General features: G+C 60.4%; 51 protein-coding genes, 7 pseudogenes and 1 other annotated feature (1 of these 59 running past the window's edge). Of the genes and pseudogenes, 42 read left to right on the forward strand and 16 right to left on the reverse strand.

All coding sequences use genetic code 11. From position 1 onward, the window contains the following. Positions 1-76: 76 nt before the first annotated feature. Together ABIC51_RS36140 and ABIC51_RS36145 are read right to left on the reverse strand one after the other, a co-directional pair. The gene (locus tag ABIC51_RS36140) at positions 77-499 is read right to left on the reverse strand and encodes a reverse transcriptase domain-containing protein (RefSeq protein ID WP_436408439.1); all 423 of its coding nucleotides are present in this window, start codon (positions 497-499) and stop codon (positions 77-79) included. Between the two features lie 680 nt (positions 500-1179). Next, a pseudogene (locus ABIC51_RS36145) lies at positions 1180-1922 on the reverse strand (IS3 family transposase); the annotation flags it as partial. Further along, positions 1525-1641, reverse strand: a sequence feature (AL1L pseudoknot). (Overlaps the previous pseudogene by 117 nt.) A 307-nt stretch (positions 1923-2229) precedes the next feature. Here ABIC51_RS36145 and ABIC51_RS36150 point away from each other — a divergent pair. Next, positions 2230-3381: an MFS transporter gene (locus ABIC51_RS36150; RefSeq protein WP_109343225.1), complete on the forward strand. Its 1152-nt coding sequence runs from the start codon at positions 2230-2232 to the stop codon at positions 3379-3381. A gap of 103 nt (positions 3382-3484) precedes the next feature. Here the strand turns inward: ABIC51_RS36150 and ABIC51_RS36155 are convergent, their stop codons facing one another. Beyond that, positions 3485-4447, reverse strand: coding sequence for a LysR family transcriptional regulator (locus ABIC51_RS36155; RefSeq protein ID WP_124550189.1), 963 nt, complete (start codon positions 4445-4447; stop codon positions 3485-3487). 172 nt (positions 4448-4619) lie between these two features. On the opposite strand from ABIC51_RS36155, the gene ABIC51_RS36160 reads away from it, so the two are divergent. The 12 genes and pseudogenes from ABIC51_RS36160 (at position 4620) to ABIC51_RS36215 (ending at position 13940) form a co-directional block, all read left to right on the forward strand. Further along, positions 4620-6203 (forward strand): phytoene desaturase family protein, encoded by a 1584-nt coding sequence (locus ABIC51_RS36160; protein ID WP_275905670.1) that lies wholly within the window; start codon positions 4620-4622, stop codon positions 6201-6203. Beyond that, complete coding sequence (locus tag ABIC51_RS36165; protein ID WP_175976985.1) at positions 6200-6421, forward strand: hypothetical protein; 222 nt, start codon at positions 6200-6202, stop codon at positions 6419-6421. Before ABIC51_RS36160 ends, ABIC51_RS36165 begins: the two co-directional genes overlap by 4 nt. Beyond that, positions 6418-7446 (forward strand): quinone oxidoreductase family protein, encoded by a 1029-nt coding sequence (locus ABIC51_RS36170; RefSeq protein WP_275905671.1) that lies wholly within the window; start codon positions 6418-6420, stop codon positions 7444-7446. Before ABIC51_RS36165 ends, ABIC51_RS36170 begins: the two co-directional genes overlap by 4 nt. Then, positions 7439-8212 (forward strand): SDR family NAD(P)-dependent oxidoreductase, encoded by a 774-nt coding sequence (locus ABIC51_RS36175; protein ID WP_275905672.1) that lies wholly within the window; start codon positions 7439-7441, stop codon positions 8210-8212. Before ABIC51_RS36170 ends, ABIC51_RS36175 begins: the two co-directional genes overlap by 8 nt. 53 nt (positions 8213-8265) lie before the next feature. After that, a complete protein-coding gene (locus ABIC51_RS36180; RefSeq protein WP_204496269.1) occupies positions 8266-8652 on the forward strand; it encodes a nuclear transport factor 2 family protein in 387 nt (128 codons plus the stop codon). 953 nt (positions 8653-9605) lie between these two features. Beyond that, a complete protein-coding gene (locus ABIC51_RS36185; protein WP_175976989.1) occupies positions 9606-10829 on the forward strand; it encodes an FAD-dependent oxidoreductase in 1224 nt (407 codons plus the stop codon). Between the two features lie 407 nt (positions 10830-11236). Further along, on the forward strand, positions 11237-11683 hold the full coding sequence (locus ABIC51_RS36190; RefSeq protein ID WP_354006953.1) for a hypothetical protein: 447 nt from the start codon (positions 11237-11239) through the stop codon (positions 11681-11683). A gap of 336 nt (positions 11684-12019) precedes the next feature. Then, positions 12020-12310, forward strand: a pseudogene (locus tag ABIC51_RS36195) (transposase); the annotation flags it as partial. Between the two features lie 5 nt (positions 12311-12315). After that, positions 12316-12588: pseudogene (locus ABIC51_RS36200) on the forward strand (phage integrase family protein); the annotation flags it as partial. A 95-nt stretch (positions 12589-12683) separates the two neighbouring features. Continuing rightward, a complete protein-coding gene (locus ABIC51_RS36205) occupies positions 12684-13112 on the forward strand; it encodes an Xre family toxin-antitoxin system antitoxin (RefSeq protein ID WP_109343208.1) in 429 nt (142 codons plus the stop codon). Then, positions 13109-13582, forward strand: coding sequence for an RES family NAD+ phosphorylase (locus tag ABIC51_RS36210; RefSeq protein WP_109343207.1), 474 nt, complete (start codon positions 13109-13111; stop codon positions 13580-13582). The genes ABIC51_RS36205 and ABIC51_RS36210 overlap by 4 nt, the downstream gene beginning before the upstream one ends. Before the next feature lie 55 nt (positions 13583-13637). Beyond that, positions 13638-13940: a hypothetical protein gene (locus ABIC51_RS36215; protein WP_175976992.1), complete on the forward strand. Its 303-nt coding sequence runs from the start codon at positions 13638-13640 to the stop codon at positions 13938-13940. On the opposite strand, the gene ABIC51_RS36220 is transcribed toward ABIC51_RS36215, so the two are convergent. Beyond that, the gene (locus tag ABIC51_RS36220; protein ID WP_275905674.1) at positions 13921-14859 is read right to left on the reverse strand and encodes a LysR family transcriptional regulator; all 939 of its coding nucleotides are present in this window, start codon (positions 14857-14859) and stop codon (positions 13921-13923) included. The two genes, ABIC51_RS36215 and ABIC51_RS36220, sit on opposite strands and share 20 nt — an antisense overlap. A gap of 302 nt (positions 14860-15161) precedes the next feature. On the opposite strand from ABIC51_RS36220, the gene ABIC51_RS36225 reads away from it, so the two are divergent. The 13 genes and pseudogenes from ABIC51_RS36225 to ABIC51_RS36285 all read left to right on the forward strand — a co-directional run. Continuing rightward, a complete protein-coding gene (locus tag ABIC51_RS36225; protein WP_175684209.1) occupies positions 15162-16076 on the forward strand; it encodes a SphA family protein in 915 nt (304 codons plus the stop codon). An 88-nt stretch (positions 16077-16164) separates the two neighbouring features. Further along, positions 16165-17328 carry an alpha/beta hydrolase family protein gene (locus tag ABIC51_RS36230; RefSeq protein ID WP_275905675.1) on the forward strand — a complete coding sequence of 388 codons (1164 nt, stop codon included), beginning with the start codon at positions 16165-16167 and terminating at the stop codon, positions 17326-17328. Positions 17329-17357: 29 nt separating this feature from the next. Further along, positions 17358-18194, forward strand: coding sequence for an EthD domain-containing protein (locus ABIC51_RS36235; protein WP_109343203.1), 837 nt, complete (start codon positions 17358-17360; stop codon positions 18192-18194). A 32-nt stretch (positions 18195-18226) separates the two neighbouring features. Beyond that, entirely contained in the window at positions 18227-19183 is a 957-nt protein-coding gene (locus tag ABIC51_RS36240; RefSeq protein ID WP_109343202.1) for a VOC family protein, read from the forward strand. Between the two features lie 19 nt (positions 19184-19202). Further along, entirely contained in the window at positions 19203-19562 is a 360-nt protein-coding gene (locus tag ABIC51_RS36245; RefSeq protein WP_109343201.1) for a Rieske (2Fe-2S) protein, read from the forward strand. A 41-nt stretch (positions 19563-19603) separates the two neighbouring features. Then, positions 19604-20734 (forward strand): FAD-dependent oxidoreductase, encoded by a 1131-nt coding sequence (locus tag ABIC51_RS36250; RefSeq protein WP_175976994.1) that lies wholly within the window; start codon positions 19604-19606, stop codon positions 20732-20734. 16 nt (positions 20735-20750) lie between these two features. Next, a complete protein-coding gene (locus ABIC51_RS36255) occupies positions 20751-21959 on the forward strand; it encodes an MFS transporter (RefSeq protein WP_204496281.1) in 1209 nt (402 codons plus the stop codon). Next, the gene (locus ABIC51_RS36260; protein ID WP_109343198.1) at positions 21956-22771 is read left to right on the forward strand and encodes a cyclase family protein; all 816 of its coding nucleotides are present in this window, start codon (positions 21956-21958) and stop codon (positions 22769-22771) included. The genes ABIC51_RS36255 and ABIC51_RS36260 overlap by 4 nt, the downstream gene beginning before the upstream one ends. Continuing rightward, entirely contained in the window at positions 22768-23361 is a 594-nt protein-coding gene (locus ABIC51_RS36265; RefSeq protein WP_109343197.1) for a cupin domain-containing protein, read from the forward strand. The genes ABIC51_RS36260 and ABIC51_RS36265 overlap by 4 nt, the downstream gene beginning before the upstream one ends. Further along, positions 23361-24368 (forward strand): fumarylacetoacetate hydrolase family protein, encoded by a 1008-nt coding sequence (locus ABIC51_RS36270; RefSeq protein ID WP_175977069.1) that lies wholly within the window; start codon positions 23361-23363, stop codon positions 24366-24368. Before ABIC51_RS36265 ends, ABIC51_RS36270 begins: the two co-directional genes overlap by 1 nt. Next, complete coding sequence (locus ABIC51_RS36275) at positions 24365-25333, forward strand: NAD-dependent epimerase/dehydratase family protein (RefSeq protein WP_204496283.1); 969 nt, start codon at positions 24365-24367, stop codon at positions 25331-25333. Before ABIC51_RS36270 ends, ABIC51_RS36275 begins: the two co-directional genes overlap by 4 nt. Positions 25334-25477: 144 nt before the next feature. Next, positions 25478-25666, forward strand: a pseudogene (locus ABIC51_RS36280) (phage integrase family protein); the annotation flags it as partial. Next, positions 25665-26513 (forward strand): annotated as a pseudogene (locus ABIC51_RS36285) (IS110 family RNA-guided transposase); the annotation flags it as partial. The pseudogenes ABIC51_RS36280 and ABIC51_RS36285, both read left to right, overlap by 2 nt. Positions 26514-26839: 326 nt before the next feature. On the opposite strand, the gene ABIC51_RS36290 reads toward ABIC51_RS36285, so the two are convergent. From ABIC51_RS36290 to ABIC51_RS36325, 8 genes are all read right to left on the reverse strand, one after another. Continuing rightward, positions 26840-27133 carry an antibiotic biosynthesis monooxygenase family protein gene (locus ABIC51_RS36290; RefSeq protein ID WP_124550178.1) on the reverse strand — a complete coding sequence of 98 codons (294 nt, stop codon included), beginning with the start codon at positions 27131-27133 and terminating at the stop codon, positions 26840-26842. Positions 27134-27219: 86 nt separating this feature from the next. Continuing rightward, on the reverse strand, positions 27220-27477 hold the full coding sequence (locus ABIC51_RS36295; protein WP_175976998.1) for a hypothetical protein: 258 nt from the start codon (positions 27475-27477) through the stop codon (positions 27220-27222). Between the two features lie 466 nt (positions 27478-27943). After that, the gene (locus ABIC51_RS36300; protein ID WP_124550177.1) at positions 27944-28174 is read right to left on the reverse strand and encodes a hypothetical protein; all 231 of its coding nucleotides are present in this window, start codon (positions 28172-28174) and stop codon (positions 27944-27946) included. A 663-nt stretch (positions 28175-28837) separates the two neighbouring features. After that, a complete protein-coding gene (locus tag ABIC51_RS36305) occupies positions 28838-29563 on the reverse strand; it encodes an OmpW/AlkL family protein (RefSeq protein ID WP_275906021.1) in 726 nt (241 codons plus the stop codon). A gap of 438 nt (positions 29564-30001) precedes the next feature. Further along, positions 30002-31390 carry an amidohydrolase family protein gene (locus ABIC51_RS36310; protein ID WP_175977000.1) on the reverse strand — a complete coding sequence of 463 codons (1389 nt, stop codon included), beginning with the start codon at positions 31388-31390 and terminating at the stop codon, positions 30002-30004. Beyond that, on the reverse strand, positions 31387-32979 hold the full coding sequence (locus ABIC51_RS36315; protein WP_275905676.1) for an FAD-dependent oxidoreductase: 1593 nt from the start codon (positions 32977-32979) through the stop codon (positions 31387-31389). The genes ABIC51_RS36310 and ABIC51_RS36315 overlap by 4 nt, the downstream gene beginning before the upstream one ends. A gap of 133 nt (positions 32980-33112) precedes the next feature. Beyond that, entirely contained in the window at positions 33113-33949 is an 837-nt protein-coding gene (locus tag ABIC51_RS36320) for an alpha/beta fold hydrolase (RefSeq protein ID WP_204496286.1), read from the reverse strand. Between the two features lie 705 nt (positions 33950-34654). Next, the gene (locus tag ABIC51_RS36325) at positions 34655-35551 is read right to left on the reverse strand and encodes an alpha/beta fold hydrolase (protein WP_109343189.1); all 897 of its coding nucleotides are present in this window, start codon (positions 35549-35551) and stop codon (positions 34655-34657) included. A gap of 232 nt (positions 35552-35783) precedes the next feature. On the opposite strand from ABIC51_RS36325, the gene ABIC51_RS36330 reads away from it, so the two are divergent. Then, on the forward strand, positions 35784-36410 hold the full coding sequence (locus ABIC51_RS36330) for a TetR/AcrR family transcriptional regulator (RefSeq protein ID WP_204496288.1): 627 nt from the start codon (positions 35784-35786) through the stop codon (positions 36408-36410). A gap of 360 nt (positions 36411-36770) precedes the next feature. Here ABIC51_RS36330 and ABIC51_RS36335 read toward each other — a convergent pair whose 3' ends face one another. Beyond that, a complete protein-coding gene (locus ABIC51_RS36335; RefSeq protein WP_275905677.1) occupies positions 36771-36971 on the reverse strand; it encodes a site-specific integrase in 201 nt (66 codons plus the stop codon). A 497-nt stretch (positions 36972-37468) separates the two neighbouring features. Between ABIC51_RS36335 and ABIC51_RS36340 the strand changes: the two genes are divergently transcribed. After that, the gene (locus tag ABIC51_RS36340) at positions 37469-39421 is read left to right on the forward strand and encodes a YadA family autotransporter adhesin (RefSeq protein ID WP_275905678.1); all 1953 of its coding nucleotides are present in this window, start codon (positions 37469-37471) and stop codon (positions 39419-39421) included. 110 nt (positions 39422-39531) lie between these two features. Here the strand turns inward: ABIC51_RS36340 and ABIC51_RS36345 are convergent. Then, positions 39532-39729, reverse strand: a pseudogene (locus ABIC51_RS36345) (transposase domain-containing protein); the annotation flags it as partial. Between the two features lie 111 nt (positions 39730-39840). Beyond that, the gene (locus tag ABIC51_RS36350) at positions 39841-40458 is read right to left on the reverse strand and encodes a tyrosine-type recombinase/integrase (RefSeq protein ID WP_244140614.1); all 618 of its coding nucleotides are present in this window, start codon (positions 40456-40458) and stop codon (positions 39841-39843) included. Between ABIC51_RS36350 and ABIC51_RS36355 the strand changes: the two are divergent. Further along, positions 40429-40744, forward strand: a pseudogene (locus ABIC51_RS36355) (integrase core domain-containing protein); the annotation flags it as partial. The gene ABIC51_RS36350 and the pseudogene ABIC51_RS36355 sit on opposite strands and share 30 nt — an antisense overlap. Before the next feature lie 155 nt (positions 40745-40899). On the opposite strand, the gene ABIC51_RS36360 reads toward ABIC51_RS36355, so the two are convergent. After that, positions 40900-41826: a LysR family transcriptional regulator gene (locus tag ABIC51_RS36360; protein WP_124550000.1), complete on the reverse strand. Its 927-nt coding sequence runs from the start codon at positions 41824-41826 to the stop codon at positions 40900-40902. 311 nt (positions 41827-42137) lie between these two features. Between ABIC51_RS36360 and mdlC the strand changes: the two genes are divergently transcribed. The 13 genes from mdlC to ABIC51_RS36425 form a co-directional block, all read left to right on the forward strand. Next, positions 42138-43727, forward strand: a complete 1590-nt coding sequence (mdlC, locus tag ABIC51_RS36365) for a benzoylformate decarboxylase (protein ID WP_275905679.1) — start codon at positions 42138-42140, stop codon at positions 43725-43727. Positions 43728-43782: 55 nt separating this feature from the next. Continuing rightward, positions 43783-45234 carry an aldehyde dehydrogenase gene (locus ABIC51_RS36370; RefSeq protein ID WP_275905680.1) on the forward strand — a complete coding sequence of 484 codons (1452 nt, stop codon included), beginning with the start codon at positions 43783-43785 and terminating at the stop codon, positions 45232-45234. Between the two features lie 40 nt (positions 45235-45274). Beyond that, positions 45275-45499 carry a hypothetical protein gene (locus ABIC51_RS36375; RefSeq protein ID WP_275905681.1) on the forward strand — a complete coding sequence of 75 codons (225 nt, stop codon included), beginning with the start codon at positions 45275-45277 and terminating at the stop codon, positions 45497-45499. Further along, positions 45496-46842 carry an MFS transporter gene (locus ABIC51_RS36380; protein ID WP_275934569.1) on the forward strand — a complete coding sequence of 449 codons (1347 nt, stop codon included), beginning with the start codon at positions 45496-45498 and terminating at the stop codon, positions 46840-46842. Before ABIC51_RS36375 ends, ABIC51_RS36380 begins: the two co-directional genes overlap by 4 nt. A gap of 114 nt (positions 46843-46956) precedes the next feature. After that, on the forward strand, positions 46957-48129 hold the full coding sequence (locus ABIC51_RS36385; RefSeq protein ID WP_105798100.1) for a 4-hydroxybenzoate 3-monooxygenase: 1173 nt from the start codon (positions 46957-46959) through the stop codon (positions 48127-48129). Between the two features lie 125 nt (positions 48130-48254). Continuing rightward, positions 48255-49400, forward strand: a complete 1146-nt coding sequence (locus ABIC51_RS36390; RefSeq protein WP_084044420.1) for an alpha-hydroxy-acid oxidizing protein — start codon at positions 48255-48257, stop codon at positions 49398-49400. Between the two features lie 83 nt (positions 49401-49483). After that, on the forward strand, positions 49484-50443 hold the full coding sequence (locus ABIC51_RS36395; protein ID WP_089437827.1) for a helix-turn-helix domain-containing protein: 960 nt from the start codon (positions 49484-49486) through the stop codon (positions 50441-50443). A 151-nt stretch (positions 50444-50594) separates the two neighbouring features. Then, positions 50595-51647 (forward strand): carbon-nitrogen hydrolase family protein, encoded by a 1053-nt coding sequence (locus ABIC51_RS36400; RefSeq protein ID WP_275905682.1) that lies wholly within the window; start codon positions 50595-50597, stop codon positions 51645-51647. Positions 51648-51795: 148 nt separating this feature from the next. Continuing rightward, positions 51796-53028, forward strand: a complete 1233-nt coding sequence (locus ABIC51_RS36405) for an MFS transporter (protein WP_275905683.1) — start codon at positions 51796-51798, stop codon at positions 53026-53028. Between the two features lie 116 nt (positions 53029-53144). Beyond that, a complete protein-coding gene (gene iaaH, locus ABIC51_RS36410) occupies positions 53145-54566 on the forward strand; it encodes an indoleacetamide hydrolase (RefSeq protein ID WP_275934568.1) in 1422 nt (473 codons plus the stop codon). A 36-nt stretch (positions 54567-54602) separates the two neighbouring features. Beyond that, positions 54603-55787: a substrate-binding domain-containing protein gene (locus tag ABIC51_RS36415; protein WP_275905684.1), complete on the forward strand. Its 1185-nt coding sequence runs from the start codon at positions 54603-54605 to the stop codon at positions 55785-55787. Between the two features lie 4 nt (positions 55788-55791). After that, complete coding sequence (locus tag ABIC51_RS36420) at positions 55792-56637, forward strand: branched-chain amino acid ABC transporter permease (RefSeq protein ID WP_089437823.1); 846 nt, start codon at positions 55792-55794, stop codon at positions 56635-56637. Further along, on the forward strand, positions 56615-57671 hold the 5' portion of the coding sequence (locus tag ABIC51_RS36425) for a branched-chain amino acid ABC transporter ATP-binding protein/permease (RefSeq protein WP_275905685.1). It continues 719 nt past the right edge of the window; only the first 1057 of its 1776 coding nucleotides appear in the window; it begins with the start codon at positions 56615-56617; its stop codon lies beyond the right edge, outside the window. The genes ABIC51_RS36420 and ABIC51_RS36425 overlap by 23 nt, the downstream gene beginning before the upstream one ends.

Here is a 57671-nt window from a genome sequence, read left to right on the forward strand (position 1 = left end):
AACCCATTCGATCACGTCGCCGGTTGATCACCGTCCGAACAGGGTGGGGAATTTTACTTCGACACTTCTGGGGAAATTACGTCCGAGGTTGACACACACTACGGGCAGGCCTGAAGCCATATGAAACCGGATGGAAATCGCTCTCCCATATCGGCTCCATCGCCATCAGCATGGCCCGTTGCACGATCCGATCCCGCAGGCTCGGAATGCCAAGCGGCCTGAGCTTGCCGTTCGCTTTCGGTATATACACGCGTCGTGCAGGCAGCGGACTATACGAGCCCGCCAACAGCTCTTCGCGTATCGTCGCCAATTCATGCTGGAGATTTGCTTCCAGCATGCGTCTGTCGACTCCGTCCACGCCCGGCGTGCGAGCTCCACTGGATGCCAGCGTAATGCGAACCGCTTCACTCAGCCAATCTCTATCGGCAATCAGTCTCAGGAGTCGATCGAACTTGCGCTCTTTGTTCTCCGTCGACCATGTCGCCAGTTTGCTCTGCATTTCACTGATTATCAAAGGTCTTCACCTCTCTATGGTCAGCTAATTAACCAAGCAAACCACTTCAACTGCCTCCCTTCGCCATGTAGCCGGCTTTCCCGACCTCGGACTACTACGGAGGCTCCGCCAGTCTGCACGTCATCGGGGGCACACTCCCTTGGCATCCGTGCAGACCTTCCCCAGTTCACATGCTGGACTCAACGCATGGGCAAGGTTGCCTGTCGCAGTCTTTACCCTTGCTTGCCGCAAGTCGTCGCGAACACCACGGTCTAGCTGCGCGCTCCCCGTGGTCCCATGCTGACCAGCTTACATATCCAATCGGCATTCGTGCCGCCGGGCCATACGTGTGACCGGCGCCAGTTCGCGTCCTGCCCGTAAAGCGGTGTGGGCAGGGGTGACATTCCAACCCTCAGATGCGGTTTAACAGGTTCGTGTTCCTCAACCGTCCCATGCTCAGCCTGGAGGCTCATCTTGGCGTAACCGCTTCGCCGCAAGCCCCGTTTCCCACGGACTACGTCACCTTGCCAGTGTCAGCAAGTCACCGCCGCTTCGGCTCACTTCCTCTCGCAGCAGAGGAAGGGCATGCCCCGGTACTGCAACGTCAACTCCTCCGGGTCCTGCATTCCAAACATGCTCAAGCAGCTTCACCCCCGTACGGGCGGGCTACGCTGGCTGGGCGTACCATACGTAAAATCCGACACCCAGAGCTGATTCGGTCGGTCAGCCTTGAACTGCCGGTTGACTCGGTCCAGCGGGCGCGGCGCGCTCACATCGGCAATCGTCGTGCGAACACGCTTACCGCGAACTGCGCCACGCAAGCCCTGCAGCTTCATCAACCGTCCGACCGGGCAGCGTGCCACCGCAATGCCTTCCCGGTTCATCTGCTTCCAGACCTTCGGCACGCCGTAGACCTGCATGTTGGCCTGCCAGACACGCTTGATCTCCGGTTGCAAAAGCTCATCGCGTTTCGCGCGGGCGCAGCGTTTCGACCGATCGCGAAGTTGTGCTGCATGGCGTCGGTAGCCCGACGGGGCAATCCGCAAGAGCTTGCAGATCGGCTCGACCCCGAAGGTGTCGCGATGCTGATCAATGAAGGCCTTCAGGACTTGAAACGGCGGTCGAGCTCCGCCTGGGCGAAAAATGCGCTCGCCAGTTTGAGAATCTCGTTGGTCCGGCGCAGTTCCTTGACCTCGCGTTCCAAGGCTTTGATGCGTTCACGCTCGGCCGTACTCACGCCATCGCGCTCTCCACGGTCGACCTCGTCGCGCTTAACCCAATCCAACAGCGTCTGCGGCGTGCAGCCGATCATCGGCGCAATCGATTCGACGGCCGCCCACATCGACGGGTGCTCGCTACGCTGCTCGCGTACCAGGCGCACTGCGCGCTCTCGGACTTCCGGGGAAAACTTGTTTGGCTTCTTGTTCATGGCTCCATTCTCTCAAGAGTTGGAGCCTCCACAAAACTCGGGGCGGTTCAGCGTCAGGATTTGATGGAATCACCCCGGGGGCGCACTGTCCCATCTCTAAAAATTATGATTTCGGATCAGCAAAATCACTTTTGCAAATATACAGCACCTGCCTAGACTGAATTGATTTCAGTCGACGCTTTGAATGCGCCTGCCCTTGCAGAATCTCCGCTGGGGTAAGGAGGTTAGGCGACATTTGCTGGCTTTGACTGCGTATCGCTCGGGAGGAGAGTCGAGCGAAAGCCAAACATAGATGGAGGAGGCCGCAATGGCTACAAAGGAAACTTGGCGTGCGCGTTTGGCGCTGCTTATCGCACATGTCGCAGGAATGATCGATCTGGTGGCGTTGCCGGTGTGGATCAGCACCTTGATCACGGGATATCATTTTGATCCGCAACAGGCTGGATCTTTGGTTACTCTTTTCTTGGCAGGAACTGTCACTGCAAGTCTACTCCTTGCTCCGCGGTTTAATAAATTCAATGGCAGGATCATCACAACATTCTCACTCGCCTTGGCGGCTATAGCCTGGGCCGTGGCAACGCAACAAACCCGATTCATCCCAATGGCGCTTTGCCACGCAATAGCTGGGTTCACCGCTGGAACGGCACTGTCTTTTACACATGGCACGATCGGGCGGAGCGTGAACCCACACCGGCTATTCGCGATGGCGGGCGGGGCAATCGGCGTATTCGGCACGATATTCCTTGGGACGGTCCCGAAGCTCGTTGCTACGCAGGGCCGAGAAGTCGTGTTTTTCGCTTTCTGCGGTCTCATGATCTTGGCGAGCGCGACATCGTCCCTTGCATTTCCACGACCAACCGTCGATCGTGACTGCGTTGCGACTGTCGGAGTAAAAAAGCTCAGCCGCGCGGTTTGGGCCGGCATTTTCGGCGTCAGCCTGATGGCTGTCACCCAGTCTATGGTATTCGGATTCTTTCAAGAAATAGGTATTGGACATGGATTCTCCATAGACGCGATTGCCAGTGTGTTGATCGCTCTCGGAATCGTTAACCTGTTTCCGGGTCCTATCGCCGCCCTTCTTGAAAAGATACTGAACTCGGAGCAGGTTGTTCTTGCCGGACCGGTTGTACAGGCTATTCTCGCGCTCGTCATAACCTTGAGCTCTGCTTTCCCTCTCTATGCGATGGCAGGTCCTGTATTTGTGGCAACTATGGTTTTCACTCACACATTCGCATTCGGTCTATTGTCTCGGCTGGACCCTAGCGGGCGGGCCGTTGCCGCGACGCCGGCGATGCTCATGACAGGCGCGGCCATCGGGCCAATCCTTGGGGGAACTCTGATCCAGATATCCGGCTATACCTCGATCGGCTTGGCAGCCTGCGTCTGCGCAACACTTGCGGTTATATCTTTCTCCAAGGCACGGTTCATCCTCAATCCTGTCGTGGCCGCAGGCGAGTAATATCAGTCGTCATTGCACGTGCTGGTTAAAGCGGCCTCGCGGTCTTCCCGACGGCGGGGCCGGCTTTATTCGATGGAGATATAGCAGGCCTCCCAGTTCGCGATCAGGCAGACACTTCGTTCATCACTCGCGCGTGGGCCTCAATCCGTTCAACAAGCCACAGAATTGCAGGATCTCCTCGGCTCGAAGCGCGCCATTGGACGCATTCTTCGAAGGCCGGAAGGGCCGTGGGGATTTCGAATATTCTAAGCGGGTAACGGCTCGCATACGCATGGGCAAGCCGACGATGAAAGATCGCAACCCTTTGCGTCCCCATCAAATAATGTGGCACCAGACTCCATGCTGGAACGGTAACGTCTATCCTTCGGGGCGCAAAAGACCTTTCGAGAAATGTCGCGTCAATCGTCGGCAGGCCGGAATCACCCAGTCGTACAAGGACATGCCGCATAGCTAGAAAAGAATCAATGTCGGCAGCGTTATCTACAGCGTTGTTGTTGGCGCAGGCGATCCCGACGAAATCGTCTGAGAAGAGCGGCCTGAAAGGGTGGTTTTGGGAGAGCGCCTGCTGGGGGCCAAGCAGCAAGTCAATGCGCCCCGTCTCCAACGCGTCACCCGGGAGATCGGCATAGTGATGTAGGTCGAAAGTCATCCCCGGCGCCTCGACTGCGAGCTCACGTAAAACATTCACCAGAAAGATTGTAGCCGCATAGTCCGACACCATTACGGTGAAACTCCGCCGCGCATCCTCCGGCAAAAACCGCGCCTGTACTGCTATACGTGAATGGACGGCCGCAAGTATTTCCTTCGCCGGAACGGAAAGTGTCGCGCCTAGAGGCGTGAGCATCATCTGCTTGCCGTTTTGCGTTAGAAGATCGTCGTTAAAGTATTGCCGCAACCTGTTCAGCGCACCACTCATGCCGGGCTGACTGATATTCAACTTCTCTGCCGCCCTGGTAACGTTGCGTTCACTGAGTATTGCGTCGAGCGCGACGATCAGATTGAGATCCAAGCCATTGAAATGCATGTCATCCCCCAAAAAGCGTTGACCTTTTACGCAGTCGACCACGCCACGCCTCAAGCGCTCGCTCTATCAACTATTCGTACTGGCTATGAAGATACATAAAAGAAATCACTTTTGCAAATGATTTGCACGCCGATACAATATCTTCAAGCGAAAATTTTTGAAGTGTATCGGCTGAAATGCTTCCCGCCGGACACACGCGTTCTGGGAGGAAATATTGAGTATATCTACGACATACGACGTCGTCGCGATCGGTTCGGGGCATAATGGACTCATCGCCGCCGGCTATCTTGCCAAAGCCGGCAAGAGCGTTCTCGTCATTGAGAGGCAACCCTGGCTCGGAGGCGGTGTTGTCACGCGCGAACTGACCGCGCCAGGTTTCTGGCACGATCAGCACAGCACAGCTCACATATTTATCCAGGCCAATCCGGTCCTTGCGAAGGACGAACTTGGTTTGAAATCGCGCTACGGCCTCGAATACATTTATCCCGATCCACCGCATATTTCAGTCTTCGAGGACGGTGAGACGCTGGCGCTTTATACCGATCGGTCAAAGAACTATAAAGCGATCGAACGCTTCTCCAAAGCGGATGCAGAGTCGTTTCTGAAGCTTGCTGAATTGGGCGACCGCATCCTGCCCATGCTTCTGGCTGGACTCTACTCGCCCCCGATACCCAACGGCGCTATGAGTGCAATGCTCGACCAGAGCCGGGAGGGGCGTGAAATTCTGATGATCATGCAGAAAAGCGCCCTCGATATTATAAGAGAGTATTTCGAGAACGACTATATCCGAGTGCATTTTCTAAAGCTGGTCACAGAAAACCTGCAACTCCCTGACGAAATGGGAACTGGAATTGGTCTGTTCATGTTCATTGCCTTTCTTGAACGCTACGGAATTGGCGTAGCCAGAGGCGGCAGCGGTGCGCTGGCAGACGCGCTCGTTGCCCAAATCCGCGATCATGGCGGTACTATTCTCACGGAAACCAAGGTCGAAAAAGTCCTGGTCAAGGGGGGGCGCGCGGTTGGCGTACGGACCGTGATCGGCGAATTTTTCGCAAGAGACTGCGTGATCGGTGCACTGCACCCCCATCGTCTGCATTCGTATATCGACAATCTCGACCCGTACGTCGATAGGGCCGCGCGCAAAACCCGGCCGGCGGCATTCAGCGCATTTGTCGTTCATGGTGCGCTCAAGGAGCCCGCGAGATTCGCGGCTGGCGACCATGTGAACGGCACGATTATCACGGAGCTGCTGCCGACTAGGCTCGACCATTTGCGACGGTCCTTTGACGAGTTACGCTACGGCGTACTGCCTGAAAGGCCGCTTTTTGGGGGAAATTGCCCGTCCAATGTCGATCCGTCGAGAGCGCCTACGGGAAACGCGACGTTTTTGATGTTCTCCTATGCGCCCTATGACCTTAAGGACGGCGGCTCCGCGCGGTGGGACAGCTATAAGGAAGAATATGCCGATTGGCTTTGCGAGAAAGCTGGAGCATACATCACCAATCTCGGCAAGGATAATTTTATTGCCCGTGCGGTTTACAGTCCCCTCGATTTGGAACGCGATTCGGAAAGTTTTCAAAAGGGCGATATTCACGGTATCGCGCCTTATTCCTACCAATTCGGATCGCACCGGCCGACCCCCGACCTTGGCGGTCTAACGGTTCCCGGCATCGAACGCCTATTCCTCGTCGGTCCCTTCATGCATCCGGGGGGCGGCGTATTCGGCGCAGGCAGAGCCGCCGCGATGAGGGCTTTTGAGGCGATCGGGCTCGACTTCGACAAGGTAAGCGCGGCATGAAAATCTTCACCACAGACAAGACCGAACTCATGACGATCAGCTCGATTGAGTCAAAGGATGCCGACTTACTGATCAAAGGCAAGATATTTGGCGCGATGCCCATGTCTGCCGTCATTACGCCAGAACAGGCGAGATTAGCTTTGCGGCTCCTAACGCCGCGGTTGATCTGGTTTTTGTTGTCGCTGCCGTTCAAGCGTACCCAGGGAGAGAAGAAATGAGCCTGTCTAGAACGATGCTGTCGGTCCGCTTTCACCAGACGGGAGGGCCCGAGGTTCTGCGCGTGGAAACTCTGGCCCGTCCCGAACCACAAAAGGGTGAGGTGATTGTCCGGGTACTCGCTGCAGGTGTCAACTATGCCGATCTGGTCAGGCGGCGCGGCGACCATTATCCGGTCCCTACCCCGCTGCCCTTCAATCCAGGCTGTGAATTTGCCGGAATCATCGAAGATTGCGGCGAAGGCGTAGATAGGTCACGGATCGGGGAGTCGGTCATCGGTGCCAATATCCAAGGCGGCGCTTATGCTGATTACATCGCCGTCGAGGCCAAGACTCTCATGCCGTGGTTCGAGGGTCTTTCACTCGAACAGGCGGCAATGCTTCCCATCCAAGGCCTGACGGCATATCTGGCTCTGACAGATGCCGGCATGTTGACGAAAAACGACACAGTGTTTGTGCAGGGCGCAACGGGCGGCGTCGGCTCTTTGATCGTACGGATTGCTAAGGCACTAGGTGCCAAACGCGTCATCGCCGGCGTCGGCCATGAAAGCAAGATCCGTCTGGCTTTAGCCGCCGGCGCAGAAGCGGTGGTCGATTATTCCAAATCGGACTGGGTCGACGCCTTGCGGGCAGCCAGTGGTGGCTTTGGCGTCGATCTCGTCATGGATGCCACCTCGGGAGGCATTCTAGAAAGGGGAATCGATTGCCTTGTACCGAACGGTCGTGCCGTGGTCTACGGCCATGCCGCACCGACAGACAACCCCGTAAACGTCACCAGATTGCTGGAGGGCAATCTCCGTGTCACGGGCTTCTTTCTAGGCTACTACCATGTGAACAGACCAGACATCGTAGTTGCAGCTTTAAAAAGCTTAGAAGACCTTATCAAACGCGGCGAACTCGATCTTGTGCCGGCAAAAGTGCTGCCCTTCGCCAAAGCCGAAGAGGCCCATCGCTTGATGGAGCAACGAAACAGCGAAGGCAAGATCATTCTGGTGCCGTCGAATCGGATGGAGGACCAAAATGGCTGACGATCTCGACGGCAAGGTGGTTATAGTCACCGGCGCAACATCAGGAATCGGTTTCGCCACCGCTCTTGCGTTCGCTGAAAAGGGGGCGCGGCTTATCCTGAGCGGACGCGCGTCGGTGGACCCCATTGTCACACAATGCCGCATGCAGGGGGCGGAGGCTTTCGGTTTGTCCGGCGATCTTGCAAACGAGGAATTGAGCCGCAACCTCGTAGAGGAGGCCATGAGCCGATTTGGAACGGTGAATATTCTGATTAACAACGCTGGTTTCGGGACTTCCGGCGGCGTCGAGACTGTGGAGGAAAGTCAGTTGCGCGCGGTCTGGGACGTTAACTTCCTCGCTGCCTTTCGCATGTCGCGCCTTGTCATTCCCCTCATACGTCAGCACGGCGGCGGCGCAATTTTGTTTACAACTGCGCTTGCCGGCATGTACGGCATGGCCAACGCACTTGCCTATTCGACCAGCAAGGCTGCCGTCATCAATCTTTGCAAGGCCATGGCGATGGAGGTCAGCCGCGACGGCATCACCTGCAATTGCGTGAGCCCCGGCCCCGTCGATACGCCAATGCTGCAGGAAGCAATCGATGCCTATGGGATTTCGCGCGAAGAGTTCCGGGCGTCTTCCCCAACCGGCCGTATTGCCACGGCGCAAGATGTCGCCAATGCGTTGTTATTTCTGTCATCTGGCGCAGCCCGCTCGATCAACGGTCATGTCTTGGTTGTCGATAACGGCATGTATGCGGGCATGTTTACTCCAAGGCTTATCTGAGGCGATACGTTTAAACGCACCAAACGATAAAATTGTCAAATTGGAGTATTCAATTGAGTGAGAAAATACAGTTTAACAAAGAAATAGCCCTGGATTTTCACCGCCGCGCCTTTGTTGAAAAAGATCCGGCTTCGGCTATCAGCGCACATGTCAGTTCTGTCTATACACAACACAATCCACAGGTGGCTGACGGTCCAGAAGGATTTGTCAGCTTTGTCGAGGGTTTTCATCAACACTTTCCGGATTTCAAAATCGAGATCAAACGCACAATCGCCGAAGGTGATCTCGTAGCGATACATTTTTGTGCCTATTTGGACAACGAGGACCGTGGGACTGCCGGAGTCGATATATTTCGAATTGAAAGGGGTAAGGTGGTTGAACATTGGGACATTCTTCAGCCCATTCCTGAGCAGGCCGCCAATTCAAACGGCATGTTCTAAGCGGGCTTGTCGCAGACCATTTCGTGCGTCGAAGCCCCTCGGCCGTCGTCAGCCTGTCTAGACTTTGTTAACCTCTTGAAGTCCGAAGAGGTAGGCAGGATCGACAGACGACCCAGGTCCAGGCGGGTGGCAGTATCCTTGTGATCGCTTGACGATGCAATCTGCAGCACCCTGCAACTCGGCGCGACCTCGAACACGCCGCGATGTCGAAGAATTGGATCATCATTTGAAGGGGTGGTCGAGCCAAGGGTCACAGTTCTACGACGCGGTCCTCCTAAATCAGCGGTGGACCGTCGAAATAGTCGCGCAGCCGACCCAACGCCTAGCTCATTGCCGATAGGCGATGAGCTAGGCGTTGGGTGAAACGGTTAACAGGGATGGGCGTGTCGAGCGCGATCATAGGTTGAAATAAAGCCTTTCCAACGACATTGAAACTTATTAGATATTTGGCTTGTAAGTATAAGGATTTAAAATAAGAAATTTTTGAGCGCCTCGATTTCCTCTGGATCTTTCATCAAAAGACGTTCAGCAAGCTTGCGAAGGCATTGAGCTCGTCGAAACGGGAGAGAGCATGATATTCGAGTATTTTATGGCCAACTATTTCTGGTACTCCTCCACCTGTTGATCCCTTGCGATTAGAATGGCAGCGACATCCGGCCCCATCGGCCCTTCTGCCTGCATCGATTGCAGCTGTGGCTGCCATATTTTGATTCCGACTTCTTCTGGCATTTCAACAGTCCGTTCCGCTGTTACTTCGGAATTGGGGACAACATAGACAAACAGGGCAACAGATGGGAGGCGCGCGAGGCGCCCATTGGGCCGGGAAGCTTTGCAGATCGTGCCGGTCGAAATCCGGTCGAATTGGGCAGCCGGCGGACCACGGGGACGTCAAGGGCCGAAGCAGCTTCAGTCCAAGTGATAATGGCATCCGCATAATTTTGGGAGGAGCAAGAATGAATGGCTACGTAGGGAAGAGGGTTGCGATCGTTGGTGCCGGACCTGGAGGGGTTTCGGCCGCGATCGCATTTAGAAAAGCCAACTACGAGGTCCGGCTTTATGAGCAGAATCCGGAGCCCAAACCGCTAGGCGGTGCTGTGCTGCTTTCAGTGCCCGTTCTTGCGGTGCTGCGTTACTACGGCATTGACGTGGTCAATAATTTTGGCCTTAAGACGCGCGTCCAGTTCCGCAATCCCAAGGGAGAGGTCCGCGTGGACCTGCCGTTCAACAAGTCCGTCGAGAAGGCAATGGGCATCGAGGGCTGGCACTACGGCATCCTTCGGTCGTCCGCCTACGCAAAGATGGTCGATGCTCTCAACGTTCTTGATCCTGATGTCATCACGCCAGACCACAGGTTCGTCGCCTATGAGGAGCGTGGCAACGAGATCGTTGTCAAGTTCGATAACGGCAATGAGATTGCGGTCGATTTGCTGGTCGGTGCCGATGGCATCCGTTCACGGGTATCTCAGCAGGCTCTGGGCAGTCTCGACCTGTTTCATGTTGGTTTGCGAGTTTGGCTCGCTTGGTGTGAGGACATTGCCGAACTGCCTAAGGACATCGGCGCTCTGCATCACGGCCGTAACGTGCAGGCGAGCTACTTTCCCATGAAGCATGAAGGCAAGCCGGGCTTCGAATGGTGGATCGTCGAGAGGTCCTCGGAAGTTGCGGCGGCGCCGGCCGATTCGGAACGTCACATCCGTGCCCTGCTGGCACCCTTTGCCTATCCCATGAACCTCTTTGCCGACCGGACGGATTTTTCGAAGCAGATCTTCCGATGGGAGGTCTACAATCGTCCTTCGCTGATGAAATGGTCGAAAGGACGTGTCGTCTGTCTCGGTGACGCTGTACATCCCGTTTCACCCTATGCAGCCTATGGCATGGGTATGGCCATCGAAGACGGCTACTTTCTAGCCCGCGCCATTGGCACGAGCGATCTGTCGGACGGGCTCACCGTGCAGCGTTCGATCGCGACATTCGAGGCGGAGCGCGTTGCCTATTGCAACCATCAGGTTGAGTTTGCCCGCAAGCTCGGCAACATTTTCCATAAGGCACCGGCGCCACTTGCCTGGCTGCGAGACCAGGTATTCGACCGCACGGGCCTACTCCAATCCATGGTGGAGAGAGATTATCTTGCGGATGCGGAGCGGATGTCGATGTCCTTGAAGGAGTTCCATGTTTGAACAGGCCTAGTTGCTCGAAGAAGGCAGTCACCAAATCTCCCTCTGCCATGCCTACGATGTCGCGGAATGGAAGGCGTGCGGCCTTGCCATGTCACCCGCCGCGCGACGCAAGATGATCCTGACGCTGCACGAGGGCCGGCTTTTCGGCTTGCTCGATGTCTGGCAGGCGGCACGTCGATGGCCTGGAGATCGGATGCCGATCTCAATTGCGCAGGCACGCATCTCGCGTGCCGTTCGCATGGCGCGCTGTTCGATCTTGAACTCATCAGATACGGTTTGCCGCTCATCCTGACCTCCTCGGTTGCCGTAAATTATGGCTCGAAGATGTCTACGAAAGGCTGGTCGGTCCAAAGGTTGCGATCTACAACGTTTTGGTCGAGGAGGTGCTGGAGGCCTCAGGCAAAGTGGTGGACGCCGCGACGCGGCACCTCACCGACCTAGCCGAGCGATTGAGTGCCGGCCTGCAGTACACGTTGCTTCAGGCCCACGCCGATCCTCTTTGGGGCAAGTTCCTGTCCAGCTCGTTGATGCGTCCGGCCTCCGCGGCCAATGGCTTGGGTCGATTCTTTTTGCGGGATGTTTTAGACGGGCTCGCGCAACAGCGCTTCAAGGCGGAGGACCTACCCATGAGCGTCGTGGCCATTGTCGGCACGCTCCATGCCATGCTGAGGGGCGAACGAGAGGAGATGCAGATGGCGCTTGGTCACCTCGGGCAAGGCCAGATCGATGGCTCCGCTGCAGCCGAAGAAGACATGAACCTGATTCGGCGCACAACTGCGTTGATGCTGCGGATACTGGGGATCCCGGCAGAAGCGTCCGTGGCGCTGATTCATAAGCCATTGCCGCGATCATAAGCCATTGCCGCGAATCAGCGGCTTCGCACGTTTTTTTGAACGAGACTCAGTAGCGGATGAAGACGCACCCACGAAAGCTGCGAGCTACTCTTGGGCGGGTGAGTGAGTTTGGCACCGATACCGAGGAGTCCCGGCATCTGCCTTAGACGCGCCCACGCGAAGGGAGAACGACGACATTTCCGCAGGCTGCCGCCTGTAGCATTGCAGCCTCCGTAAGCGCGAAATTCTCAGCACCTAGCAGGCTGTTGAAATTCGGAACGGTGTAAGCGGGTGTTGCGAGCGGCGCGTTAGAGATATCGTGTTCATGACCTTGGACAGATAAGAGCGATGCGCGGAATGGACGAGATGCAGCAACCGCTGTTCACTACGGTGAAGCTGGAAGAGTTCGTGCTGGCCGACCACCCGTTGCGGCCGCTCCGGCTGCTGGTCAATCAGGCGCTGAAGCGGCTCAATGGGCTGTTCGGCACGATCTACGCGGACAGCGGGCGCGCCTCGATTGTGGCCGAGAAGCTGTTGCGCGCGTTGCTGCTGCGGGTGCTGTACTCGGTGCGCAGCGAGCGCATGCTGATGGAGCAAATGCGCTACAACCTGCTGCTCCGCTGGTTCGTCAGCCTCGCCATCGAAGAGCCAGGCATCCGCAGGCGTCGATCGCCAAGTACGGCGAGCCGCGCCTGACACCCGTGTCCCTGCGATGATCGCGCAGGCGGCCGGCGCGTGGGCGACCGCAACGCCGGCGCCGGATCACCCGGTCGGCCGTTGGTTCCGGCCACTGGTGGCGGAGCGGCTGGCCGGCGAGGGCGTCGTAACGCTCGGTGAGCTCGTCGCGTTCTGCAATCGGACGCGGCGGCGGCTGGTTGCGGTCGGTGCCGCACATCGGTGCCGGCCAGGCGCGCGTGCTGGTCGCGCGGCGTCGCGGCCTCGCGAGATGCATCGACATCTTGCGCATGGTATCGAATGCGCTACAATTTGGTATCAATTGATACTTTTGCGGGGAGTTGCTATGTCACTCGTTACCCCTGAAGCCGTGGCTGCGGTCATGGAACTGCGGCCTGTCCCGCACACGCTCGCGGAGCTCGAGGCGCTCGTGCGTGACGGCCTGCCAAAGTCAGCGCTGCGCGCCGGCGTTGAACATGCGACGCAAGGTGCAGACGCCCGGCGCGCGCTGCTCGCCCGCATCATCCCCGAGGCAACCTACAAGCGTCGCCGCGATCGGCTGACGCAAGACGAATCGGAAAAAACCGAGCGCTTGGCCCGGATCGTGGCGACGACCACCTACGTCTGGAACGATGAAGAGGATGCACGCGAATTCCTGGCGACGCCCCACCCCGAACTGGAGGGGCGGGCCCCGCTCGATGTCGCGCTGACCGAACTCGGTGCGCGCCGGGTCGAAGAGCTGCTCTGGAAGTTGTTCTATGGGCTGCCGGCATGAAGTTGTTTCGCATCGCTGACACACGACACACGATCTGGAGCGGCACCGGTGCGATGCTGGTTGGTGGCCGCTTCAACAGTCCTGGTCGGCCCGTCATCTATGCGGCGTCGACTTTCGCAGGTGCGATGCTCGAGGTGCTCGTGCACGCGCGCATCGGCAAGGTTCCGAAGACGCACGGCTGGGTTGAGGCAACCGTTCCCGACGACGTCCTCGTCGAACGCCATTCAGCAGAGACGTTGCCGCTTGGATGGGATGCGGCCGCATTGCAGGCGGCACGGCAGTTCGGCGACGCTTGGCTGACCGAATCGCGTACAGCGCTCCTGATCGTCTCTTCCGTCGTTGTCCGCGCCGAGTTCAACGTGCTGGTGAATCCCGCGCATCCCGACGCGACGCGAATCGTCGTGACCGATCCGCAACCTGTAGTGTGGGACGAACGCCTCTTTTTGATGCCACCGGCCGGGCGATCATAGATTCACGATGGTGGTCTGCTAACCTTACCTCGACACCATTTTCCTGGAGACAGGAATGACTACGGCGTTGCTTTTGGTTTCATTCGCACGCCCACCCAGTTTCCCGCCAGAGTGGGTTCCCAAGCCGCTCGCGCTGTTCGTGGCGAACTGTGTGCCGGGATTGAATAAGCGTCAGTTGCTCGCTCGCACCGCGCGGCTCGGTTGGAAGCCGATGTGGGAGCCCGTTCCGAAGCTGAAGCGAGACGACATCGAGGCGTATGGCCTCGGGCTCACAATCGACGGGGTGGGGGTACCGCTTATTGCACGCATGCGCAGAGCTGCAAAGGACGTGTTATCGGTCAAGGTGCCAGAGCGGTAGCGTCATGGCGCCCTTCGTCCATCTTTGCGACGGCCTTTTTCAGCAGCCCGCGCAACCAAGTGAGCCCGGGGTCCGAGGTCCGATGCTTGTGCCATTGCATCGCCTGCTCCACCGTCGGGACCGGCACCGGCACCTCACGCAGCACGATCGGCAGGCTGCGCGCGGCCTCTTCGGCGAGCCGCCGGTGCATGGTGGCGATCCGGTTCGTGCCGGCCAGCAGGTGAGCCGGCGACACGAAGCTGTACGTATTCGCCTCGACGCGCCTCACGACGCCGAGCCGCTGCATGAACCAGTCTTCGAGTGTCGTCTGTGCGTCGCTGACCTGCACGACGATGTGCCCGGCCGCCATGTAGCGCTCGGTCGTCATCTCGCCCTTCGAGAGGGGGCTGTGGTTCCACACCACACAGCAGTAGGTTTCCTCGAGCAGCACCTCGGCCGGATGCTCGGTCGAGCAATACTCTTTGGGGATGATCAGTAGATCCGCTTCACCGCGCTCCAGCACGCGGTGGGGATAGGCAACCTGCGGGCGCAGCTCGAATCGGATGCCGGGTGCTTCCTTGTAAGCGAGCGTGAATAGGTGCGGCATTAGCGTCGTCATCGTGTAGTCCGAGACGAACAGGCGGAACAGGCGATTCGCTTGTGCCGGTACGAATTCGGGCTGGGCCGCTACCGTCGCGTCGACGCGCACGAGGATGTCGCGCACAGCGTCCTTGAGCGCGTCGGCGCGCGGCGTCGGCTCCATTTTGCGCCCGACCTGCACGAGCAGTTCGTCTTTGAAGTATTCGCGCAACCGTGAAAGCGCGTTACTCGTCGCCGACTGGCTCAGGTGGATCTTTTCGGCCGCACGGCTGATGTTCTGTTCGCTCAAGAGCGCGTCGAGCGCCACGAGCAAGTTGAGGTCGAGCTTGTTGAACCGCATGCGTGCTGTCTCCATTCTCCTAATCGCTGCCGCGTTACCTCGCGCGCATACGGTATCAGGGTTTAACCTGAGAGTATTGACGCCGTCGATATCGGCAATGGATCGAATCCATTTTTAGGATACGTCAGCCTATTTTAACCTAGCCACATCTCGAAGCGACGGCAGCCGACGCATCGCATTGGGAGGCCAGCGTCAGGGCATTTTCGGATCGAACGTATCGCTGTACGTCGGCCGTCTGCACCGCGCTTCCACTATTAGAAGAGATGCCAGGCGGCGCAAACGCGCCCCTAGGAGGAGACAGCATGTCCACGAAACTGATCGCAGCCGTCGTCGGTTGCGCCGTGTTGGCCACGGGTTCGATGAAAGAAGCACAGGCATTCGAAGGTGGTGTTTCACCGTATGCGGCCGGCGCGGTGGGTACGAATATCGCCAACCTGCCGCCGATCCCAGGCCTGTTTGCGCTGGAACAGTTCAACTACAGCTTTGCGAACGGCCTCTATGGCAACGACGGCAAGAAACTGCCGATTCCGTTCCATACGTCGGCGTTTTTGGAAGTCACTCGTCTGCTGGCGGCGTATCCGTTCCACCTCCTTGGCGCAAACGTCTATACGCAGCTGATCATTCCCGTTGTGTCATTGCATAGCACCGTCTTCGGGCAGTCGAGTACGCAGAACGGCCTCGCCAACATCACGCTGACGCCTGTGTTGCTGCAATGGAATCTCTTGCCGAACCTGACGATTGCGTCGGGCATCGATGTTGCATTCGAGACCGGTTCCTATAGCCCGGTCAAGTCGAGCGTCGCGCTGGGTTACACCTCGGTGCAGCCGTTGATCGCGATTCGCTATAACGTTCCCAACGGAATCGACGTCGCGCTCGCGAACCGCTTGCTGTTCAATCAGAAGAATGGCACGACGGACTACAGATCGGGCGACGGTTACGTCGCCGAGTTCAACGCCGGCTGGAACTTCGGCCCCTGGAAGCCCGGCGTGGTCGGCGCGTACCTGAACCAATTCAGCGACGACAAGGTGGGCGGCGTGAGAGTGGGCAATCGCATGCGGACCTTAGGCATCGGGCCGTCGATCGTGTACGACGCCAGAAGCTGGAGCGTCAACCTCAATTATCAGCAAGGCATCTATGCCGCAAACACGGCCAAGAGCAGCAGTGTCTGGCTGAACATCGGCATCCCGTTGTGGGCCGGCTTCGGGCACAAGGGCTAAGCATCGTCTCGCGGGCCGGACTGTGCACGAGAAGCCGGTCGTGAGCGCCGTCATCGACCAATACGCAATTTCAACCAAGGCAATCAGCATGTTCCGATACTTTCCTACCAACTACGTCTGGAATCTGTCCGTCAATCTCGCCATCGAAATGGGCGCGCGCATTGGTGAAATCGAGGACATGTGCGGGCAGCTCCAGGAAGCAGCCAGGCAGCCGGACGCTGATGGCACGCGTGCGTTTCGCGAAGCGTGGGTCGAGAAGGCTGATAGTCTTTGCGATCTCGCGCGGGAAGACGAGGCCCAGGGGCGGCTGCTGTCGGCGGGCGAGAAACTCAAGCGTGCCGCGATCTATCTGATCACGGCCGAGCGCATGCTCGCGCACGATGCCCCGGGGCGCATCGAGCTTTATCGACGCTCGCTCGATACGTTCGACAAGGGCGTCGCGCTTTCCGGCGATAACTGCGAGCGCGTCGCCATTCCGTATGGCGACAAGCATCTGTCCGGGCTCCTTGTAAAGGCGAAGAACGCCGACGCGCGCAGTCCACTGCTCGTACAGGTGAACGGGCTCGATTCGACCAAGGAAATGAAGTACTTGGTGGGCTTGCCGGCATGGCTGGCGGCGCGCGGAGTATCGTCGTTGATCGTTGACCAGCCCGGTACCGGCGAGGCGTTGCGACTGCACGGTCTGCATGCGGTATACAACGCGGAGATCTGGGCAAGCAAGATCGTCGACTGGCTCGAAGGCCGAGACGATGTCGACCCGAAGCGGATCGGCATGGAGGGCGTGTCGCTCGGGGGCTACTACTGTCCGCGCGCGGTTGCCTTCGAGCCGCGCTTCGCCTGCGGTATGGTGTGGGGAGCCAACCACGACTGGCGCGACGTCCAGAAAAAGCGCCTGCAGCGCGAAGGCAACTTCCCGGTGCCGCACTACTGGAAGCACGTCTGCTGGGTCTGGGGCGCGAAGGATATCGACGACTTCATGCGTATCGCCGAAAACGTGCATCTCGACGGTGTGCTCGACCGCATCAAGGTGCCGTTTCTCGTCACGCATGGATCGAAGGATTCGCAGATCCCGGTCGCCTGGGCTCATCGCACTTACGAGCAGCTCGTGAACAGCCCGAAGCGCGAGCTCAAGATCTTCACGGAGCGCGAAGGCGGCGTCCAGCATTCGAGCTTCGACAACTCGATCAACGCGGGGCACTTCATCGCCGACTGGATCGCCGAAGCACTGGGCGCATACCCTGCCGCGCGCTAACGCCGCACACTCTACCAAGGAAGGACCGCATGAAGTTCTCGCTCGACCGACGCCAGTTGCTGGCGTCCATGGCGCTCGATGCCACTAGCGGCACGCCCGCTCAGCCAGCCACGTCACTGGGCGCCGCGCCGCCGCACGCCGACCTGGCGCTGAAGCTGATGATCGTCGGGCGTCGCAGGTCTGGCACCACGCTGGCCGAGCACCGGCACTACATCCGCCGGGTGCACGGCGAACTGGTGATGCAGAACATTGCCGCCGATCCCGTCAATGCACCGCGGCGCTATGTTCAGAACCCGGTATTCGACGGCACGTTCCGCACCGCCGACGCGGGCGCGGCTGACCCGTTCGCGCTGAACCGCGACTTCGTCACCCAGATCTGGTTTCCGGACCCGCTGTCGATGGAGCGCGCACGTCAGTCCGCCTTCTATCTTGAGAAGGTCAAGCACGACGAGGACAACTTCGTCGATCAAGCCAGTGTCATCTTCATGCCGGTGCGCGAACGCGTGATCGGCGGGGCCGCTGCGCCAGCGAACCAGCGCGTCAAGCTGTTTGGCTTCCTGCAGCGTTCGTCCGGTGCAGCGCCCGACGACTTCCGCCGCGCCTGGGGCGCGGCGCCCTGGGCTGCGGGCGACAGCGCCGGTGTGCTGCGGTATGCGCAGAACGACACGCTGCCGACCCCGATGGGCTCGCCGTTGGTCGACGGGATCGACGAGTTCTGGTTCGACGACGAAGCCGACGCGCGCATCTTCCACTTGCGCTGGGAGGCCTGGGTGTCCGAGGAGCTCGTGCGCCCCGGGCTCGTACCCGAAGCCCGCCACTTCGTGCTGCTCGCGCACGAGGACGTGATCCACGCCGGCCCGCGCTGACTTCTTCCTTTCCTGCTGGACAGACACTCATCATGAACATCATCGGACCCGATACGCTGGTCTTCGGCGTGGACGACGTCGCCGCCTGCAGCCAATATCTGCTCGACTACGGCCTGTTGCCGGTGCGCAGCGACGACACCGGCGGTCGTTTCGAGGCGCTCGACGGAACGGGCATTGAAATCGCACGCCGCGATGATCCGGCGTTGCCGCCCGCGCTCGGCACGGCAAGCATGCTGCGCAAGACGATTTACGGCGTCGCCGATGCCGCGACGGTTGATGCCATCGCGCAGGCACTGCACCGCGACCGCGAAGTGAGCACACTCGCTGACGGATCGATCGAATCGCTCGACGACATGGGCTTCGCGATCGGCTTCCAGGTCACCACGCGCCGGTCGCTTTCCCTGTCTGCCGAGCCCGTGAATGCGCCGGGCGCACCTGCGCAGCGCGCGCCGAACGTCGTAGCTGTGAGGGACGATGCCGTGCTTACCCCACGCACGCTTTCGCACGTTGTCTACTTCGTGCCGGATATCGACAAGGCCGAAGCGTTCTATGTAGAGCGTCTCGGCTTTCGCTGTACTGATCGATTCACCGGTGTCGGGCCATTCCTGCAACCGGCCGGCACGCTCGACCATCACACGCTGTTCATGATTCAGACGCCACCGTTCATGAAGGGCTGCGAGCATTTTACGTTCCATATGGGCGGACCGACCGAGGTTCTGCAGGCGGGCACGCGTTTCGTCGCGAAGGGTTACCAGTCGTTCTGGGGTCCGGGGCGTCATCGCTTCGGCTCGAACTGGTTCTGGTATTTCAACAGCCCGCTTGGCTGTCACGTCGAGTACGACGCCGACATGGATCTGCACGACGAGGAATGGAACGCGCGCGAGGCACCGATGGGCGCCGATGCATCCCAACTGTTCCTGTTCCAGCATCGCGAGAAGTGGGTGCCGGGCGGTCCGCCCGCGGGGGCAGCCGCGGCGAAGCTGGATTGACGGAAAGGATCGTTACGCCATGCCGGGGACATATTCCGATCGCATTCGTCTCGCAAGCGTCGACGATCTGCCCGATCCCGGGGCACGTGGCTTCGATCCCGACGGGCTGGGGCACGATACGCTTTTCGTCGTGCGGTACGGCGCGCAGGTTCGTGCGTATCGCGACGCATGCCCGCACTTTTTCGGCGAAACGCAGATGGCCTGGCGCAAGAACGCCTACCTGAACGGTGACGGCACCCGCATCGTCTGCCACGCGCACGGTGCGCAGTTCGACATCGCGAGTGGCGAGTGCGTACTCGGCCCGTGCCTCGGTCAGCGCTTGACGCCCGTCGAGATCGAAGTGACGGACGACGGCGCCATTGTGCTGATCGCAACATGACACACCAACACCAACCGCAGACATAGCAAGGAGACACCCGGATGGCAGCCCCTCTTCAACACGTCCTCGTCATCGGCGGAGGTTTTTCCGGTATGGCGACGGCGATCCAGTGTGCGAAGCTTGGCCTCACGGTCGACCTCGTCGAGATCGATCATGGCTGGCGCTCGTACGGCGCCGGCATCAGCATCGGAGGGCCTACGTTGCGCGCGCTGCGCACGATCGGCGTGCTCGATGTCTTCTTCGAACGCGGCCACGGCGGCGACGGCGTGAATCTGTTTACAGCCGGTGGCCAGCCAATCGGCACGCTGCCGACTCCGCGAGTGGCCGGCGAGGACGTTCCTGGCGGCGGCGCGATCATGCGCCCTGTGCTGGCCGAAATTCTCGCCAAGGCTACACGTGCCGCAGGCGTGCGCGTGAAGCTCGGCTGTACCTTCTCGCGGATCGAGCCGCGCGGCGAACAAGTGGACGTGGCGTTCACGGACGGCACAATCGGTACCTACGACCTCGTGGTTGGAGCGGACGGCCTCTACTCGAAAGTGCGCGCCGCTGCGTTTCCCGATGCGCCGAAGCCGCGCTATACGGGCCAGGGCGTGTGGCGCGCCGTGATGCCGCGACCAGTGGAGATCGCATGCGCGACGATGTGGCTGGGGCAGAAGATCAAGGCGGGTGTCAATCCGGTCTCCCGGGACGAAATGTACGTCTTCGTCACCGAGGATAGGCCGACCAACGACCACATCGATCCCGCCGAATGGCCGCACATGCTGTCCGAGTTGCTGGCATCGTTTGACGTGCCGCTGATCAAGGCCATCCGTGCGCAGATCGGCGCCGATTCGCGCGTCAACTACCGTCCGCTGGAAAGTCTGCTGCTGCCGACGCCCTGGTTTAGCGGACGTGTGGTGCTCGTCGGTGATGCGGTGCACGCCACCACGCCGCATATGGCGGCGGGCGCGGGCATCGGCATCGAGGATGCGATCGTGCTGGCCGAAGAGCTGGGGCGCGGCACGACGGTGGAAGCCGCCTTGCAGGCATTTCAGGCACGCCGCTGGGAGCGCTGCCGCATGGTGGTGGAAAACTCGGGGCGTCTTGGCGAGATCGAGATCGTCGGCGGCGACAAAGAGGAACACCGGCGCATCATGCACGAGACGCACATGAGTCTCGCGCGGCCGATCTGACACAAGTGGAGACATGATGGAGACGAACCTTTCCCCCACGATGCCGGCATGTGCCGACCTTTCGATATCGACCGGCCCGGCGCGGCTTGGCGCGTTCGGCACGGTCGCATTGATGCTCGCGCATTGCGCCGGCATGGTCGATCTGGTGGCCTTGCCGGTCTGGGTCGGCACGTTGATCGGTGCGTATCGGCTCGATCCACAGAAAGCGGGCCTGCTCGCTACGCTGTTCCTGACTGGTGCCGTTCTGAGCAGCGTCTTTTTCTCGCCACGCTTGAATCACCTGCCGGCGCGCGCGATGTCGACTGTCGGCTTCGGCATCGCAGCGTGCGCGTTTCTCGGCATCGCGTCCGTGCAGGTCGATCGCTATCTGGCGATGGCGGTCCTGCATGCCGTCGCGGGCGTCGCCGTCGGATGCGGCCTGAGCTTCACGCACGGCGCCGTCGGGCGCAGCAGCAATCCACATCGCCTGTTCGCGATCGTGGGCTTCGCGCTCGGCATCTTCGCGATCGCGTTTCTCGGCATCGTGCCGGGACTGATCGCAACGCATGGCGGCCCGATGCTGTTTCGCGTATTCGCGGGCGTGATGGGCGTCGCCACGATCGCGTGCGCGCTCGCGTTCCCGTCGATTCGAGCGCGCCGCAGCGCGGCAACCGACGGCGAGCCTCGCTTCGAGCGGAGCGCCTGGTTCGGCATGGCGGGCGTCGGCTGCATGGCGCTGACGCAGTCGATGCTGTTCAGCTTTGTCCAGCGTATCGGCCTCGATCGCGGCTTCGGTTTCAGTGCCGTGACCACGACGCTGATCGCGCTCGGCTTCGTCAACCTGTTTCCCGCTCCCGTCGCGGGTCTGCTCGAAACGCGCGTGCCGGGCCGCAAGGTCGTGCAGGCCGGCCCCGTCGTGCAGGCCGCGCTCGCGCTGGTCATCACGCAAAGCGCCGCGTTTGTGCCGTACGCAGCGGCCACCTCGGTCTTTGCTGCAGTGATGATGTTTACCCACACCTTCGCGTTCGGCATGCTGGCGCGCATCGACCGCACCGGCCGCGTCGTTGCAGCGACGCCGGCCATGCTGATGACGGGCGCCGCCGTCGGTCCCTTGCTTGGCGGCACGCTCGTCAAGCAGTCCGGCTACGGCAGCCTCGGGATCACTGCAGTGCTGATCGCAGTCGCTGCAGCGATCTGCTTCTCACGGTTCGACCGTGGTCCGCAATCACAAGGAGTCCGAACATGAAGCCCGTTCGACGGTTTGTCGATCTCTCAATCTATCTCGAGAACGACGTTCTCTCTGATCCGCCGCCGCTCGCGCCAAGGATCAGCTATCAGAAGCACGAAGACACGCTGGCCGAATTCATGGCGATGCTGCCGGGTACGAAACCCGAGGACTATCCCGATGGTGAAGCCGCCGCCGCGGAGTGGGTCACGCTGACGACCCACAGCGGCACGCATCTCGACGCGCCCTGGCATTTCCACTCGACGATGGATGCGAGCCTGGGCGAAGCCCGGCCGTCTATCACGATCGACCAGGTGCCGCTGGAATGGTGCTTCCAGCCGGGCGTGAAGCTCGACTTCCGGCACTTTCCGGACGGCTACGTTGCGACGGCGGCCGACGTCGAGGCCGAACTCGCGCGCATCGGCTATGAACTGCAGCCGCTCGATATCGTCGTCGTGAACACGCGGGCGGGGGCGTGCTACGGGCACGACGACTATGTCAATGCGGGCTGCGGGATGGGCTACGAAGCGACCATGTACCTGTTGGAGCGTGGCGTGCGCTTGACCGGCACCGATGCGTGGAGTTGGGATGCCCCTTTCTCCTATACCGCGAAGAAGATCGCGGAAACGGGCGATACGTCGCTGATTTGGGAAGGGCACAAGGCGGGGCGCGATATCGGCTATTGTCATCTGGAGAAGCTGCACAACCTCACGGCCTTGCCGCCGACCGGCTTCACGATCAGTTGCTTCCCGCACAAGATTCGCAGCGCGTCGGCAGGGTGGACGCGCGCCGTCGCGATTTTCGACGACACCGACGTGGAGGCAGCAGCATGAGCTTTCCAGCGATTCGTCGCGTGGTGACGGGACACGATACCGACGGCCGGGCAGTCGTCGCATCCGACGGTCCTCTGCCAACCGTGGTGGAAATCGCTGCGATTCCCGGCACCGTATTCCACGAAGTCTGGAGCACGTCGTCGAGCCCCGCCATGGTCGGCAATGGCGCCGATCCCACGGTCGGCGCGCTCATGCTGCCGCCGCCAAAGCAGGGCACCCGCATGCGCTTCGTCGACATTCCACCCGATACGCCGGAATTTCTCGCACACGGCGCGATGAAAATGCACGACGCGTTCAGCCAGATCGGCGACGCCGCGGCGTCGACGGTGAAGGCCGGCTCGCCGCATCCGCTGATGCATCGCACCGAGTCGATCGACTACGGCGTGGTGATCGAAGGCGAGATGACCCTGATCCTCGACGATGCCGAAGTCGCACTGGCGCCGGGCAGCGTGGTGATTCAGCGGGGGACCAACCATGCTTGGGCGAATCGCTCGGGCCGGCCATGCCGGATGCTGTTCGTCCTGATCGACGGTGCCTACGATCCGGCGATTGCCGCCGTGCTCGACACACCCGCACACGGAGCTGCATGATGAAATTCGCGACCTTGCCCGACGGTGGCGCCGATGGGCGCTTGCTGCTCGTGTCGTGCGACCTGCGCCATGCCGTCGACGCTGCGCCGATCGCAACGACGCTGGCCGACGTGCTCGATCGCTGGGACGCGCTCGCGCCCCGCTTGCAGGCGCGTTACGATGCGTTGAACGCCGGCAGCGTGCCCGACGCGCGTCCGTTCCATCCGGCCGCATGCGCTGCGCCCTTGCCGCGCAGTCCGCAGTGGTGCGATGGCTCGGCGTTTCTGAATCACGGCCGCCTGATGGAGCAGGCGTTCAATACGCCGCCGATTCCGATGTTCGATACAGTGCCGGTCATGTACCAGGGCGCGAGCGACGACTTCCTCGGCCCGGCCAGCGACGTGCCCTTGCCCGACGAGGCCGACTGCATCGACTTCGAAGGTGAATTCGGTGTGGTAGTGGGGCATGTGCCGATGGGCGTATCGGCCGCCGGTGCGCTGCGCTGCATCCGCCTGATCGTGCAGCTCAACGACTGGAGCCTGCGGGCGTTCGGCCCGCGCGAAATGAAGACGGGCTTTGGCTTCCTGCAGGCCAAGCCCTCCACGAGCTTTGCGCCGGTTGCCGTCACCCCCGACGAACTCGGCGAGCACTGGCGCGACGGCCGCGTGCACCTGAGCCTGCACGTCGAATGGAACGACCGCTGGTTCGGTCATCCGCACGGCCGCGAGATGAACTTCGGCTTCGGCGAACTGATCGCGCATGCGGCTCGCACGCGCCGCTTGTCGGCGGGAACGATCGTCGGGTCCGGCACGGTGTCGAATGCCGACCGCAACGCGGGCTCGGCGTGCGTCGCCGAGCGACGCGTGATCGAAATGATCGACGAAGGCGCCGCGTGCACGAGGTTTATGCGTTTTGGCGACCGGGTCAGGATGACGGCGCGCGACAACGCCGGCAACGCACCGTTCGGCACGATCGATCAGCGGGTGGTGCGCGCGCCGCGCGCCGACGATGAGGAGGCTCGGCCATGAGAGTGCTGGTGACCGGGGCGGGCGGATTTGTCGGAACGGCGTTGGTCGAACGTCTGCTGCGCGACGGTATCGCGGAGCCGGGCGATGTGTCGGAACTGTTGTGGGTCGACCGGCAAGCGGAATGGCCGTACGACGATGCTCGAATCACGGCGCTGGTCGGCGATTTCAGCCGCTCGGAGATTCTCGAGCCGCAGCTGTCGGCACCTGTCGACGTCGTGTTTCATCTGGCGAGCATACCCGGTTCGCAGGCGGAAACCGAACCGGCCGAGGGCGACCGGGTGAATCTGTCGGGGACGCTGGCGCTGTTCGAACGCCTGGCCACGCAAGCGACAGAGCACGGGCGCGCGCCGCGCGTCGTCTATGCCAGCAGCGTTGCGGCGTTGGGCGAGTCGTTACTCGCATCCGTGGACGAGCACACCGTGCCGCGACCGACGATCAGCTACGGCGTACACAAGCTGGTTGGCGAACTGATCCTTGCCAACTGGACGCGACGCGGCAAGCTGGATGGCCGTGCATTACGTCTGCCGGGCATCGTGGCTCGTCCGGCGCTTTCTGCGGGACATGGATCCGCGTTCATGAGCCAGATCTTCCGCATGGCGCAGAGAGGCCAGTCCTATACGTGTCCCGTTTCGCCTTCGGCTACCGCGTGGTGGATGTCTCGCAAATGCTGTGTCGACAACCTGCTGCACGCCGCACGCATGTCCGCGGAGGGTTTGCACGCGGGCCGAGTCTGGACGCCCCCGGTGCTGCATCTGTCGGTTCAAGAGATCGTCGACGCGTTGGTCCGGCGCTTCGGCGCGTTCGACATCGATTACGCTCCGGTGGAACGGATCGAGCGGCTTTTCGGACGACAACCGCCGCTGACGGATCTCGGTGCCATCGAGGTGGGATTTCGGCATGACGGTACGATCGACGCCCTTGTAACGCATGCGCTTGAGTTAGAGGTCAGTCCAAAAAAACCGTGACGGACTGTTTACCTCTTCGGCGAGCTATTGAGCTTGGGCACCAGAACAACGGAAGTCCACGGATGGAAGCGCCTATCGCTGGACTTTGTCGCGGCTAGACCGACCTACACCGGTAAATTGCAGGGAAATCAAGGGGACTCCATCCACGGTATCGGCACGCTCGCCGACCTGACCGTGCGCATTCCAAGGCGGCGGCGCTGGTGGACCGGCATTCCCGGGCTGGGTGCCCGCAAGATCGAGGCCTTCTTTGCCGCGCACCCGACACTGACCGAGCGGGCCCGCGCCTTGGTCGTGACGACGCGGCCCGATCCGATCGTGCCTTGGGACCAGATCCCAACACTGGGCGCGGCGATTGATCGAGACGGACCACTGGGTCAAGCTGATGCCAGCGAAATTCGTCAAGGCATTCAACATCCGCAACAAAACGATGCTGCCGATGCTCGAGCAATCTGGATGGCTACGCAGATGGACAGCAAGAAAGTTGCCGTGAAGACCGAGGCTCAGCAGGCAGTGCTTGCGCTGCATCGCATGCGGCAGCAATTGGTGAAGTTCCGCACGATGCAGATCAACAGCCTGCGCGGGTTGCTGACCGAGTATGGCGAGGTGATGGGTGTCGGTCGAGCTGCGTTGGACAAATCCGTCGTTGGGGTTTTGGAAAGATTGTCGGGACGCCTGCCAGCGATACTGATCGATACGTTACGCGAGCAATGGAGAGGTCTGGATGACCTCGATCGGCAGATCGGCTAGATCGAGCGCCGTTTGCACGAGTGGATGAAAGACGACCCGTTTGCCAAAGAAATTTCGATGATCCCAGGCGTAGGCCTGCTTACCGCAACGGCGGCAGTGGCAACGATGGGACAGGCGAAAGCCTTTAAATCCGGCCGCGAGTTTGCTGCGTGGCTCGGTCTCGTCCGCAGACAGACGGGTTCCGGTGGCAAGATAGAGCCACAGGGAATCAGTAAACGAGGTGATACCTATCTCAGGACTTTGCTCGTTCAGGGCGCGCGAAGCATCATCTAACATGTGAGAGAGTCAGGTCTATGGGTGACGCAGATAAAACACGGCGTCCGTTGAACGTCGTCATCGTCGCGATGGCCAACAAGCTTGCCCGGATAATCTGGGCAATGCTGGCGCATCAACGACCGTGCCGGAGGACTACGAAAGCGCTAAACCGGCCTGATTTCTCTGGCCTTTCCGAAAGTTATGCTGAAGGGATGGAACGTCAAAAGTTGCGGTGGCATTCGAGTGCGATGACAAAACGGGTAGGACCTGGGACTCACTAAGCCTGAAAGTTATCTGAGCCTGACAAGCTCGTGCAGTGAATGAGGCGTGAGTCTGCGGATTTCATAGGGGCCCGCAGCGAATCAGGCTGCAACAAGGCCGAATGTAGAGTTGCAGCCCATCCTGTTTATCGAAGACTCGAAAGTCCGGCGCAAACGGGGCGTTCATGTAGACAACTTTACTTCGCAAACGGTGACGGTTTTATTTGGTCTACGACTGTGGCGGTTACTTCACCGCGACTTCCGTATGCACGATCTGCGGCGGGCTCTTGAAGAAAGGGCCGGCCAGCTGACGCCACGCCTGGAAGTCGTCCGACTGCCGGAAATGCACCATGTGATCTTCGACGGTGTGCCATTTGACGACGAGCAGGTAGCCGCCACTGCGCTCGATCACGCGGTGCAGCTCGGCGCCGCCGCAGCCGCGCGCACGGGCGAACAGCGGAAGGGCTCGACGAACTGCGGCTTCGAACGGCACGGCCTGCGCCGGATCGATTTCGAGCGATGCCATTTCCAGAATCATGAATGCTCCAATACGGGTTGAATGATGCGAACGGATCGTGACGCGACGCGCGCCGCAGGCCACGCATCCATCAACGATACCGGAAGTCAACGTCGGGGTGGCCGCATGCCATTCCGGCGACGCCGGTGAACGCGCCACGAGTTCCTCATCAGCAGCTTCAGCGATACGGACAGTGCCGCCGACACTGCGAGAATCGCCGCCGTCGCCCAGATCCGGGCCGCGAACGTGCCGGTCGACTGCTTAAGGAAGCCGACGAGGTAAGAGCCGGCGAAGCCGCCGACTGTCCCGATCGAGTTGATGAACGCGAGCCCGCCTGTCGCCGCGACGCCGGTCAGGAAGCGCATCGGAATCGTCCAAAACATCTCGCGTGCCGAGCTGACCGAGATTGCCGCGACACTGAGTCCGATCATCTCCGTCTGGCTGCCAACTCAGCGACAACTGGCACATCCTGCGACCGATCTGGTCCTGGAGGTCCGACACAGATGTGAACTCGCCGGGCTACAGCCGCCAAGCCGTACTACAATTGGCGGGCGCTGGTCGCGGCATCCGCGTGTTGACTGAACGCCTATCGCAGGAGAGCTTGGACGCAGCCCGACTTCGCTTAATCATAGCTCAGGTCTTCGCGCTTAGTACGTGACGTCGAAGCCCCGCGGTGCGATGCGGCGGGATCGGCCTTGGCAATGACGACGCGCGAACAGCCGCGACAAAGATCGCAGTCTGTATGAAGCGGTCACCACGCCTGAGGGAGGAACCTTGAAAGGCCGTAGACAGTCTGACTCAAGAACTACAATCGCAAGGATTTCGACGATCTCACACATCTCTTGCGCACGCGTGTTGTGAATTCGAAAGCTCTATCTTCTCTGACCCCTCAGGTGTATGCCCAAGGCGATGATCGGTAATATATGCCTTCGGGGTTGTGCCGCAGATCAGAAATGCGGAGATGGCGGCGAGCGCAGCGATACGTGCCGCTGAGCCGTCGCGGCACACGCCAACGATGGCGAGCACCTTTGCTACCGATGTTGGAAACGAACGGATTTGCATACGACTTACTCCTGAAATTCGAACCAGCTGTGTGCCGTGTCTGGTACACACGCGTTTTCGGCGCAAGAACGGGACGCCCTCTGTCTGGGGCGCCAGAAGAAGCAGGCGCCGACTGCCACGAAGGGACGCTGAGTGCGATAGTTCGGCTACAGTACATGTGAAAGCAAGGCCCGCGTCAGTAACGCTGAAGCCGAACTCGTTGCGCTGGAAGAGGGCGTAGAGCATCATGCAGGAAAGGGAGGAATAGCCGGCGAGAAATGCAGTGTTTACGCCGAGCGGTGAATTCCGGTTGAAGGCACAATGAGGACGCTGGCTGCTCCGCCGAGCGACACCCAATAGCCTCTTCGTCAGCCGCATCGGCGAACCGCGATCACTACATTGGTGGATTCGGAGGAGCTGGGCCTACGGGCGACGATCGCATTTTTGTGGCGAGAGAAGCTTGTGGGCAATTCCACCGAACGGAAATGGGACCGACACTCTATACAACGAAATGTAGTCTTGGATGACGGAGCATCAGACAAGCCGACCGCAGTCGACGCATGTCGCAAGCAAAGATCACGGCATGTCCGCGGTCGGACCATGTATTGACGAAGCTCGACGGCTATCATCAGTCGCATGTGGGTGCGGATCGACACGCACGTGCCGTGTCCACGTCAATGCGGCTCAGAAGCGGTATCCGATCGAAAGGGATGTCACAATCGGATTGACCCGGAATTTGCTGGTGCCCGTGACCGTGCCGACGGATGACCGGGTAGTCAGCGTAGCGCGCGTCGATAACCACGAGTACGCCACCGATGCGCTGATCGACCAGCGAGAGTCGATGTTGTAGGTCAGGCCGCCGCTCACGACAGGCGAAAAGGATTTACTGAGTGACACTGATGTCGGTCCCTCGAGCGCCGTCCCGACGGTCGGCGAGAAATAGATCTGACCTGTGGAAACGGGGTTGCTGAGCTTGATGTTGCTGAACCACGTATAGGTGACACCGGCGCCCAGATACGGCCTGAACCGTGCATTCGGTTGGCCGAAGTAGTAATTGAAGATGATCGTCGGACTCCAGGCCCGCGCGGTCCCCAGCTCGCCGAGACCGCTGAGCGTACCCGTGCCGTTCAAGTGCCATGTCGGCGGAAATCCCAAGATCGTCGTTGCCGCAATATGGTCGGTCAAGAAGTACGTTGCGGTAAGCCCGAACGTATCGCCGCTTGCGATGTCCCCGCCGCTGCCAGTTATCACATGTGACTGGCCGAGCGCATTGACGGTCAGCGGATCTGCGGCCCCCTGCGGGGCAAAGTGGGACCAGCCGGCATTGACTACCCACTGACCGGCTGATTGGGCATGCGCGCCAGAGATGGTCGCGAGTAGTACGACGGTTCCTGCACTCATTCGTTTCATGATTGTCTCCAGATTTTGGTGTTGGTGTTCAAAAATCGTGAAACCTGTCTTCATCGCCGTGTGCCAGACACCACTCGCGGGCTGCTCCTATGCTGATGAAGCGCGACGGTAAAATAATCTGGTTCTTCTTCGGTAATGAAAATATCTTCTAATTAAATTTTAAATGCGAAATTACTTACCTAATTCAACCGCAAACGTTACGAGAGTGGCCTATCATTGATGTCAGCTTCGACTGAGGCTGAAAAATCAAATGGAAAGCGTCCATCGGGTTCGGAGATCTTGCCGATCGCCGTTAGCGGCATCGCGTTGGCGATATGAATTCGCTTCGGCATCCCCAATCGGAAAGGGACGAGGGCAGCACTGTGACAATGCAAGATCAATGTTCCGGGCCGCGACTATCGAATCCAGATGAAGTCCGGACACAGCCCGGACAGTAACCTATTCGCGCGCCTGTTGAACCAAGCGTCTGCGAACGACAGAGCGCACCACGTGTCGTCGCATACGGGGTAGAAATCCAGGGCGGTTCAACTGGTATACCAGCCGCTGGCCGGAGTTCAGAATACGATTCTTTACGTCGGCGAGGTCTTCGCGAAGCAACTGATGGCCACGCTTGCGCCATGCACCCGCAATCATGACGGCTTCGATGTTGGCAATGCTGGCATGCAGGGCAGCGACGATCGGCTCGTGAGCCGGCCAAAGATTCAGTGCGCTGGTATCAATCACGACGAGATCGGCTTGCATGCCGGGAAGGAGGCGGCCGACGCGGTCGAACATGCCCATGGAGCGGGCACCCTCCACCGTCACCCACGACAATGCCTGTTTGCTGGTGATGGGACTCGTAACTGCTGCCATTCTTGTCAACTGTCGCTGAACCTGATGATCAAGACCGCGCTGATGTGCCAGGGCGACCCGCGCGGCGATGAGGATTTCACCCGAGACAGCTGACTCGACGTCCGTTCCAAGGGACGGTGAAATGCCGAGTCTCATCAGCCTTCCGGTGATGGGTACGCCGTGCCCCTGAGCGAGTTCGTTTTCCGGGGTAATCGTGAAGTTCGCGCCAGCGCCGACCAACGTTTTGAGCCAATCGTCATCCAGGTCAGCACCATGTACGATGTTTGTACGGGAGCCGATGACTCCTGCGTCGCGAACGGCCTCCCACGCCGCGCCGGGGCGCCCCCCACTTTGATGCATTGATACGACGAGACCTCGTTCATGGGCTGCACGCAAGTCCCCGATGGCAACTTTCGTTGTCGAGTACTGGGGACCTTTGATCGCCATGCCGAGTGTGAGGAGCGGATTGTGGCTGATTGGTCCCATCATCAGGCGGTCTACTTCGTTCAGCGGATGAGGTGCATCGGCTGCAGTGTGCGGTGTGCCATGAAGAAAGACAGCACGGATGCCCGAATCCACCAAACCTGCTACGGCTTGTTCAGCATGCTGTGGCGTTTGGGTGTTGTGACACCAGTCCCCGAGCGTGGTAACACCGCAATTTATCTGGTTCAATGCACCCGCCAGCGCTGCGATACGCATGTCGTCGGGCGTATAGTGCGAAGCCACTCCGCCATGCATGTTGGCGAGGTAATCCAGAAGCGTCCACGCAGCGCCAACGCATCGCAGTGGAGTTTGCCAACTATGCAAATGAGCGTTGATCAAACCCGGAATGATGATGCGACCGCTCAGGTCGACGACGACGGCCCCTGAGGCGCTCAGGTTGTTCCCGATCGCCAGAATCTTGTCCCCTTCAATGAGAAGGTCCACATCTTCTACATCGGGTCGGTTTTCCGCCATGGTGATGACGCGGGCACCAGTCAGCAGGATTTTGTTCATCGTGAAGCCTCCTTGCCACGAATTGCCTCGGGGCAAAGTTCGGGGGAACGACTGTGGGGCGGAATCATTGCCTGTGACGCTGCCATGGTGGTGGTGGCAATGTCTCGCGTCGCAATATGAGCGATGTAACCGTCGGGGCGGACGAGGATGAGCGTATCGCCGGTGACTCCGTAGTGGCGCTTGAACGACTGCGACGGGTCAGTAAATGCAGTATCCTTATGAAGGTCACCGACTTCGACGAAAACGCGCCGGAGTGGCGCACCGGCAGACGGCCATAGCAGGGTGCGACAGTCTTCGGCAGCATGACGTCCATATGCCACCGCGGTGAAATGATGTCCGCGGTAGATATCAAACAATCGCAGCGGGGCGCCTTGTGCATCACGTAGCTGTGCATCCGGCGCGCGATCACCTGGGCGCAGGGTCTTGGTCTGCTCCGCGTTCGATGGCGCCAACGGGCCGCCTTGGTAGGTCAGCAGCAGTTGCTGCTCGTCTTTGCCACGTCGTATGCTTGACGGGTCCAGCCTGCCAATCCCCTCGTACTTCTTTGTGGAAAGACCGAGCACGCCCGACGCAATCGGCTGGCGCTCAGCCTCATACGTATCCAGCAGAGTCGGGTTCGCGCCGGCCAGCACCTGTGCGATCTTCCAGCCAAGGTTGTACGCGTCCTGAATGCCGGTGTTCAACCCCTGTGCACCGGCGGGCGGGTGTACGTGCGCCGCGTCTCCAGCAACAAAGACCCGGCCGCGACGATAGCGTTCCGCAAGGCGAATGTTTGGCCGGAATACCGACTGCCACTGAATGCTGTGAAGCCGCACACGCGGATTGCCTAAGCGTGACTCGAGCAGCGCGATGATGGAGTCATTGTCTTGCGGTGGCGCTTCACCCGGCGACAGACGAACCATAAATTGAAACAAGTCGCTATGCGGGAGTGGGCAGGCGCCGACAAAGCGGCCTGCCGCGCCTGGCCACATGTGCCAGCGATCGCGAGCCAGGCCGGAGACTGCGGCATCGACAATCAGGATTCTGTCAGATTCATCCGTTGTACCAATGAACTCTAGTCCGAGCTTCTGACGGACGGTACTGCCGCCACCGTCGGCGCCGACGACATAGCGAGCGGCGATTTGCTGAATACCTGCCTCGGTCGAAACCTTGCAATGGACGACGTCGGGGCCTTCGGCGAGCTCGATCAGCTCGGTTCCGAACTCGACGCGGCGCCCTTGCCGCTCAAGACAGGCATGCAGTATTCGGTCGATCCGGAATTGTGGAATCAGCCAGGTGTTAGGATAGGGTACGTCGTCGGATGGCTGCTTATTGCTGAACATCCGCCAAGGGACCGTAAACGGTCCAATATGGATGCCCAGCTTTGGATAAAGGCTACCGCCGTCGAGGATTTCATCCAGCACACCGAGATCAGCGAACACTTCCAGGCTCCGCGGCTGTACTCCTTTGGCACGGGAGCCATCAAAGGCATGACTCCTTCTTTCAATCAATCTGACATCAAGTCCTCGACGCGTCAAATCGATCGCAAGGGCAGAGCCTGTTGGACCTCCGCCGACAATGAGCACATCAAGAATGTTTTCGCCAATCATAAATTTAACTCTTCTCTAGGCAAGCGCGGCATACGTTGCACACTGGGCTGAGTGGGTGTCGTGATGACCGCGAGTGACTGCTTTTTGGCCGTGAACGGGATTGAAACCGCTCACTGATCCGGCCCGGTGTGCGCTACTTGTGCGATAGGCAGGTGTTATCGAGGTCGTGCATGAATCGCTGGATCGCATTTGCAACCCAGTCGGGCTCCTCCTCCGGAAGCAAGTGCCCACCGTCCGCGTGCACGCGCTCCTGGCTGTTTTGAATGTCGCGGGCGAAGCGCTGTGCATTGATCATCGCGCTGCGCAATATCAAGGTCGGTGCCGCAATGCGTGTGATTTCTTCGCTGCGGTCGATCTGGTCCGTGTTGACCAAGTCGACGAGTGCCGATCGATTACCCGGGCGACCTGTCAATGTGTGGACCCGCTCCACCATAGCCTCATCGACGATCTCCGAGTGAGACCCCACGGCCATCCGCAGACTACGAGCGGTTGCACTGCGTGGCATCCAACGTCTAAACAGCGGTCTAAGCAGCGGGTTGTGCATCAGGCGGAAGGCTGGCGGCACAGTTTTCTCCGGATAGCCAGTGGCGTTGATCAGTACGAGTGCAGCCACGTGATCCGGATAATCGAGCGCAAGGTTCCATGCGATGTTTCCGCCCAGTGAGTGGCCAACCACTGTGTAGCGGGACACCCCGATTCTTGCCATGAAACGTGCGACGGTTGCCGCGTACGTGCGTATTCGATAGTCGCGGTCGCTGCGCGGTCCGGTCAGCCCAAACCCTGGTAGGTCAAGGCGAACAACATCGAACGTCGTCGATAGCAGATCCGCCAGTCGTTGGACGCTGTGTAGTGAGCCGCCAGAGTTGTGCAGCAGGACGATCGATGTCCCGCTCCCCGCCCTCTTGTAATGAACACGGAGTCCATCGACAGTGGCGAAGAGGGAATCGAATTGGGGTTCGAGCCAGTTCATCATAATGGTTACAGTGTATCCATTATTAAATGGGATGTCAAGGTGGTCTTGCGTCGAGACTGACCGGTCACGGTTCAGCAGAGGGACGTTATGGGGCATCCCGTCTGGCTCGCCGAATGCAGCAGACCTGCGCGTTGGGGGATACTAAGTAGATCAAAATAGGGTCGGCTGAATATTGATGTCTCGTTCACCGGATGCCCAGTCTACCGATTTCAGTGCAGTCCAATACCCTGCAAGGAAACGAGTATTTGGCTTACGAGCACGCCCGATTAAATGCTGCTCCGTCGCTACGGGGAACGCAAAAGTTGATGTCTAGTGAAGAGCGGATGGCGCAACGCTGGTCAACGTATTGCCCACGGGCCGCCTTGCCATCACGACGTCTTTCGCGCGGCTAGGCTAATGAGCAATTCGAAATGGGAGCGATGATGCTCGCGAACAGTCACTCCGCGGCGTACTTCTCGCCATGCTGAAAACAGCGGATGCCAGTACCCAATGCAAAAGATGTTCGTACTGCCCGGCTGTATGGTCCGAGTGGCCAGTGGCAAGCATCGGATCAGAAATTGAAGCTCGGCATCTGGGAAATTCGGCAAACTTCGGGACTCGCCGGAACGACTTTGCTCTCGTTGCGCCTTGGCAGGCGGCGGTCCCCCAAAGGCCGCGATGAGGAGGGTGGTGAGGCCAATACCGTGATTCGTCGAGCAATCGTCACGAATTGAGCCCGATCGTGTGTGCGGCGGTAAAACCGGCAATCAGACTGGCAACCTCTCGCGGCCGCTCGAACGGTGCCATATGCCCACAGTCCTTAACCACATCGCATTGTTGCGGCTGTAGCAGATCACGCGCGATCTCGAGCTGACTGATCGGGGTTACGAGATCGTTCTCACCCCATACAAGCAAAGTTGGAACATTCAGCGACCGCGTGCGTCTGAACAATTCGGTACGGCCAGAGAGCGGAAAATTCTGCAAAGTCGAGAATAGCGCATACATCGCTCCTCTGTAACGGTATGCGTCCAAGATCATTCGTGCCGCTTTGTTCGCGACCTGTGGATCTTGAACGTTGTGACCCAAGTGACGCTTCAATAAGCGTTGACCAAATCGTTTAGCCACGAAAGTCATCAGCCAATCGCGACGGGTCAGCCAAGGCGGCAACGCCGGCTTGGCGCCAAGACCTGCCGGACCGGCCAGAGTCAGCGTAACAAGCGTGCCAGCATGTTGTGCAGCATAGGCCATTGCGATGAGGGCACCCATCGAAGTTCCAACCAAATGGAAACGTTCAATGCCGAGCCTCTGTGTAAGCTGCGATAGCTGCTGCGCGAAAAGCGATTCGTCATACCTGTTCCGCACCCGGTCGGAGTAACCCCGGCCGTAGCAACTGTAGGCCAGCGTTCCAAACCCGCACGCCTGCAGATGAGAAGCGAGGCCATCCCAATAGAACAGGGGAATCGTCAACCCGCCTACCATGACGACTATATCCTTTGTCTTAGGCGCAGCCAATTCGTAATGTGTGGTTCCGTCGCCCAACTCGATAAAACTTCCACGAAGAGCCTTGCGTGTAAAAGCATCGAGTTGCCGGTCCTCACCAGACGCCACGAAGTATTTCATCTCTGGATCCTCTTCGAAGATAGCATCACGGAGCTTTCTCGTCGTGACGCGCGGTTGCGTAGCTATTGCGGCACATATCGGATACAATGTATCCGATAATTTTCGCTATTCTGACCGATTTCACCCGCTCGCCAACCCCATGAAAACCCTACCCTCTTCCAAAGACGCGGCTCCATCCACGGTTCAACGATCGCCGGGCAGGCCGTCGTTGCCGCTTGACCGGATCGTCGAAATGGCACTCCAGATCGTCGACGAGGAGGGCTCCGAAGCCCTCACGATGCGAATTCTGGCTGATCGCCTGAAGTCGGGAACTGCAACTCTTTATCGACACTTTGCCGATCGAGGCGAGCTCGTGTCTCAGGTCATCGATCGCGTGTTTGGTGAAGTTGATATCCATCCGGAAGAGTTCGCCAAACTTCGCTGGCAAGACGCATGCACGCGTCTTGCTCACGCGATGTTCCATGCGCTAAGACGACATGGAAATATTGCGCCCCTGCTGGCACAATTCCCGCCCATTGGGCCAAATGCCAATGTGATTCGCGAACTCGCTCTGGCCACCCTGATTCGAGACGGTTTTCCGATTGCGCTGGCTGCTCGTACGTATGCAACGCTTGCGCGCTATGTACTGGGTTTTGCAATTCAGTCACATCCAGGCCTGTTCACAGAACACAGCGACGGCCATGACCAGCTATCGCTCACTTTTCGCGACTTGGACAGTTCCCGATTTCCCGGTACCGTCGCCGCGTCAGCAGCATTGCCAATTCCGCTGGAGGAGGAATTCACTTTCGGCCTCGAATTGATCATGGAGGGTCTCGTACAACTCCATGCCAGTAAGAATTCTCGTCGCGTGAAGCGTTGATAAGCCGTATCGGCTCGATCGCGGACGGGCATCCCACATATCGACAGGCCGCCAGGAATCAACCCGCGACCGGTGACCGAAAAAACGTCCGTGTCAACTGCTCCGCAGGCGGGAGAAGTCATGGGCACTGAATGGTCGCTGCGTTGATTCGCAATGCCCGTGTGTGGCTGATGGTATAAAACTGCGCTCGAGCAGCGGCGCAATGCTGAGCAATTCGCTCAAGCCAGAGGGAGGGGCGGCCGGGATTCGTGAATATGCGAAGCTTCGCATATTCACGATTATGCTCAGCGCTGGATTATGCGTAGCGACGGCCGGTACGCTTTAATTGGCGGGCACCGTCGGCCGTCGGGATGCACATAATCAGAGGCTAACGAGGAACGCCATCACCTTGTCGGTCGCACGAAACCGAGGGACTGTTTTCCCCGCCGGCTGAAGCCGATTCAGTGCTTTCTCCTTCAGTGCGAGGTCAGCTTCCATGTAGATGTGCGTCGTGTCGAGGTGCTCATGTCCGAGCCAAAGTGCGATCACGGTCATCTCGACGCCCGACTGCAATAGATGCATGGCCGTCGTGTGCCGGACAACGTGGGCGAGACGCGTTTACTGTTCAGGGTTGGACAGGTTTCGGCCGTGCGCGAGACAGCTTTTTGCCGGATCGAGTCGACGCCGTTGCGCGTCAGCCTTTCGCCGCGATAGTTGGCGAACAAGAACACGGGTATTCGTTGCGAACGACGCTGATTCGCTTCGCATGAGAACGCACGAGCGATGGCGTTAGACGACCCGCTTCATGATGGATAAAGAAAGAATTTCCTCTCCAGCAAAACAAACTGCTCCCCCGGCAAACGCTCGGCCGAATATCGCTACCCATAATCCGCTGACCCTTACACGGCAACCCGCGGAATACATGGGCCTGGCCCGTAAGGAATGGCTGCAACTGCGGCGATAAAAGCAGCGGAAGCAGCGTGTCGGAGGCGCACGAACGGGAGGTTGCAGAGGCGCCATAGCAGAGAGCACAAAAGGAAAATCTTTCGTCCACTAAAGAAGTTGGAAGGGAAAACGCAATGAACAAAAATCAATCCAGGGTGGTCTCGAATCGAGGGTTTGGCGCGCTCGGAACGGCAGCAGACAAGCAAGGAGCCACGGCGCAAATGGAACGTCGACAGGCCAGCGCTCCGACGAAGTCAAAGGCTGCGCTGGCAGTCCTCGCGGCGCTCGTGCTCTCGGCGGGTTATGCGCATGCGGATAACCTCGCGGTTGGGGGGGAAAACGCTGGTCAGACGGCAACCGTCGGGGGTGCTACGGCGCCGGTCGCGAGCACGGGCGGAGTGTTCCCCGCAGTCGCCGGTGCGGACGGTTCAAGCCAGAATACGGCGGTCGGCATCAATGTATCGGCGCAAGGCGGCGCCGCAACGGCAGTGGGCGATACAGTCACGGCGAATGGTACGAATGCCACGGCGGTGGGTGCCAATTCGGTCGCAAATGGCACGAGAGCAGTAGCGTTCGGCGGTGGGGCGACCACGACGACCGGTGATGCGACCGCAATCGGTGCCCTTGCACACACGACTTCTGAATTCTCGACGGCGGTCGGTACCAATAGTTCAGCCGCTGGCGGAACGGCGCTGGGTTTCCAGGCGAGTGCGAACGCATCTGACGCTACGGCAGTTGGTGTAGATTCTGTTGCGTCAGGTATCGGCAGCGTTGCGATTTCCCGCGCACAGGCAACCTCGCAGAATGCAATCGCTATCGGTGAGAATGCCAAGGCAAGCGATGTCAATGCCGTGGCCGTAGGCCCCGGGGCGAACGCCAGCGTCAACAGCGCCACGGCGATTGGTCCCGCAGCGACAGCAAGCGGCGGCAGTTCGCTGGCGCTCGGCAATTCCAGCGTGGCGAGCGGAGGATCGGCCATTGCGATCGGTCAGTCTGCCACCTCGTCATCCGTCACGGCGGTCGCGATCGGCTTTAATGCGAATGCCGCATCGACCAACGCGATTGCGATGGGCACGCTTACACAAGCAACGGGCACAAATTCAATTGCGATCGGTAACGCGGCTGCGGCTTCGACGGCAGAGTCGACGGCCCTGGGTTCCGGCGCGGTCACACGTGCGGCAACGAACGTGAATAGCGTCACGTTGAACGGCGTAACGTTCGGTGGCTTTGCTGGCGCGACGCCGACCGGTGTCGTAAGTATCGGCGCGGTTGGTCAGGAGCACCAGTTGCAAAATGTAGCCGCCGGGCAGATCAGCGCTACCAGCACCGATGCGGTGAACGGCTCACAGCTTTTTTCTATTGCTTCGCAGGTTGCGACGCTGTCGAACAATCTGGCGGCGGTGACGACCACTGTCAACGAGATATCGACGTCGGGCGCGAATGGCACGGTTGCGGATACGACCGACACAGCGGTGGGTAAGAATTCGGTAGCGTCCGCGCCAAACGGTACTGCGGTCGGAAACGGATCGAACGTTTCGGGTCAAGATGGTACGGCAATTGGCACGAACTCGAATGTCACGGCCGCGCGAGCAACCGCCATCGGCACGAACTCCAAAGTCACGGGCATGGATTCGACGGCAATCGGCACGAACAGCAAGGCCACCGCGAACAACTCGGTTGCCCTGGGTGCAAATTCAGTTGCGGACAGGGACAACACAGTTTCGGTTGGTGCGCCGGGTGCCGAGCGTCAGATTACCAACGTTGCAAATGGCACGGCTCCGACGGACGCTGTGAATGTGCGCCAATTGAATAGCGCAGTGAACAGTGTGCGTGACGACATGCAAAAGTATCGCAAGGATGCGAACGCCGGTTCGGCATCGGCTGTCGCGCTGTCGATGCTTCCGCAAGCGCCTGCGCCCGGCAAATCGGTCGTCGGCGTAGCTGTCGGTAATTACGTTGGGCAGACGGGCTTCGCTGTCGGCGTGTCGACGTATCTGCCCGGTGGCAACTGGATTCTGAAAGGCGGTGGCTCAACGAACACCCGTGGTACGGTGGCTGTTGGAGGTAGCGCCGGCTATGTCTGGTAAAACTATGCTGCTGCAAATCGAGCCTTGTTTTGCCTGCTGAAGTCTGGTCTGGAGTTTGCCGGATCGCCCTCTGCCGTTTAGTGTAAGCGTCCGGCGAACCCATCCAGTGGTTAAGCCGGTTCTGGCTTCCAGTTCTGGGGTAAGAGTTCGTCGAGCCGAGCTGCCGGATGCACCGGCAGCCGTGCAAGGACGTCCTTGAGATAGACGTAGGGATCGTGGCCGTTCATCTTGGCCGACTGAACCAGGCTCATGACGGCGGCGGCGCGGCGGCCGGCTCGCAACGAGCCCGCGAACAGCCAATTGTTACGGTTATGCCCAAAATGGGCATAAGCGCCGTTATGGCAAGCCTGCAATTATGTAGGGTCCCCGACACGGGACCGCCCCTTGTGGAGCGGCCCAGTGTTGTCGGCTGCACATAATCACAGGGCCTGAAGGAACTTCAGTAGCGCGTCTGCTGGACGGTAGCGTGTACGCCGAATGTCGGGCGGCGAGATCGCGGCCAGTGCATGTTCCTTCATGGTGAGATCGGCCTCCACATAGCCGTGCGTCGTCACTGGACTCTCGTGCCCGAGCCATAGGGCGATGACCGAGAGATCAACGCCAGCCTGAAGCAGGTGCATGGCGGTTGTGTGACGTAACGTATGCGGAGAGATGGCCCGCCCATGCAGGGATGGACAGTGATGCTCTGCCGTGCGCACAGCCCGCGCAATCCGTTCGGCAACGTTTGAACGGGTCATTGGCTGTTTCCAGTGATTGGGCAGCAAGGGCTGATCGGGCTGCAGCCCAGTGAATTCGAGCCACTGACGAATCTCCGCAACGGTTTCCTTCCATAGAGGCACAGTGCGCTGCTTGCGCCCCTTGCCGTGGAGCCGCACCGACGGCGTCACGTCGAGCGTGAGATCTCGAACGCGGATGCTGATCAGTTCAGAAACACGGGCACCGGTGTTATAGAGGAGCTTCAGCAACACCCGATCGCGACGGCCATACCACGTGGAGGCATCGGGTGCGAGCCGCTGCGCGTAACGTTCGCGCTGGATTGCTGTGACCGTGAGGCAATGAACGCGTCGGTTCGCAGTGGCCATCGGCCTGAAGCCATTGACCACGCCGGTATGCAGCCCGCAAAGTAACGGGATGGCCGAGAGCTTCGTGAAGACGATGAAACGCGACTACGTCGCCTTCATGCCGAAGCCGGACGCAGCGACTGCTGCACGCAACCTGGTCATCGCGTTCGAGCATTACAACGAGAAGCATCCCCATAGCGCGTTGAAATACCGCTCGCCTCGCGAGTTCCGGCGCTCGATGGATTCAGCAACCTTAGTGTGATGCTGTGTCCGGTATTACAGGGTCAACTCCACGAGCGCCGGCCCCATAGCGCACATCGCTATCAACCTCCCGCCACGGTCCGTCGAGCCTGGCTGGATTCCGATAATATCGACGCGAGACTCACTGCCTGATTGGCTACAAAATTCCGCCTCAGGTCACTGGCTTTGTCCTTCCTTGCGCAAAGATCCTGTCAGGTGACGCAGCTCGTCCAGCAGTTTGACGGCGGGCGTGGGCAGCGTGCCCCGCCGGCGCCGGAACGCCGTCAAAGTGCGTTGCGCATCCAGGCCTTCGATATCCAGGGCGTCGATGACGCCCGCTTTGCTTTCAGTGTCGTACATGGGTTCGGCCATCCATGAGACAAAGCCACATCGCGCTACCAGGCTTTTGAGCACGGTGACCGAACGGGTCTCGACCGCAATGGCCGGCATCGGCAGACCGCGGGCCATGAAGGTTTCCTGCATGTGGGCATAAGGTCCGGTTCCCTTGGGCGTGAGTGCCCACCGTTGCGTCAATGTGTCATCGAGTCGAAGACCGCGCTTCGCGCGCAACGGGTGATCGGGTGCCGCGACCACGAAACTCCTGTCGCTCCATGAACAATCGGAGAGTGCGGCGACATCCTCGGTTTCGATTCCTGATGTGCAAAGCGCCAGGTCGATTTCATAAGCGAGCAAGCCTTCGACGAGACGGTCCCACACGCCTTCGATCACCTCGACGCGCAGATTGGGCCATTTCTCGAGCACACACGCGATGGCCATCGGCAAGACGAGGCTCGCTATGCTGCCCACCGCGCCAACCTTGATCACGCCTTTCGCCAGGCCGCGCATCGCGTCCAATTCCTCGCGGGCCTGTTCCGCCTCCCTTTGCAGCGACATCGCATGCGGCATCAATGCTTCGCCGAGAGCGGTCAGCTGCATCCCTTTGGTGTGGCGCTCGAAAAGCGGCGCCCCGACGGATTCCTCGAGCCGCTTGATCGATCTGCTCAGCGCCGGCTGGGTCATGTTCAGCGTGGTCGCGGCTCGTCCCAGGCTACCCGCGGAGACGATCGTGGTGAACATCATCAACTGCTGCAGATTGAAACTCATCGTGACGAACCAGGATTGAAAGGGGTGAAGGGAGCGAAGGCGATCCCGGCTCGCCAGCGCTGGCTAGGTGTCTTCCCTGAACGGAATCGCCGTGCCCGCTCAATGCGGCTGCCACCGAGCCCGTGATGACGCCGGAAAACCTTGGCCAGCAAGGCTTCGGAGCGAAATGGGGGCATCCGGCAAGCTGATCGAGCATGCCCAAATGTAATGACTTTTAGCATATTTTGCAATTTTCAAACAAGGTATTGAATCCCATACTGCGGCTCATCCAGTCACCGCCAGCCTAAGTGGCGAACCGCAGAGGATTCGAGATGCAACGAAACACAAGTGGGCAGCCGACCGTTCGCGATGCCGTCGTGGACTTGATGCGGCGCCTCGAATTGACGTCGGTGTTTGCCAATCCCGGCTCGACCGAGCTACCGATGTTCCGCGATTTCCCGGAGGACTTCCGGTACGTGCTCGGGTTGCAGGAGGCGGTCGTGGTCGGTATGGCGGACGGGTATGCTCAAGCGACCGGCAATGCCGCCCTTGTTAATCTGCATTCGGCGGCCGGTGTCGGCAACGCGATGGGCAACATCTTCACGGCCTTCAAGAACCGGACGCCGCTGATCATCACGGCCGGCCAGCAGGCCCGTTCGATCCTGCCGTTCGATCCGTTTTTGTCGGCCTCGCAAGCAACTGAGCTGCCACGGCCCTATGTGAAGTGGAGCATTGAACCGGCGCGTGCCGCGGATGTTCCGCTGGCGCTCGCCCGTGCTTACCACGTGGCGATGCAGGAGCCGCGCGGCCCGGTGTTCGTTTCCATTCCGGTCGACGATTGGGACCAGCAGGCCGACTTTGTCGAGGTGACGCGGGTCAGTACCCGGTTCCGTCCCGATCCAGTACGGATCGCGGAGATCGGCGATGCGCTGGACAATTGCAAACGGCCGGCCATCGTCGTCGGCGCGGAACTCGATCGTGCCGATGCCTGGAGCGAGGCAATCCAGCTGGCCGAGCGTCATAACGCACGGGTTTATGTTGCGCCGATGTCGTCACGCTGCAGCTTCCCTGAAGATCATCGTCTTTTCGCCGGATTCCTGCCCGCGATGCGCGAAAAAATCGTTCGGATTCTGGACGGACATGACCTGGTCTTCGCCGTCGGGGCGCCGGCTTTCGCGTATCACGTCGAAGGCAGTGGGCCGCATGTGCCCGACGGCGCGGCGTTGTACCAGCTCATCGACGATCCGGCTACCGCTGCGTGGACACCGGTCGGCACGTCGGTGGTGGCGAACATTCGCCTGGGGCTCGCGGACCTGCTCGCCCGTCCGGCACCGCAAGGCCGGCCTCTGCCGGCGCCGCGCGAGGTCATCGAGCGAGCCGAGCCCGCAGCAGTGATGTCGGTTGCCTATGCGTTACAGACGCTGTCCGAGGTCCGCAACGCAGCGGATATCGTGGTCGAGGAGGCGCCCAGTTCACGCCCCGTCATGCAACGTTATCTGCCGTTCACGCGCAGTCAGACGTTCTACACGATGGCAAGCGGCGGTCTCGGCTACGGCATGCCCGCCGCGGTGGGCGTGGCCCTGGCCAAACCCGGCAGCCGCGTGATCGGCCTCATCGGCGACGGCTCGACGATGTATTCGCCGCAGGCGATCTATAGCGCGGTCCAGCTCGATCTGCCGATCACATTCGTGATCCTGAATAACTCGCGCTACGCCGCCTTGCAGGAATTCGCGCCCGTGTTCGGCTTTGCCGCGTCGGATCCGGTACAGGGCACCGATCTCCCGGGGCTGGATTTCGTTTCTCTCGCCAACAGCATGGGTTGCGAAGGCGTTCGAGTGAGCGACGCGCTGTCGCTGAAGCCCGCGCTGGAAGACGCGTTGTCTTCGGGAAAAACACGCGTCGTCGAAATTGTCGTGGCCTGATCATGAGTCGGTGATTCGACGGGCCGGTTTTTCAAGAATATTCCAGGAGACGGTAATGAACCAGGTATCGATGCTGATCAACGGCGAGCGTACGATGGCTCGCGATGGCGCGACATTCGAGCGCCGCAACCCGCTCGACGACACCGTTGCCTCGACGGCGCCGGCCGCGACCGTCGCCGATGCGCAAGCAGCGGTGCACGCGGCGGCCGCCGCGTTTCCCGCGTGGTCGGCGATGGGCCCCGGCGAGCGACGCGCTTTGCTGAGTCGAGCGGCGGATGCGCTCGAAGCAAAGGGCGACGCGTTCGCGCGGGCAATGGCAACCGAAACGGGCGCGTCCCGCCTGTGGGCGGATTTCAACGTCAAGCTTGCGGCCGACGGATTGCGCGAAGCGGCTGCGATGGTCACGCAGATTGCGGGCGAAGTGATTCCGTCGGACGTGCCGGGCAGTCTCGCGCTGGGCGTGAGGCAGGCCGCCGGCGTCGTGCTCGGGATCGCACCGTGGAACGCGCCCGTCATCCTCGGCGTGCGTGCGATCGCGTTGCCGCTGGCGTGCGGCAATACCGTCGTGCTCAAAGGTTCCGAAACCTGCCCCGCGACCCACGGCCAGATCATCGAGGCGTTACAGGACGCCGGACTGCCGCGCGGCGTCGTGAACTTCGTCACGAACGCGCCGGCGAATGCGGGCGACATCGTCGAGGCGATCATTGCCGAACCGGCGGTCAGACGGGTGAACTTCACGGGTTCGACGCGCGTCGGCCGCATCGTCGCGACCCAGTGCGCGAAATATCTGAAGCCTTCGGTACTCGAACTCGGCGGAAAGGCGCCGTTTCTGGTGCTTCACGATGCCGATATCGATGCTGCGGTTCAAGGCGCGGCATTCGGCGCGTTCGCCAATTCCGGCCAGATCTGCATGTCGACCGAACGCATCGTCGTCGACAGCAGGATCGCCGATGAATTCGTCGCGCGACTGGCGGAAAAGGCACGGAGCCTGCCGCTCGGCGATCCGAGAAAGGGGCCGGCCGTGCTCGGCTCCGTCGTGGACATGGCGACCGTCAGGCGATGCAACGACCTGATCGACGACGCGCTGGCGAAAGGCGCGACGCTGGTATGCGGCGGGAAAGCCGAGACCACGCTGATGCCGGCCACGTTGCTCGATCACGTGACGGCGGACATGCATATCTACCGGGAGGAGTCGTTCGGGCCCGTCAAGGCGATCGTTCGCGTCAATGGCGACGAAGCGGCCATCGCCTGCGCAAACGACAACGAATATGGTTTGTCCGCGGCGGTCTTCAGCCGTGACGTTGCTCGTGCGTTGACGGTAGCGAAGCGTATCGAGTCCGGGCTGTGCCACGTTAATGGGCCGACGGTTCACGACGAGGCGCAAATGCCGTTTGGCGGGATGAAGTCCAGTGGTTTCGGGCATTTCGGCGGCAAGGCGGGAGTCGCGGAATTTACCGATTTGCGCTGGATCACCGTGCAAACGACGCCTCGTCACTATCCGTTCTGATCGTTGCCGCGGCCAGCGCGCGTGTTTCGCCGTGGAAGCGATGAGCTTCCTGACGGTGGGCGCGAACAAAATAACAACCCTATATCGTTGGAAAGCCTTCGCTCCTGGAACGACGAGCGATCGGCTCAAGGAGACTGCAATGCCTGTCGTCAATGCCGAGTCGTCGCTCGATCGCACGCGGTTCGAGTTTGATCATCACATTGGAAGGTGGATTAATCAGGACTGCAATTTTGAATTCGCCGATCCGGCCGGGGGAGCGAAATGAACGATCGCAATCCGCGTCTGCCGACCGTAGACATCGGCCGCACACTTGATGATGGACCGTTCTCGGCGTTCCAGCGAATGATCGTCCTGCTCGCCGCGCTCGCGATCGTGATGGATGGATTCGATGGGCAACTCATCGGATTTGCCATTCCCAGCCTGATCAAGGAATGGGGCATCACGCGCAATGCATTTGCGCCCGCCGTTGCCGCCGGTCTCGTCGGCATGGGTATCGGCAGCGCGTTCGCCGGGCTTTTCGCGGACCGGTTCGGTCGGCGCTGGGCAATCATCGGGAGCGTGCTGGTATTCGGCCTGGCGACGAGTTCGATCGCGCTATCTCCGGACGTCATGACCATTGCGATCCTGCGTTTCTTCGCAGGACTGGGTATCGGCGGCGCACTGCCGAGCGCGACGACCATGACGGCGGAATTTACGCCTGCTCGCCGACGAACGCTCGCCGTGACCGCAACCATCGTTTGCGTACCGTTGGGGGGCATGCTTGCCGGGTTGTTCGCGAGCGTCGTGCTGCCTCATTATGGCTGGCGCGGCCTCTTTCTGATTGGCGGCACGCTTCCCGTCGCGCTGGCGTTCCTGCTGTATTTCGTCATGCCGGAATCGCCACGTTATCTGGCCCGCCGTCACGAACGTTGGAACGAACTGCGTCACCTGCTGACCCGCATGTCCCGCTCGATTCGGCCGGACGCCGTGTTCGCCGATCAGAAGGAGCAGAAGGCAGGGCAGCGTCCAGGCTTTCGTGCGCTGTTCGCCGACCATCAGGGCCGAGACACGCTTGCGATCTGGGTCGCTTTCTTCATGAACCTGGTTGCGGTCTACAGCGCATTCAGCTGGCTGCCGACGATGCTTGCAGGCGAGGGGCTCAGTCCTTCGGTGGCGGGTTCGGGTCTTACCGCCTACAACCTCGGCGGCGTACTCGGCGCAATGGGTTGCGCGGTGGCGATCGGTCGATTCGGGTCGCGATGGCCTTTGCTCGTGTGCTGCCTGATGGCATCCGCGAGCGCGCTTTTCCTGCGCGGTCTCGACGTTTCCGCCCACACGACGCTGCTCGTGTTCGGCATCGGTTTGCACGGTCTGTTCGTCAACGCGGTTCAGTCGACGATGTATGCCCTTTGCGCGTATGTCTATCCCACTGAGATTCGCGCGACCGGGACCGCATCCGCGCTCGCGTTTGGGCGGCTCGGCGCGATTCTCAGCGCGTTCGCGGGGGCCTTCGTGATCACGCAGGGTGGCGCGTCTGCGTACCTGGGCATGCTGGGTGGAGCGATGGCGATGGTCTTTATCTGCCTGATGATCGTGCGTCGCCATATTCCGCCCATCAAGGGCGTCTGAGATTAGTGTCGAGAGCGACGTATGTTACGAGCTCCGCGCAGAGCACGTAACGACGTCGCTCATGTTCAACCGAATGACGGAAAGCGTCTGACAGTACCTTCAGTTGGAGATAGCATGCGCACTCAAGTAGGCATTATTGGCGCCGGTCCTGCCGGCCTCCTTCTTTCTCATCTTTTGCATCTGAAAGGTATCGAGTCCGTCGTGCTCGAAACCCGCGGACGCGAGCAGATCGAATCGACGATCAGGGCGGGTGTACTCGAGCAGGGGACGATGGACCTGCTTGAAGCGTCCGGTGTCGGTGAACGAATGAAGGCGGAAGGTGCGTTGCATCACGGCTTTGAACTCGCGTTCGACGGAAAGCGGCGGCGCATCGACCTCAAGGCGTTGACCGGGCGGGCCATCACCGTCTATGCGCAGCACGAAGTCATCAAGGATCTGGTGGCGGCTCGCGTTGCTGCGGGCGGCTCTATCCTGTTTGGTGTCGCGGATGTCTCGATTCACAACATCGACACGTCAGCCCCGTCGATACGGTTCATGCATCAAGGGCAATCGCATACGCTGAACTGTGATTTCGTGATCGGATGCGACGGTTCGCAAGGGGTGTCCCGTTCGGCGATTCCCGAGAGCGTTCGGCGCGATTTCGAGCGCGTCTATCCCTTCGGCTGGTTCGGCATTCTGGTTGAAGGTGCACCGTCCGCCGACGAACTGATCTATGCACGTCATGATCGTGGCTTTGCATTGGTCAGCACCCGTTCGCCGACGGTTCAGCGTATGTATTTCCAGTGCGACCCGAAAGATTCCGTCGATATGTGGTCCGACGATCGGATCTGGGCCGAAATGCATGCACGCGTCGACTCCGCCGATGGTCAGCGCGTTGTCGACGGGAAGATTTTTCAGAAGAATATCGTCGGCATGAGAAGCTTTGTCTCGACGACGATGCAGCATGGCCGGCTGTTTCTTGCCGGCGATGCCGCTCATATCGTTCCGCCCACCGGAGCAAAAGGTCTCAACCTGGCGGTCTCCGACGTACGGACCCTGAGCGGTGGACTGGACGCCTATTACCGGACTGGCGATGAAGCGCAACTCGCTGCGTACAGTCAGTCCGCGCTGAAGCGGATCTGGCGCGCGGAGCATTTCTCCTACTGGATGACCCGCATGATGCATCGCCTCGACGATGCCTCGCCGTTTGAACAGCAGTTGCAGGTTGCCGAACTCGAACATGTGACTACGTCCGAGACTGCGGCGAGGTCCATGGCGGAAAACTATGTCGGCAGCGTTGTCGTTTAGCTTTCGACATTTGTGCCGTTGCTCGGTCGTCTTCCGGCTCGGACGGTCGACCGAGACGCGCGAAACCGGCGTGCAGCGCGTCTCGTGCTTTTTGCATCACGATTTACTCTGACAGTACTCCAATCATGACAACAGGATTTCCCGGAATTTTCTCCGTCAGCGACTATCGTGACGAAGCCAGACGGCGGCTGCCGCGCATGGTGTTCGACTATCTGGAAGGCGCGGCGGACGATGAATCGGGATTGACGCATAACCGTTCGGCGTTCGACAGGTTGCAGTTGTTGCCGCGCCGGCTGTCGGATGTCAGCACGCGAGAGCAGTCGGTGCCGCTTTTAGGGCGGCGGATTCCATTACCGCTGGTGATCGCGCCGACGGGCCTCAATAGCGCGTTCTGGCCGAAGGGCGACCTCGCACTTGCGCGCGCAGCGGGCAAGGCCGGTATTCCGTTTGCGCTATCGACGGCTTCCAACATGTCCATCGAAGAGGTGGCAAAAGGGGCCGACGGAGACCTTTGGTTTCAGCTGTACGTCGTTCATCGCAACCTCGCGAAGAGTCTGGTCAATCGTGCCCGTTCGGCTCGCTATTCGACCTTGATCCTCACTGCCGATGTCGCGGTGAACGGCTTTCGCCGACGCGATCTTCGCAATGGCTTTGCCATGCCGTTCAAGGCAAGTGCACGTGCGGCAGTCGACGGACTGTCGCACCCGCGCTGGCTTTGGTCCTATCTGATGAACGGCATGCCGGAGTTGAAGAATTTCGCCACGGACGATGCATCGGACACCGCCTCCCAGGCGGCGATTCTTCGCCGGCAGATGGATGCAAGCTTCAGTTGGGACGACCTGCGCCGTTTGCGGGACGAATGGCCGGGCAAACTCCTCGTCAAGGGCATCGTGACGGCCGACGATGCCGCGCGGTGCGTCGCGCTCGGCGCGGACGGCGTCATCGTTTCGAACCACGGCGGCAGGCAACTCGCCGACCTGCCCGCGACGGCCGACGTGTTGCCGGATATCGTCGAGCGCACCTCGGGCACGACGGTCATTCTTGACAGCGGCATCCGGACGGGGACCGACGTCGTCAAGGCGGTCGCGCTGGGGGCCCACGCCGTGATGCTGGGGCGCGCCACCTTGTACGGGCTGGCTGCCAGAGGGGAAACCGGCGTGAGCGATGTCATCGACATGATCAAACGGGAAACTGACCGGACGCTTGCGCTCATCGGTTGTCGCTCGGTGGGCGAGCTCGATCGCAGCTATATTTCGAAGCGGCCATCATAGGTAACTGCGCATTGACGGCGGATTCTGGATGCGCAATTGTTCGGGGTAACACTCCCGCGTATTTGCCGCCGGAACCTTGTGCCATGAATCAAGTGACGACCACGGATCATTACCATCGCGACGACCGGCTTTTGGCATGGGCGGATCAGGTTCGGGCCAGTTGCGTCCCCATGGTTTTCAGCACCAAATCCGATCAGGGATTTCGCGGCGAGATTTCCAGCGTGAACACCGGCGGAGTGTGTGTGTCGCGGATCTCGGCGGTCGATCACGTCGCGGCTCATGACTGGGACGACGTGCGGCGCACGGCGGACGACTACCTGCTCGTGTCGATCCAGATCGAGGGGCGAGGTGCACTCGAGCAGGATGCCCGCACCGCGTTCGTCGACCCTACAGACATGGTGCTGTTCGACTCATCGCGCCATTTCGTCTGGCATTTTTCCGGACAACACTACACGATCCGCTTTCCCCGCCAGGCGCTGGAGAAACTGGTGCCGTGCGGCCGGCAGCACACCGCGGTGCGTATTCCTGCGGCCACCGGGATACGCCGTATCGCCGCGGACCATATCGCGTCGCTGCACCGAGTGCTTTCGTCAGACAAAGGCGCGATGACCGCTTGCGAGAGGCTTGGCGATGTGTCCGCCAACCTGGTCGCGCTGGCGTTGGCGGATTATTTCAACACGGTTCCGCTGCCCAGATCCAACGTGAAAGAGATGCATCTGCTTCGGGCACGTGCGTTGATCAAGGACCGGATTCACGAACCGGAACTGGGACCCGAACGGATCGCCGATGAACTGGGGGTGTCCAGCCGTTACCTCTACCGGCTGTTCGCCGAGGTCGGGGAGTCGATCGGCGAGACCATCTGTACGGCCCGACTCAACGGGTGCGGCGAGTGGCTTCGGCAACGTGCGTACGCAAACCGCTCGATTACCGATATTGCGATGGCATGGGGTTTCAATAATGCATCGCATTTCAGTCGCACGTTTCGACGTCACTTCGGCATGTCCGCGCGCGACTACCGTGCGAAGCACCGCAGCGCTATTTGAATCGCCCTGAGCGGGCTGCGCGGCGATCCCACCGGCTGGCAGCATAAGTAAAAATCCTGTTCTGTCAGAATCAAGCGTCCGCCATATTGGCCCCGGACACTTCCTCTACAACGTTGCGGGCGTCCCGTCCCGCGAGTCGTGGAGGAGTATCTTGGCTCTCAACCATCCCCAATATAAGGCGGCTGTCGTGCAAGCCGCCCCGGCGTTCCTTGATCTTCAAGCCGGAATCGAAAAGTCCATACGCCTGATTGAAGAGGCGGCGCAGGCCGGCGCCGCCCTGATCGCATTCCCCGAAGTGTGGCTGCCGGGCTACCCGTTCTACATCTGGCTGGGTACACCGGCCTGGTATATGAGCAAAGGCTATGTTCAGCGATATTTCGACAACTCGCTGAGCTACGACAGTCCGGAAGCCGATGCACTGAGGGACGCGGCGAGAAAAAACCGCATCACGGTGGTGATGGGACTCTCGGAGCGCAAGGGCCATTCGTTGTATATCTCCCAATGGATCATCGGCCCCGACGGAGAAACCCTCCTGCAACGACAGAAACTCAAGCCTACCCACCTCGAGCGGACGGTCTTCGGTGACGGGGAGGGCAGCGGCCTGACCGTAATCGACAGTCCGTTGGGAAAGCTCGGCGGGCTTTGTTGTGCCGAACACGTGCAGCCTTTGACCAAGGCCGCCATGTATGCGCAAGGCGAACAGGTCCACGTTGCGGCCTGGCCAAGCTTCTCGCTCTATGAATTTGCCAGCGCATTGAGCCACCAGGTGAACAACGCGGTTTCGCGGACGTATGCCGTCGAAGGAGGTTGCTTCGTCCTCGCGCCTTCGACAGTCGTGACCCAGGAAATGGTCGAGAGCCTTTGCGACACCGAGGACAAACGTCAGCTGTTGCGGGCAGGCGGTGGCCATAGCGTCGGATACGGGCCCGACGGGGCGGAACTGTTCGACAAGATCGACGAAATCGCGGAAGGCCTGCTCTACGCCGATATCGATCTCGGCATGCAATCGCTTTCGAAGTGCGTTTTCGATCCGGTGGGGCATTACTCGCGGCCTGACGTTCTGCGGTTGCTGATCGACCGGCGAGCGCGCCCCCCGGTCACCGAGATCCTCGATGGCCCCGCCGCGGAGACGGTCGCCGATGATCCAACATCATCGGACAACGGTTGCTCGCCAGAGCTGGCGAGAACTGGCGGAGATCGGTAGCAGCCTGTCGGGCTCGCCATGCGATTCCGTGGCGAGCCGGACGGAGGTTTTCGTGTCGCTGCCGTATTGGCTCGATACCGATTGAAGCGGAATGGTTTTCCTTGAAACAACAGCCATTCAATCACGACGATATATTTAGGATATCGATATGAACTACAAAAAAAATAGAGAATACGAATGGAAGATGGTCATCTTTCTTGCGGTGTTGTTCGGCATCGTTGGACTCGATCGTCTGGTCATCGTGTATCTGTTTCCGGTTCTTCTGCCGGAGCTCAAATTGAACAACACGCAGGCAGGCGCAATCGCGTCGGTTCTCGCGTTGACCTGGGCCATTTCGACTTGGGTGCTCGGGAGTCTGTCCGACCGCCATGGGCGTCGCAAGATTCTTCTTGGGTCGTCAATCTTCTTTTCGGTGATGACCTCCTTTACCGGCGTCGCCAAGTCGTTCCACAGCATGCTGCTCGTGCGAGGCCTCCTTGGCGTGGGCGAGGGTGGCGTGTTCAGCGCCAGCGTTGCGACCATTGACGAAATATCGACGCCGAGCCGGCGCGGCCTGAATCTGGGCATTCATCAGTCGTTTTTCCCGCTTCTGGGTATCGGCCTCGGGCCGATCATCGCTACCCAGCTCGTGATGCACATGCACTGGGAGTGGGTGTTTTTCGTGCTCGGCATCCCGGGGCTTTTGCTGACGTTCCTGATCGGCAAGACCATGCGCAAGACGGAGGCCGGTCGCGACAAGCAGGTCCGATCCGCATCGGGCGGCCCGTTGACCGTGCTGAGATACAAGAACATCTGGTTGACCACGGTCATCGGATCGCTGTTCCAGACGGGCCTGTTCGTGTTCTCGACGTTCGTCGCGCTCTATCTGACCAAAGTGGTGGGCCTCAGCCTCGGTACGGTCGGCCTGATCATCTCCGGATGGGGTTTCGGCGGGTTCATTGGGATGATCGCCGTTCCGGCGATATCGGATCGGCTCGGGCGCCGTATCGTGCTCGTCGTCTCCGCGACCTGCTATGGCCTCCTGATGTTGGCGTTCGTGCTTTGTCACGCTTCCCCGATCGTGATGTTCGCCAACCTCTTTGCTGCCGGGATTTGTGGCTTCGGGATCGCGCCGCTCTTTCTTGCCGTGATTCCTTGCGAATCCGTACCGTCGACGCTGACCGGCTCCGCCGTGGGCGTTCCAACCGCTGTCAGTGAACTCATTGGCGGGGTCCTGATGCCGGTGGTGGCAGGCGGGCTCGCCGACACGTTCGGCCTGGGTTATCCGATGCTGATCGTCGGGTGTGTGTCGTTGGTGAGCGCGTTCGTCGGGATGTTTCTCGACGAAACGGTGCCCGCCGCGACGTCGAAGCATGCCGTCTCGAACATCGACGCGGCCTGAACGTCCGGCGATGAGGCGACGCTGGCAGGGTTGGCTGCGTCGTCGTCATTTCTGACGATGCGCGACAAAAATGTCGGCGCGCAATCTACGAAGACCGACATGCACAAGAGACGTAGATGCCAACCCTGCCGCAGCTTTCAGTCGTCGACGCAAAAGGCGCGATCGATCGACGCGAGATTTCCTGCCTGGAATACGTTCAGGCGCTGGTCGATCAACAGGCCAAAACCGAGTCGCTGAACGGGTTCGTGTATTTCAACGCCGAGGCGCTGTTACAAGCAGCGCGGGCGCACGATGAAGCGTTCGCAGCCCGAACTGGCCGGATGCCACTTGCCGGCATTCCGTTGGCCATCAAGGACAACATCGACTGTGCGGGCATGCCGACAGCCGCTGGAACGGCAGCGCTCCGCCACGCCGTACCGCGAGCGAACGCGCCGGTCGTGGCACGCGTGATCGAGGCCGGTGCGCTGGCAGCCGGCAAAGCCAACATGCACGAACTCGCTTTCGGCTGCACCAACGACAACGGATGTTTTGGCCCGGCCCGGAATCCGTATGACCCGTCCAGAATTCCCGGCGGAAGCAGCGGTGGGTCTGCCGTGCTGGTGGCGAGCGGTGCGGTGCCGGCGGCGCTCGGCACCGACACGGGCGGATCGGTACGGATACCGGCGGCGCTGTGCGGACTGGTCGGCTTTCGTCCTACGCATGGACGCTATCCGTCCGGGGGCGTCGTACCAATATCGCCCACGCGTGACACGGTCGGCCCGATTGCCCGCACCGTCTCCGACGTGATACTGCTGGACGAGATCCTGTCGGGAAGTGGTTCAGCGCTTCCCGTGATCGACGGCGAACGTGACTTTCGCCTGGCAGTCCCGTACTCGACGATGTGGGAGGGGCTGTCGCCCGATGCCCGGCCGGTACTCGAACGTGCGCTGCAGCAGCTCGAGGAAGCCGACTTCGAACTGGTCGACGTGGACCTGCGACGTTATCCGTTTTTCCGTGCGAAGAAGAACGCCACCATCCCTTTCTTCGAATTTGCCGGTGCCGTGGCGCGCTATCTGGAAGCAGGCGGCGTAGCCGTGACGTTCCCGGAGATCGTCGCCCGCATCGAGAGCCCGGATGTGGCCCGAATCGTCGGCCACATCCTGGGGGGCGGTGCGATTTCCGCGACCGAATACGCCGAAGCGCTTCTCGCGCGAGAGCAGTCGCGCACGTCGTACGTGGCGTGTCTTCGCGAAGTGGACGCAGACGCACTGCTGTTTCCCACAGTCCTGATTCCGGCCTGCAGCATCGGCGCTGAAACGGTGGTGGTCGGGTCCGAAGCGCTCGATGTCTTTGCCGCATATACACGAAATACCGAACCGGGCAGCAACGCAGGGGTACCCGGCATCACCGTGCCGGCAGGTCTGACCCAGGATGGGCTCCCGGTTGGATTGGCGCTGGACGGTGCTCCGCATTCGGATCAGCGAATTCTGCAGATCGGCAAGGAAATGGAGCGTGTCCTGTGTGCCGCGACGTTCCCGCGTCTCGACGCACACGTTTGAACCATCCGGCAACGGCTTAACGAGAAAGGCAAGCAAATGAATCGTCGAAATGTCCTGAAGAGTATTGCGCTCGGTGCTGCAAGTGCCGCGGTGGGCGTTGGCGGGCTCGTGCCGGCATCGGCACGCGCGGCAAATCAGCCGCTGAAGTTGGCGCTGATGGCGCCAATGAGCGGGCCGGCCGCATTCTTCGGCCAAGCCTGCAAAAACAGCGCAGCGATGGCAATCGCGGAGATCAACGCGCGCGGGGGCGTGTTGGGGCGCCCGCTCGAGTTGCTGGTGGGCGACGCCGGCGCAGCACCTTCCGAGTCGGCGCAGACGGCGCTCCGCCTCTGGAAGCGCGACAAGGCGGAGGTCTTCGTCGGATCGCACGACAGTGCCGTGCGCACGGCGCTGGAAAGTCTGTTCCGAGGCCTGGTGCCTTACTTCTATACGCCGATGTACGAGGGGGGCGATTGCGCGAAGGGGACGTTCTTCGTCGGCGAGACGCCCGCGCAGCAACTGACGCCGGTCATTCCGTGGCTGACCGCCCAACACCAGATCAAGCGCTGGTTCCTGATCGGCAACGACTACATCTGGCCGCGCAAGTCGAACGAAGTGGCGAAGAAGGCGATTCAGGGTGCCGGCGCGACCGTGGTCGGCGAAGAGTACGTGCCGTTCGACGTCGACAACTTCGACGCGGTACTCGGCAAGATCCGGGACAGCAAGGCAGATGCGGTGTTCATCACGCTGGTGGGCGGCTCGGCCGTCACGTTCAACAGAAGTTTTGCGAGCTTCGGTCTCAGCGACAATATGATCCGTTTCGGCACGATGATCGAGGAAAACACGTTGATCGGCATCGGTGCGTCCAACGCCAGGAACCTCTACTCGGCTTCCGGCTTTTTCTCGACGCCGACCGCCACGTCCGCGCAGTTTCTGGAGCGCTATCACAAGCAGTTCGGCGCTTCGGCGGTATTGAGCAGCATTGGCGAGTCGACATACGAAGGCATCCTGATGTATGACGCGATGGCCAGGAAGGCGAATGCCGTGTCGATCGGCGAGCTGACGAAGGCGTCCGATGGGGCCAGTTACAAAGGCCCGCGCGGCGTGGTGACGATGAAGTCCCGCAACGTGACGGCCGACATCTTCCTCGCGAAGGCATCGGGCGCCCGCTACGACATCGTCAAGACGTTCTCGCAACTCGGCTCGGCCGAGACCTGTGCGAGCGGAGCGGGTGCGGGTTAACGTCATGCTGCTTTCCTATCTTCTCAATCTCGGGTACGCGTGTGCGGCCCTCGCGCTCACGACGATAGGCCTGGCCATCGTGTTCGGCCTGCTGGGCGTGCTGAACATGGCGCATGGCGAGTTCATCATGCTCGGCGCGTACTCGGTTGTCGTCGTGCAGCGTCTCGGGTTACCTGCCTTGCTTGCCATACCTTTGGCGATCGTCGTATGCGCCGCCGTCGGATGGATCGTCGAACGCCTGCTGGTGCGTCCTTTGTATCAGCGGCCATTCGATACCTTGCTCGCAACCTGGGGCGTTTCGATCCTGCTGCGCGAAGGCGTGGTCGCATTGTTCGGAAAGGGTTACCAGGACGTGGCCGGTGTGGATGGCGCATCGATCGATGTCCTGGGCACGCCGTATCCGGCATTCCGACTCGCGATGATGTTCGCGGTGGGCCTCGCATTCGCCGGGCTCGCGGCATGGTACAGCCGCAGCCAGACGGGCGCGCGGATCCGAGGCATGGTCGCGAATCCCCTTCTTGCGAAGGCGGCCGGCATCAACACGACGCGACTGGCCAGCGGCACTTTCATCACGGGTGTGGTGCTGGCCGGACTGGCGGGGGTGCTGCTCGCACCGATCGTGCGGGTCGAGCCGTACATGGGCCTCGACTATCTGCTCAATTCGTTTTTCGTGCTCGTCGTCGGTGGCCTGGGCAGCTTGCTCGGTCTCGCGGTAGGCACGTTCGTCATCGGTGGAACGCAGGTCGCGGTGTCGAGTTTCATCGATCAGACGTCGGGTTATACGGCTGTTCTGATCCTGTCCATCTATTTCTTGTGGAGTCGCCCAAATGGCCTCGTCTCGCGCCGTTGAAACGGCCCTCCAGGTTGCCACGGCGGCGATTCTTCTGAGCTTGCCGCTGTGGGCCGGCGACTACAGCGCAAACCAGATCGGGCTGCTGTTGCTGTATGGAATGGCGACGCAAAGCGTTGCCTTGTGCTGGGGGAATTCGGGTTTCTTGCCGCTCGGCCAAAGTCTGTTCTTCGGGCTGGGCGCGTATGTCAGCGGGTTTGTATTGCGCTCCGCGGGCGCGGCCGGTGGCGAATGGCAGATCATTCTGCTTCCGCTTGCCATAGCGGCGCCGGCGGCGCTGGCCTATGCGATCGGATTCATCGTCTTTTCGCGCCGGATCGACAGCGGGCCGTTTTTTTCGTTGATTACTCTCGCGTTGTGCATGTTGGGGTTTCTGCTGGCCAATCAATGGAGCAGCGTGACCGGCGGTTTCAACGGGCTCACCGATATCCCCGATCTGCCGATGACCGACCGGTATGGAAATCTGTATTACATGATCGCAGCGGCTGCGGTCGGGGTCACGGCACTGATCACTTGGCTGAACCGCAGACCGATCGGGACGCTCTGGGCAGCGATCTCGGAGAATGAAGATCGCCTCCAGTTTTTTGGATTTGCGACGCACAAGCTGAAGGCGGCCGCTTTCGGCCTCTCGGGCGCGATCGCGGGTTTGGGCGGCGCCCTGTATGCGCCGCACGAGGGTCTGGTCGGTCCGCAGGCGGTCGGCGTGGCATTGTCGGCGCAGTTCGTCATCTGGGCGGCCGTCGGCGGAAAGCGCAGTCCATTGGGCGCGCAACTCGGCGCCGTCGTGATCGGACTGCTCGCCGCGACGTGGCGTGACCTGTTCACCTATTGGGAAGTGCTGGTCGCGCTGATTTTCATCGGTGTGGTGCGGCTCTTTCCCGATGGCCTGGCCGGCGCGGCGGCCGCGCTTGCGCGCATGGCCGGTCTGCACGTCGCGAACCCCATTCCGGAGAAACGGATCGATGCGCACGACATCGCGACGATCGACCTGCGACCGGCTCAATCCACGCTGCTCAGTTTCAGGAAGGTGGAAG

Origin of the sequence: Burkholderia sp. 572 (assembly GCF_040545135.1) — a bacterium.
Classification (GTDB): Bacteria; Pseudomonadota; Gammaproteobacteria; order Burkholderiales; family Burkholderiaceae; genus Burkholderia; species Burkholderia cepacia.

Coding starts and splice junctions, on each gene's coding strand:
- ABIC51_RS36140 (WP_436408439.1), bottom strand. CDS start 499: ATGCAGAGCAAACTGGCGACATGGTCGACGGAGAACAAAGAGCGCAAG.
- ABIC51_RS36150 (WP_109343225.1), top strand. CDS start 2,230: ATGGCTACAAAGGAAACTTGGCGTGCGCGTTTGGCGCTGCTTATCGCA.
- ABIC51_RS36165 (WP_175976985.1), top strand. CDS start 6,200: ATGAAAATCTTCACCACAGACAAGACCGAACTCATGACGATCAGCTCG.
- ABIC51_RS36170 (WP_275905671.1), top strand. CDS start 6,418: ATGAGCCTGTCTAGAACGATGCTGTCGGTCCGCTTTCACCAGACGGGA.
- ABIC51_RS36175 (WP_275905672.1), top strand. CDS start 7,439: ATGGCTGACGATCTCGACGGCAAGGTGGTTATAGTCACCGGCGCAACA.
- ABIC51_RS36185 (WP_175976989.1), top strand. CDS start 9,606: ATGAATGGCTACGTAGGGAAGAGGGTTGCGATCGTTGGTGCCGGACCT.
- ABIC51_RS36205 (WP_109343208.1), top strand. CDS start 12,684: ATGTCACTCGTTACCCCTGAAGCCGTGGCTGCGGTCATGGAACTGCGG.
- ABIC51_RS36210 (WP_109343207.1), top strand. CDS start 13,109: ATGAAGTTGTTTCGCATCGCTGACACACGACACACGATCTGGAGCGGC.
- ABIC51_RS36215 (WP_175976992.1), top strand. CDS start 13,638: ATGACTACGGCGTTGCTTTTGGTTTCATTCGCACGCCCACCCAGTTTC.
- ABIC51_RS36220 (WP_275905674.1), bottom strand. CDS start 14,859: ATGCGGTTCAACAAGCTCGACCTCAACTTGCTCGTGGCGCTCGACGCG.
- ABIC51_RS36225 (WP_175684209.1), top strand. CDS start 15,162: ATGTCCACGAAACTGATCGCAGCCGTCGTCGGTTGCGCCGTGTTGGCC.
- ABIC51_RS36230 (WP_275905675.1), top strand. CDS start 16,165: ATGTTCCGATACTTTCCTACCAACTACGTCTGGAATCTGTCCGTCAAT.
- ABIC51_RS36235 (WP_109343203.1), top strand. CDS start 17,358: ATGAAGTTCTCGCTCGACCGACGCCAGTTGCTGGCGTCCATGGCGCTC.
- ABIC51_RS36240 (WP_109343202.1), top strand. CDS start 18,227: ATGAACATCATCGGACCCGATACGCTGGTCTTCGGCGTGGACGACGTC.
- ABIC51_RS36245 (WP_109343201.1), top strand. CDS start 19,203: ATGCCGGGGACATATTCCGATCGCATTCGTCTCGCAAGCGTCGACGAT.
- ABIC51_RS36250 (WP_175976994.1), top strand. CDS start 19,604: ATGGCAGCCCCTCTTCAACACGTCCTCGTCATCGGCGGAGGTTTTTCC.
- ABIC51_RS36255 (WP_204496281.1), top strand. CDS start 20,751: ATGGAGACGAACCTTTCCCCCACGATGCCGGCATGTGCCGACCTTTCG.
- ABIC51_RS36260 (WP_109343198.1), top strand. CDS start 21,956: ATGAAGCCCGTTCGACGGTTTGTCGATCTCTCAATCTATCTCGAGAAC.
- ABIC51_RS36265 (WP_109343197.1), top strand. CDS start 22,768: ATGAGCTTTCCAGCGATTCGTCGCGTGGTGACGGGACACGATACCGAC.
- ABIC51_RS36270 (WP_175977069.1), top strand. CDS start 23,361: ATGAAATTCGCGACCTTGCCCGACGGTGGCGCCGATGGGCGCTTGCTG.
- ABIC51_RS36275 (WP_204496283.1), top strand. CDS start 24,365: ATGAGAGTGCTGGTGACCGGGGCGGGCGGATTTGTCGGAACGGCGTTG.
- ABIC51_RS36290 (WP_124550178.1), bottom strand. CDS start 27,133: ATGATTCTGGAAATGGCATCGCTCGAAATCGATCCGGCGCAGGCCGTG.
- ABIC51_RS36295 (WP_175976998.1), bottom strand. CDS start 27,477: ATGCGCTTCCTGACCGGCGTCGCGGCGACAGGCGGGCTCGCGTTCATC.
- ABIC51_RS36300 (WP_124550177.1), bottom strand. CDS start 28,174: ATGCAAATCCGTTCGTTTCCAACATCGGTAGCAAAGGTGCTCGCCATC.
- ABIC51_RS36305 (WP_275906021.1), bottom strand. CDS start 29,563: ATGAAACGAATGAGTGCAGGAACCGTCGTACTACTCGCGACCATCTCT.
- ABIC51_RS36310 (WP_175977000.1), bottom strand. CDS start 31,390: ATGAACAAAATCCTGCTGACTGGTGCCCGCGTCATCACCATGGCGGAA.
- ABIC51_RS36315 (WP_275905676.1), bottom strand. CDS start 32,979: ATGATTGGCGAAAACATTCTTGATGTGCTCATTGTCGGCGGAGGTCCA.
- ABIC51_RS36320 (WP_204496286.1), bottom strand. CDS start 33,949: ATGAACTGGCTCGAACCCCAATTCGATTCCCTCTTCGCCACTGTCGAT.
- ABIC51_RS36325 (WP_109343189.1), bottom strand. CDS start 35,551: ATGAAATACTTCGTGGCGTCTGGTGAGGACCGGCAACTCGATGCTTTT.
- ABIC51_RS36330 (WP_204496288.1), top strand. CDS start 35,784: ATGGCACTCCAGATCGTCGACGAGGAGGGCTCCGAAGCCCTCACGATG.
- ABIC51_RS36335 (WP_275905677.1), bottom strand. CDS start 36,971: ATGCATCTATTGCAGTCGGGCGTCGAGATGACCGTGATCGCACTTTGG.
- ABIC51_RS36340 (WP_275905678.1), top strand. CDS start 37,469: ATGAACAAAAATCAATCCAGGGTGGTCTCGAATCGAGGGTTTGGCGCG.
- ABIC51_RS36360 (WP_124550000.1), bottom strand. CDS start 41,826: ATGAGTTTCAATCTGCAGCAGTTGATGATGTTCACCACGATCGTCTCC.
- mdlC (WP_275905679.1), top strand. CDS start 42,138: ATGCAACGAAACACAAGTGGGCAGCCGACCGTTCGCGATGCCGTCGTG.
- ABIC51_RS36370 (WP_275905680.1), top strand. CDS start 43,783: ATGAACCAGGTATCGATGCTGATCAACGGCGAGCGTACGATGGCTCGC.
- ABIC51_RS36375 (WP_275905681.1), top strand. CDS start 45,275: ATGAGCTTCCTGACGGTGGGCGCGAACAAAATAACAACCCTATATCGT.
- ABIC51_RS36380 (WP_275934569.1), top strand. CDS start 45,496: ATGAACGATCGCAATCCGCGTCTGCCGACCGTAGACATCGGCCGCACA.
- ABIC51_RS36385 (WP_105798100.1), top strand. CDS start 46,957: ATGCGCACTCAAGTAGGCATTATTGGCGCCGGTCCTGCCGGCCTCCTT.
- ABIC51_RS36390 (WP_084044420.1), top strand. CDS start 48,255: ATGACAACAGGATTTCCCGGAATTTTCTCCGTCAGCGACTATCGTGAC.
- ABIC51_RS36395 (WP_089437827.1), top strand. CDS start 49,484: ATGAATCAAGTGACGACCACGGATCATTACCATCGCGACGACCGGCTT.
- ABIC51_RS36405 (WP_275905683.1), top strand. CDS start 51,796: ATGAACTACAAAAAAAATAGAGAATACGAATGGAAGATGGTCATCTTT.
- iaaH (WP_275934568.1), top strand. CDS start 53,145: ATGCCAACCCTGCCGCAGCTTTCAGTCGTCGACGCAAAAGGCGCGATC.
- ABIC51_RS36415 (WP_275905684.1), top strand. CDS start 54,603: ATGAATCGTCGAAATGTCCTGAAGAGTATTGCGCTCGGTGCTGCAAGT.
- ABIC51_RS36420 (WP_089437823.1), top strand. CDS start 55,792: ATGCTGCTTTCCTATCTTCTCAATCTCGGGTACGCGTGTGCGGCCCTC.